Annotated in this window: 57 protein-coding genes and 3 tRNA genes (2 of these 60 running past the window's edge); 30 read left to right on the plus strand and 30 right to left on the minus strand. The window is 72.5% G+C overall.

The annotated features are described in order from the left end of the window. Positions 1–86, minus strand: partial view of an NACHT N-terminal helical domain 7-containing protein gene (locus tag CLT75_RS23330; RefSeq protein ID WP_135242473.1) — the 5' end (the start) only. It extends 3,427 nt beyond the left edge of the window; 86 of the gene's 3,513 nt are visible here — the first part of the coding sequence; it begins with the start codon at positions 84–86; its stop codon lies off the left edge, out of view. Between the two features lie 165 nt (positions 87–251). Between CLT75_RS23330 and CLT75_RS23335 the strand changes: the two genes are divergently transcribed. The 4 genes from CLT75_RS23335 (at position 252) to CLT75_RS23350 (ending at position 3,375) form a co-directional block, all read left to right on the plus strand. Next, positions 252–860 carry a class I SAM-dependent methyltransferase gene (locus tag CLT75_RS23335; RefSeq protein WP_135242474.1) on the plus strand — a complete coding sequence of 203 codons (609 nt, stop codon included), beginning with the start codon at positions 252–254 and terminating at the stop codon, positions 858–860. Positions 861–1,149: 289 nt separating this feature from the next. After that, entirely contained in the window at positions 1,150–1,491 is a 342-nt protein-coding gene (locus tag CLT75_RS23340) for a DUF1330 domain-containing protein (protein WP_135242475.1), read from the plus strand. 38 nt (positions 1,492–1,529) lie between these two features. Then, positions 1,530–2,522: a P1 family peptidase gene (locus tag CLT75_RS23345; protein WP_209310487.1), complete on the plus strand. Its 993-nt coding sequence runs from the start codon at positions 1,530–1,532 to the stop codon at positions 2,520–2,522. Positions 2,523–2,697: 175 nt separating this feature from the next. After that, positions 2,698–3,375: an excalibur calcium-binding domain-containing protein gene (locus CLT75_RS23350; protein ID WP_486485253.1), complete on the plus strand. Its 678-nt coding sequence runs from the start codon at positions 2,698–2,700 to the stop codon at positions 3,373–3,375. A 42-nt stretch (positions 3,376–3,417) separates the two neighbouring features. Here the strand turns inward: CLT75_RS23350 and CLT75_RS23355 are convergent, their stop codons facing one another. Further along, positions 3,418–3,795, minus strand: coding sequence for a winged helix-turn-helix transcriptional regulator (locus CLT75_RS23355; RefSeq protein WP_135242476.1), 378 nt, complete (start codon positions 3,793–3,795; stop codon positions 3,418–3,420). Positions 3,796–3,873: 78 nt separating this feature from the next. Between CLT75_RS23355 and CLT75_RS23360 the strand changes: the two genes are divergently transcribed. Beyond that, complete coding sequence (locus tag CLT75_RS23360) at positions 3,874–4,284, plus strand: RidA family protein (protein ID WP_135242477.1); 411 nt, start codon at positions 3,874–3,876, stop codon at positions 4,282–4,284. Between the two features lie 108 nt (positions 4,285–4,392). Here the strand turns inward: CLT75_RS23360 and CLT75_RS23365 are convergent, their stop codons facing one another. The 3 genes from CLT75_RS23365 to CLT75_RS23375 form a co-directional block, all read right to left on the minus strand. Continuing rightward, positions 4,393–5,460 carry a polysaccharide deacetylase family protein gene (locus CLT75_RS23365; protein ID WP_135242478.1) on the minus strand — a complete coding sequence of 356 codons (1,068 nt, stop codon included), beginning with the start codon at positions 5,458–5,460 and terminating at the stop codon, positions 4,393–4,395. Positions 5,461–5,735: 275 nt separating this feature from the next. Further along, positions 5,736–5,808 (minus strand) — tRNA-Arg (locus CLT75_RS23370). A gap of 36 nt (positions 5,809–5,844) precedes the next feature. After that, a tRNA-Ser gene (locus CLT75_RS23375) sits at positions 5,845–5,935 on the minus strand. A gap of 897 nt (positions 5,936–6,832) precedes the next feature. Between CLT75_RS23375 and CLT75_RS23380 the strand changes: the two genes are divergently transcribed. Further along, entirely contained in the window at positions 6,833–7,585 is a 753-nt protein-coding gene (locus tag CLT75_RS23380) for a hypothetical protein (protein ID WP_486485254.1), read from the plus strand. A gap of 96 nt (positions 7,586–7,681) precedes the next feature. Here the strand turns inward: CLT75_RS23380 and CLT75_RS23385 are convergent, their stop codons facing one another. Then, complete coding sequence (locus CLT75_RS23385) at positions 7,682–8,455, minus strand: CPBP family intramembrane glutamic endopeptidase (protein ID WP_013477452.1); 774 nt, start codon at positions 8,453–8,455, stop codon at positions 7,682–7,684. 122 nt (positions 8,456–8,577) lie between these two features. Here CLT75_RS23385 and CLT75_RS23390 point away from each other — a divergent pair, with 122 nt between their 5' ends. Beyond that, entirely contained in the window at positions 8,578–9,699 is a 1,122-nt protein-coding gene (locus CLT75_RS23390; RefSeq protein ID WP_135242480.1) for a globin domain-containing protein, read from the plus strand. Positions 9,700–9,767: 68 nt separating this feature from the next. On the opposite strand, the gene CLT75_RS23395 is transcribed toward CLT75_RS23390, so the two are convergent. Continuing rightward, on the minus strand, positions 9,768–11,300 hold the full coding sequence (locus CLT75_RS23395; RefSeq protein ID WP_135242481.1) for a peptide deformylase: 1,533 nt from the start codon (positions 11,298–11,300) through the stop codon (positions 9,768–9,770). Positions 11,301–11,621: 321 nt separating this feature from the next. Between CLT75_RS23395 and CLT75_RS23400 the strand changes: the two genes are divergently transcribed. Next, positions 11,622–12,404: a hypothetical protein gene (locus tag CLT75_RS23400; protein ID WP_135244108.1), complete on the plus strand. Its 783-nt coding sequence runs from the start codon at positions 11,622–11,624 to the stop codon at positions 12,402–12,404. A gap of 4 nt (positions 12,405–12,408) precedes the next feature. Here CLT75_RS23400 and CLT75_RS23405 read toward each other — a convergent pair whose 3' ends face one another. Beyond that, positions 12,409–14,187, minus strand: coding sequence for a DUF6311 domain-containing protein (locus tag CLT75_RS23405; RefSeq protein ID WP_135242482.1), 1,779 nt, complete (start codon positions 14,185–14,187; stop codon positions 12,409–12,411). Positions 14,188–14,396: 209 nt separating this feature from the next. Here CLT75_RS23405 and CLT75_RS23410 point away from each other — a divergent pair, with 209 nt between their 5' ends. Then, positions 14,397–15,107 (plus strand): class I SAM-dependent methyltransferase, encoded by a 711-nt coding sequence (locus CLT75_RS23410; RefSeq protein WP_135242483.1) that lies wholly within the window; start codon positions 14,397–14,399, stop codon positions 15,105–15,107. 38 nt (positions 15,108–15,145) lie between these two features. Here the strand turns inward: CLT75_RS23410 and CLT75_RS23415 are convergent, their stop codons facing one another. From CLT75_RS23415 to CLT75_RS23425, 3 genes are all read right to left on the minus strand, one after another. Beyond that, positions 15,146–15,679 carry a YbhB/YbcL family Raf kinase inhibitor-like protein gene (locus CLT75_RS23415; RefSeq protein WP_135242484.1) on the minus strand — a complete coding sequence of 178 codons (534 nt, stop codon included), beginning with the start codon at positions 15,677–15,679 and terminating at the stop codon, positions 15,146–15,148. Positions 15,680–15,719: 40 nt separating this feature from the next. Further along, on the minus strand, positions 15,720–16,409 hold the full coding sequence (locus CLT75_RS23420) for a DNA alkylation repair protein (RefSeq protein ID WP_135242485.1): 690 nt from the start codon (positions 16,407–16,409) through the stop codon (positions 15,720–15,722). 229 nt (positions 16,410–16,638) lie between these two features. Beyond that, positions 16,639–16,728 (minus strand) — tRNA-Ser (locus CLT75_RS23425). Between the two features lie 96 nt (positions 16,729–16,824). Between CLT75_RS23425 and CLT75_RS33440 the strand changes: the two genes are divergently transcribed. After that, on the plus strand, positions 16,825–16,953 hold the full coding sequence (locus tag CLT75_RS33440) for a hypothetical protein (protein WP_486485255.1): 129 nt from the start codon (positions 16,825–16,827) through the stop codon (positions 16,951–16,953). Positions 16,954–16,962: 9 nt separating this feature from the next. Next, the gene (locus CLT75_RS23430) at positions 16,963–17,937 is read left to right on the plus strand and encodes an NAD(P)H-quinone oxidoreductase (protein ID WP_135242486.1); all 975 of its coding nucleotides are present in this window, start codon (positions 16,963–16,965) and stop codon (positions 17,935–17,937) included. 3 nt (positions 17,938–17,940) lie between these two features. Here CLT75_RS23430 and soxR read toward each other — a convergent pair whose 3' ends face one another. After that, a complete protein-coding gene (soxR, locus tag CLT75_RS23435; protein WP_135242487.1) occupies positions 17,941–18,393 on the minus strand; it encodes a redox-sensitive transcriptional activator SoxR in 453 nt (150 codons plus the stop codon). A 46-nt stretch (positions 18,394–18,439) separates the two neighbouring features. On the opposite strand from soxR, the gene CLT75_RS23440 reads away from it, so the two are divergent. Both CLT75_RS23440 and CLT75_RS23445 read left to right on the plus strand, forming a co-directional pair. Then, positions 18,440–19,123, plus strand: a complete 684-nt coding sequence (locus tag CLT75_RS23440; RefSeq protein WP_135242488.1) for a thiamine pyrophosphate-dependent enzyme — start codon at positions 18,440–18,442, stop codon at positions 19,121–19,123. 14 nt (positions 19,124–19,137) lie between these two features. Next, complete coding sequence (locus tag CLT75_RS23445) at positions 19,138–20,013, plus strand: transketolase (protein ID WP_167797012.1); 876 nt, start codon at positions 19,138–19,140, stop codon at positions 20,011–20,013. 70 nt (positions 20,014–20,083) lie between these two features. Here CLT75_RS23445 and CLT75_RS23450 read toward each other — a convergent pair whose 3' ends face one another. From CLT75_RS23450 to CLT75_RS23475, 6 genes are all read right to left on the minus strand, one after another. Then, positions 20,084–20,794, minus strand: a complete 711-nt coding sequence (locus CLT75_RS23450; protein WP_135242490.1) for a glycosyltransferase family 2 protein — start codon at positions 20,792–20,794, stop codon at positions 20,084–20,086. A gap of 79 nt (positions 20,795–20,873) precedes the next feature. Then, complete coding sequence (locus CLT75_RS23455; RefSeq protein ID WP_135242491.1) at positions 20,874–21,461, minus strand: hypothetical protein; 588 nt, start codon at positions 21,459–21,461, stop codon at positions 20,874–20,876. Between the two features lie 57 nt (positions 21,462–21,518). Next, the gene (locus CLT75_RS23460; protein ID WP_486485363.1) at positions 21,519–22,961 is read right to left on the minus strand and encodes a sensor histidine kinase; all 1,443 of its coding nucleotides are present in this window, start codon (positions 22,959–22,961) and stop codon (positions 21,519–21,521) included. 16 nt (positions 22,962–22,977) lie between these two features. Then, positions 22,978–23,661, minus strand: a complete 684-nt coding sequence (locus CLT75_RS23465; RefSeq protein WP_030499376.1) for a response regulator transcription factor — start codon at positions 23,659–23,661, stop codon at positions 22,978–22,980. Positions 23,662–23,729: 68 nt separating this feature from the next. Continuing rightward, positions 23,730–24,242: a hypothetical protein gene (locus CLT75_RS23470; RefSeq protein ID WP_013289256.1), complete on the minus strand. Its 513-nt coding sequence runs from the start codon at positions 24,240–24,242 to the stop codon at positions 23,730–23,732. A gap of 109 nt (positions 24,243–24,351) precedes the next feature. Next, on the minus strand, positions 24,352–25,524 hold the full coding sequence (locus CLT75_RS23475) for an acetyl-CoA C-acyltransferase (RefSeq protein ID WP_135242493.1): 1,173 nt from the start codon (positions 25,522–25,524) through the stop codon (positions 24,352–24,354). A 99-nt stretch (positions 25,525–25,623) separates the two neighbouring features. Here CLT75_RS23475 and CLT75_RS23480 point away from each other — a divergent pair, with 99 nt between their 5' ends. Then, positions 25,624–26,055 (plus strand): PH domain-containing protein, encoded by a 432-nt coding sequence (locus tag CLT75_RS23480; protein ID WP_030272641.1) that lies wholly within the window; start codon positions 25,624–25,626, stop codon positions 26,053–26,055. Between the two features lie 3 nt (positions 26,056–26,058). Here the strand turns inward: CLT75_RS23480 and CLT75_RS23485 are convergent, their stop codons facing one another. Both CLT75_RS23485 and CLT75_RS23490 read right to left on the minus strand, forming a co-directional pair. Next, positions 26,059–27,000: a rhomboid family intramembrane serine protease gene (locus tag CLT75_RS23485; RefSeq protein WP_167796951.1), complete on the minus strand. Its 942-nt coding sequence runs from the start codon at positions 26,998–27,000 to the stop codon at positions 26,059–26,061. Between the two features lie 25 nt (positions 27,001–27,025). Beyond that, positions 27,026–27,556 carry a peptidylprolyl isomerase gene (locus tag CLT75_RS23490; RefSeq protein WP_013289260.1) on the minus strand — a complete coding sequence of 177 codons (531 nt, stop codon included), beginning with the start codon at positions 27,554–27,556 and terminating at the stop codon, positions 27,026–27,028. Between the two features lie 84 nt (positions 27,557–27,640). Here CLT75_RS23490 and CLT75_RS23495 point away from each other — a divergent pair, with 84 nt between their 5' ends. Continuing rightward, entirely contained in the window at positions 27,641–28,498 is an 858-nt protein-coding gene (locus tag CLT75_RS23495; protein ID WP_135242494.1) for a hypothetical protein, read from the plus strand. A 105-nt stretch (positions 28,499–28,603) separates the two neighbouring features. Here CLT75_RS23495 and corA read toward each other — a convergent pair whose 3' ends face one another. Both corA and CLT75_RS23505 read right to left on the minus strand, forming a co-directional pair. Continuing rightward, entirely contained in the window at positions 28,604–29,752 is a 1,149-nt protein-coding gene (corA, locus tag CLT75_RS23500) for a magnesium/cobalt transporter CorA (RefSeq protein WP_135242495.1), read from the minus strand. A 344-nt stretch (positions 29,753–30,096) separates the two neighbouring features. Then, complete coding sequence (locus CLT75_RS23505; protein WP_135242496.1) at positions 30,097–31,191, minus strand: aminotransferase-like domain-containing protein; 1,095 nt, start codon at positions 31,189–31,191, stop codon at positions 30,097–30,099. Positions 31,192–31,389: 198 nt separating this feature from the next. Here CLT75_RS23505 and CLT75_RS23510 point away from each other — a divergent pair, with 198 nt between their 5' ends. Further along, entirely contained in the window at positions 31,390–32,268 is an 879-nt protein-coding gene (locus CLT75_RS23510) for a 3'(2'),5'-bisphosphate nucleotidase CysQ (protein ID WP_135242497.1), read from the plus strand. A 101-nt stretch (positions 32,269–32,369) separates the two neighbouring features. Continuing rightward, positions 32,370–33,899: a glycoside hydrolase family 26 protein gene (locus tag CLT75_RS23515; RefSeq protein WP_135242498.1), complete on the plus strand. Its 1,530-nt coding sequence runs from the start codon at positions 32,370–32,372 to the stop codon at positions 33,897–33,899. Between the two features lie 58 nt (positions 33,900–33,957). Here CLT75_RS23515 and CLT75_RS23520 read toward each other — a convergent pair whose 3' ends face one another. Genes CLT75_RS23520 through CLT75_RS23535 form a run of 4 tightly spaced genes read right to left on the minus strand, consistent with a single transcriptional unit; the run spans position 33,958 to position 36,924 of the window. Then, positions 33,958–34,872, minus strand: coding sequence for a glycosyltransferase family 2 protein (locus tag CLT75_RS23520; RefSeq protein ID WP_013289266.1), 915 nt, complete (start codon positions 34,870–34,872; stop codon positions 33,958–33,960). Further along, a complete protein-coding gene (locus CLT75_RS23525; RefSeq protein WP_135242499.1) occupies positions 34,869–35,870 on the minus strand; it encodes a sulfotransferase family protein in 1,002 nt (333 codons plus the stop codon). The genes CLT75_RS23520 and CLT75_RS23525 overlap by 4 nt, the downstream gene beginning before the upstream one ends. Beyond that, a complete protein-coding gene (locus CLT75_RS23530) occupies positions 35,867–36,448 on the minus strand; it encodes a glycosyltransferase (protein WP_135242500.1) in 582 nt (193 codons plus the stop codon). The genes CLT75_RS23525 and CLT75_RS23530 overlap by 4 nt, the downstream gene beginning before the upstream one ends. Beyond that, positions 36,448–36,924 (minus strand): glycosyltransferase family 28 protein, encoded by a 477-nt coding sequence (locus tag CLT75_RS23535; protein WP_013289269.1) that lies wholly within the window; start codon positions 36,922–36,924, stop codon positions 36,448–36,450. Before CLT75_RS23535 ends, CLT75_RS23530 begins: the two co-directional genes overlap by 1 nt. A gap of 500 nt (positions 36,925–37,424) precedes the next feature. On the opposite strand from CLT75_RS23535, the gene CLT75_RS23540 reads away from it, so the two are divergent. The 9 genes from CLT75_RS23540 (at position 37,425) to CLT75_RS23580 (ending at position 50,832) form a co-directional block, all read left to right on the plus strand. Further along, positions 37,425–39,257 (plus strand): Wzz/FepE/Etk N-terminal domain-containing protein, encoded by a 1,833-nt coding sequence (locus tag CLT75_RS23540; RefSeq protein WP_135242501.1) that lies wholly within the window; start codon positions 37,425–37,427, stop codon positions 39,255–39,257. Continuing rightward, on the plus strand, positions 39,254–40,261 hold the full coding sequence (locus CLT75_RS23545) for a DUF3048 C-terminal domain-containing protein (RefSeq protein ID WP_135242502.1): 1,008 nt from the start codon (positions 39,254–39,256) through the stop codon (positions 40,259–40,261). The genes CLT75_RS23540 and CLT75_RS23545 overlap by 4 nt, the downstream gene beginning before the upstream one ends. Continuing rightward, positions 40,258–41,742: an O-antigen ligase family protein gene (locus CLT75_RS23550; RefSeq protein WP_135242503.1), complete on the plus strand. Its 1,485-nt coding sequence runs from the start codon at positions 40,258–40,260 to the stop codon at positions 41,740–41,742. The genes CLT75_RS23545 and CLT75_RS23550 overlap by 4 nt, the downstream gene beginning before the upstream one ends. After that, complete coding sequence (locus CLT75_RS23555; protein ID WP_135242504.1) at positions 41,742–42,947, plus strand: hypothetical protein; 1,206 nt, start codon at positions 41,742–41,744, stop codon at positions 42,945–42,947. Before CLT75_RS23550 ends, CLT75_RS23555 begins: the two co-directional genes overlap by 1 nt. A 17-nt stretch (positions 42,948–42,964) precedes the next feature. Next, the gene (locus tag CLT75_RS23560) at positions 42,965–43,828 is read left to right on the plus strand and encodes a sulfotransferase domain-containing protein (RefSeq protein ID WP_135242505.1); all 864 of its coding nucleotides are present in this window, start codon (positions 42,965–42,967) and stop codon (positions 43,826–43,828) included. Beyond that, the gene (locus CLT75_RS23565; protein WP_135242506.1) at positions 43,795–45,408 is read left to right on the plus strand and encodes an oligosaccharide flippase family protein; all 1,614 of its coding nucleotides are present in this window, start codon (positions 43,795–43,797) and stop codon (positions 45,406–45,408) included. Before CLT75_RS23560 ends, CLT75_RS23565 begins: the two co-directional genes overlap by 34 nt. Before the next feature lie 28 nt (positions 45,409–45,436). After that, positions 45,437–46,366 (plus strand): sulfotransferase family protein, encoded by a 930-nt coding sequence (locus CLT75_RS23570; protein WP_135242507.1) that lies wholly within the window; start codon positions 45,437–45,439, stop codon positions 46,364–46,366. Between the two features lie 144 nt (positions 46,367–46,510). Further along, a complete protein-coding gene (locus CLT75_RS23575) occupies positions 46,511–47,557 on the plus strand; it encodes a glycosyl hydrolase (protein ID WP_135242508.1) in 1,047 nt (348 codons plus the stop codon). 188 nt (positions 47,558–47,745) lie between these two features. Continuing rightward, positions 47,746–50,832, plus strand: coding sequence for a malectin domain-containing carbohydrate-binding protein (locus tag CLT75_RS23580; RefSeq protein ID WP_135242509.1), 3,087 nt, complete (start codon positions 47,746–47,748; stop codon positions 50,830–50,832). A gap of 97 nt (positions 50,833–50,929) precedes the next feature. Here the strand turns inward: CLT75_RS23580 and CLT75_RS23585 are convergent, their stop codons facing one another. Next, entirely contained in the window at positions 50,930–51,322 is a 393-nt protein-coding gene (locus tag CLT75_RS23585; RefSeq protein WP_135242510.1) for a CBS domain-containing protein, read from the minus strand. A 112-nt stretch (positions 51,323–51,434) separates the two neighbouring features. Between CLT75_RS23585 and CLT75_RS23590 the strand changes: the two genes are divergently transcribed. The 4 genes from CLT75_RS23590 to CLT75_RS23605 all read left to right on the plus strand — a co-directional run bounded on the left by CLT75_RS23590 (position 51,435) and on the right by CLT75_RS23605 (position 54,444). Further along, positions 51,435–51,890 (plus strand): NUDIX domain-containing protein, encoded by a 456-nt coding sequence (locus CLT75_RS23590; protein WP_486485256.1) that lies wholly within the window; start codon positions 51,435–51,437, stop codon positions 51,888–51,890. A 70-nt stretch (positions 51,891–51,960) separates the two neighbouring features. Further along, entirely contained in the window at positions 51,961–52,692 is a 732-nt protein-coding gene (locus CLT75_RS23595) for a phosphocholine cytidylyltransferase family protein (protein WP_135244110.1), read from the plus strand. Next, positions 52,680–53,747 (plus strand): iron-containing alcohol dehydrogenase family protein, encoded by a 1,068-nt coding sequence (locus CLT75_RS23600; RefSeq protein WP_030499402.1) that lies wholly within the window; start codon positions 52,680–52,682, stop codon positions 53,745–53,747. Before CLT75_RS23595 ends, CLT75_RS23600 begins: the two co-directional genes overlap by 13 nt. Next, positions 53,722–54,444 (plus strand): CDP-alcohol phosphatidyltransferase family protein, encoded by a 723-nt coding sequence (locus CLT75_RS23605; protein WP_135242512.1) that lies wholly within the window; start codon positions 53,722–53,724, stop codon positions 54,442–54,444. The genes CLT75_RS23600 and CLT75_RS23605 overlap by 26 nt, the downstream gene beginning before the upstream one ends. 12 nt (positions 54,445–54,456) lie before the next feature. On the opposite strand, the gene CLT75_RS23610 is transcribed toward CLT75_RS23605, so the two are convergent. The 3 genes from CLT75_RS23610 to CLT75_RS23620 form a co-directional block, all read right to left on the minus strand. Further along, complete coding sequence (locus CLT75_RS23610; RefSeq protein WP_135242513.1) at positions 54,457–54,849, minus strand: type II toxin-antitoxin system VapC family toxin; 393 nt, start codon at positions 54,847–54,849, stop codon at positions 54,457–54,459. Beyond that, positions 54,846–55,130, minus strand: coding sequence for a type II toxin-antitoxin system Phd/YefM family antitoxin (locus CLT75_RS23615; RefSeq protein WP_135242514.1), 285 nt, complete (start codon positions 55,128–55,130; stop codon positions 54,846–54,848). The genes CLT75_RS23610 and CLT75_RS23615 overlap by 4 nt, the downstream gene beginning before the upstream one ends. Positions 55,131–55,195: 65 nt before the next feature. Next, positions 55,196–55,232, minus strand: partial view of a glycosyltransferase family 4 protein gene (locus tag CLT75_RS23620; RefSeq protein WP_135242515.1) — the 3' portion only. It continues 1,214 nt past the right edge of the window; 37 of the gene's 1,251 nt are visible here — the last part of the coding sequence; the start codon falls outside the window, past its right edge; its stop codon occupies positions 55,196–55,198.

The following is a 55,232-nucleotide window of genomic DNA, read 5'->3' on the forward strand; positions in this document are numbered from 1 at the left end:
ACCTTGTCGGTCTCGGTGATGCGCGTGCTGCCCGGGGCCAGCAGTCGTAACGCATCTCGATAGCTGAGGCTCGAACGGCGCGGCATGCCGCCCCTTCCGCTGCTGGCGATCGGATTCTTCAAGGATAGAAACTTCAGTGACGGAAAGCTATCGATTCCTCACCGGGCGGCGGCTTTACGACGACTTTTCCATTCATTCATCTCATTCATCCGGTAAATGCGGCGAAGGCGTCCGGCCCTTATGGTCGACGGGTGGACCACACACGGGTACGGCAGGCGTACGGGGCGGTCGCGACGCTCTACATCGAACTGTTCGGCACCACCGGCAAGGTGCACGCGGACGACCTCGCGCTCATCGGCCGGCACCTGACCGTCCGGACCGGTCCGGTGCTCGACCTGGGATGCGGGCCCGGCCACCTCACCGACCATCTCCGTTCGCTCGGCGTCGACGCCACCGGGATCGACATGGTTCCCGAGTTCGTCGCGCACGCGCAGGCGACGCATCCGGGCGGCGCGTACCGGCTCGGGTCGCTGGACGACCTCGCCGTCCCCGACCACTCCGTCGCGGGCATCCTCGCCTGGTACTCGCTGATCCACCTCCCGCCACCGGACCTCGACGGCGTGCTGGCGGAGTTCCGCCGCGCGATCGTCCCGGGTGGACGGCTCGTGGTCGGCATCTTCGTCGGCGACGAGGTGGGAGCCTTCGACCACAAGGTCGCCACCGCGTACCGCTGGCCGGTGGACGAGTTCTCCGCGCGCCTGCGGCGGGCGGGGTTCGCGGAGGTCGAGCGCCTGACGCGCCTCGACGACGAGGCCCACCGCCCGCACGCCGCCGTCGCGGCCGTGGCTTCCGGGGCCTGAGCGCGCACCATCGTCACCAGGCCGCAACCGAACGCGGATCCCGGGGTGACACGGCGCTGTCACCGTCGGAGCATGGCCGCACGAAGGGGTACGAGGACACGCCGGGCCGACGCGACACCGGCCGCCGCCCGGATCGTGCTGGCCAGGGGTCGGTCCTGGTCACCGACTTCGGCGACAGCGGGGAGGTGCTGCGGACGGTCCCGCTCGACGAGTTCACGAAATGGGCGAGAAAGCGTGCTGACCGCTGTGTCAGGATCGGCGTTCGGAGTTCGACGGCCGGAAGGACACCATGCCCGCGTACGCCATCGCCCACCTCCAGGACGCCGCCCCGCACCCGGACATCGCCGAGTACATCGAGCGGCTCCCCGGCACCCTCGCCCCGCACGGCGGCCGTTTCCTCGTGCACGCCACGCCGCACGAGGTGAAGGAGGGCGTCTGGCCCGGAGCCGTCGTGATGCTCGGCTTCCCGGGCATCGCCGAGGCGCGGGCCTGGTGGGACTCGCCCGCCTACCAGGAGATCGCGCCGCTGCGCTCGCGGCACATCGAGGGCGACATCATCCTGGTCGAGGGCGTCCCCGACGACTACTCCCCGACCGGCATCGTGCAGGCGATCCGGGCGGCGGCGTCCTGAGCCGGCGCGCCCGCGGCCTCGGGATCGTCGTCGGGCCGCTGCCGACCGGGCCGCACAACGCGATCACCGACGTCCCCGGCGTCCTGGTGGGTCACACCACCGTCGACGACGGCGCCGACCTGCACACCGGCGTCACCGCGATCGTGCCGAGCGGGCTCGGCCCCGGACGGTGGACGCTGCCCGCCGCGGTGTACGCCGGCAACGGCCACGGGAAGCTCGTCGGCTCGACGCAGGTGGACGAACTCGGCGTACTGGAGTCCCCGGTCGTGCTGACCGCCACGCTGTCGGTGTTCCGGGCGGCGGACGCGCTGCTCGGGCATCTGATGGAGCGCCGACCGGACGGGCTGTCGTTCAACCCGCTGGTCGGTGAGACGAACGACGGTCACCTGTCGGACATCCGCCGCCGCCCCATCACCGAGGCCCACGTCCTGGCCGCGGTCGCCGGGGCGAGCGGCGGACTCCCCGCCGAAGGTTGTGTCGGCGCCGGTACCGGCACCACCGCGCTGGGCTACAAGGCGGGCATCGGCACCTCGTCGCGCACGGTCCAGGCCGCCGGCCATACACGGACGGTCGGCGCGTTGGTCCAGTCCAACTTCGGCGGCGTCCTCACCGCGCTCGGCGTGCCGCTACCCGTCGACGAGTTGGTCCCGGCCGCCGACCGGACCGAGCCACCGGGCAACTCGTGCATGATCGTGGTGGCGACCGACGTGCCCCTGGACGCGCGACAGCTCCGGCGGCTCGCCCGCCGGGCGGTGTTCGCGATGGCCCGGGTAGGTGCGTCGTTCAGCAACACCAGCGGGGACTACGCGATCGCGTTCACCACGTCGGATCAGCAGCCGATCCCGGACGGCGCGATCGATCCGGTGTTCGCCGGCGTGCTGGACGCGGTGGAGGAGGCGCTGCTCAACTCGCTGTTCACCGCCGTCACCACCACCGGCGTGGGCGGTCGTACCAGTCACGCGGTTCCCCACCGGGCCGCCGTCGAGCGGCTGGCGGCGGCGGGACGGCTCGCGGCCCGGCCGTACGCCTGATCCACCGCGCCTCCCGCCGTCGGCCGTTCGGCGAGGGGCCGAGTCCGATCATCCGCCGCATCGATGCCGATGTTCCGGCCGTCGCCGACCGTTTCGTCGCTTATCACGCCGGTAAGGGCTGGTCTGTCGGCTCGGCGACACTCCCGTGCGGACACATCGCTCCACACTGCCCGCTGTGACCGAACTCCCTCCCCAGAATTCCCGGCGCGAACAGGCGCCGCTGCCCGACAAGTCCGGCATCCCGTTCGCGACACCGCCACGGCCGTCGTGGTGGAGCCGCCGGTCGGCTGCGATCAAGGTGTTCCTCGGCCTCGCCTGCAGCGGCGCGCTGCTGGGCATCGGCATGACCGGATGCGCCACTTCCGAGCCGAGCGGATCGCCGGAGAAGGTGGCCCAGGAGGTGCCGACAGTGGCAGCGCCCACCACCACGGCCCCCGCGCCCGAGGTCAGCACCGTGTCGCCCGAGCCGTCGCCGTCATCCACTACGGCCGCGCCGACCACCGCGAAGCCCGCGGCGAAGCCGACCCCGCGCAAGACCACGAAGCCCGCCGTCTACTACAAGAACTGCGATGCCGTACGCGCAGCCGGCAAGGCGCCGCTGCTGCGCGGCCAGCCGGGGTACCGGACCGGACTGGATCGCGACCTCGACGGCGAGGCGTGTGAGCCGGGTGGCGGCAACGGCGACTCCGGCGGGGGCAGCACCGGCGGCGGCAGTTCAGGCGGCGGCAACGACCCGCGCTTCGGCACCTGCAAGGAGGCGAACGCCAACGGGTACGGCCCGTACAAGCAGGGCAAGGATCCGGAGTACTACTGGTACATCGACCGGGACAACGACGGCATGGTCTGCGAGTGACACGCGACGCCGGGGCGGAATCGTGCGGTGCCGCCCCGGCAGTCAGTCCAGCTCGGCGTCGAATGCCTGCCGGGCGTGCTCGATCTGCGCCATGTGGGCGTCGGCCCATTCGAGCAGCACGTCGACCGGCGCACGCAACGTCTTGCCCAGCGGCGTGATCCGGTACTCGACAGCTACCGGGCGCGTCGCCACGACGTGACGTTCCACGATGCCGTTGCGTTCGAGTCGCCGCAGCGTCGCCGTGAGCGACTTCTGCGTCACCGCCGGGATCGCGCGGCGCAGCTCGTTGAAGCGGCACGGACGCTCGCACAGCTCGTTGAGGACGCTCAGCGACCACTTGTCCAGCACCTGGTCGAGCAGTTCGCGGTGCGGCGCGTCGATGCGCAGCTCGCCCGTACCGGGGGTGGCGGTATCGCTCATGAAACCAGGTCTCCTTGAAGTGTCCTTCGTCAACTAGGTATCAATGGTAAACCTCAGTTGCCCAGTCAAGGAGCACCGATGTCCGTCACCCGTTTCAGCCCTGCCGGTCTTCAGCCGGACACGCCGTACCACCACGTCGCGGTGGCCACCGGATCACGCCACATCCACGTCAGCGGCCAGGTCGCACGACTGGCCGACGGCTCAGCCGTCGCACCCGGGGACCTGGCCGGTCAGGTCGCGCAGGTGCTGCGCAACACCGGCCGCGCCCTCGCCGGCGCGGACTCGTCGTTCGAGGACGTGGTCCGGTTGACCTTCTACGTCACCGACTGGGCGCCCGAGAAGATCGGGCCGTTCATGGCCGGGATCGAGTCCGTCGCCGAGGAGCTCGGGCTGCCGCAGCCACTTCCGCCGGCGTCGCTGATCGGGGTCGATCACCTCTTCGAGCCCGACGTGCTGGTGGAGTTGGAGGCGACAGCGATCGCACACTGAGCGCCGGGGTGCCCCTACGGTCCAGGGTCAGCTGGAGTTCACCGTAGGGGCACCTGGTCGACCACACCCACCTGAGCCGTTTTCGGTGGCCTGGGTGGGCCATCGGGATCAGCCCGTGGTGCAGGAACGGATCTGAGGTCTGGCGCTGCTGTTGCCGTTCATCATCGTGGTGAAGCCGAAGGTGTTGCCGCTGCCGTTGGACCGCATCGTCATCACGTAACCGGTGCTGTCCCAACTGGGGGAGCCGTTCCAGGTGGTGGAGACCCGCTGCGGCGGGGTCAGAGCCACGACCACGGTCCAGTTGCTGGCCCCCTGAACCGTCACCGAGGTGTTGTACCGGTCACCCCAGACGTTGGGGGTCGTCGCCGTCGCTGTGCACCCGCCGCTGGGAGGCGGAGTGGTCGGCGGCGGAGTGGTCGGCGTGCCGGTCGGCGCCGGAGTGGTCGGCGGCGGAGTACCGTCCGGGGCCACCGCTCGGCCGGTGCTCGGTGAGATCATGCCCGGACAGAGGTTGCGGCTGCTCAGGTTGGCCATGATCTGCGGGATCGCGTCGCGGGTGTTCTGAATGCCGTCGTGCATCAGGATCACCTGGCCGGCCTGGAGGCGGCTGGCGTTGGAGACGATCTGGCTGACGCTGGCGCCGTTCCAGTCCTGGGAGTCGACGTCCCAGATCACCTGACGCAGGCCGAGCGACGAGGCGACCGACTGGAGGGTCGAGTTGGTCTCCCCGTAGGGCGGGCGGAACAACTGCGGCCGGACGCCGGTCGCCGACTGGATCGCCGCGTTGGTCTGGGAGAGGTCCGACTGCATCTGGCTCTGACTCATCGAGGTCATGTGCGCGTGGTTCCAACTGTGGTTGGCCACCCACATGCCCGCGTCGACCTGGGCCCGCGCGGCGGACGGGTTGCTCTGCACGTTCTGCCCGACGTTGAACATGGTCGCCCGTACATTGTTCGCGCGCAGCACGGACAGCAGTGCGCTGGTGCTGCCGGTCGGCCCGTCATCGAAGGTGAGGCCGACGTACCCGTTGCAGACGGCGGCGCTGGACGGAGTTGCGGCGACCGCGAGACCGGCGGCACTCAGCGCCACGGCGGAGGCGAGCACCGCCAACCGGACGGTGAGACGCGATGTTCGGGGGGTGGACGGGCGGCGGGAGCCGCCGATGCTGGCGTACATGCGCAGGTCCTCCTCGGGACGGGTGACACCTGACGACGCATGGCTTTAATCGACAGAGATTGATGCCAACGCGTTCGGAGTATCGCAGCGGCGTTTCGAACACGTCAACGATTTTCCGGAAGTTTTCCGGAACAGACCGGCCGCACCTCGTGGGGCTGGCTGAGCACGGCGGGCGCGGCCATCAGCCGACACGCGGCGCACTGGTCGGCACCGACCCGCAGAAACGATCAAGGCCGTGACCCGCGTTAACGCGGGTCACGGCCTTGATCGTGAAGTGCGCCCGAAGGGACTCGAACCCCTAACCTTCTGATCCGTAGTCAGATGCTCTATCCGTTGAGCTACGGGCGCTTGGTGCTCGGCCAGTCTACACAACCGGCTTTCGCGCGGAGACTCCGGGATTCGAACCCGGGAGGGGCTTTAAGACCCCAACCGCATTAGCAGTGCGGCGCCATAGACCAGACTAGGCGAAGTCTCCCTGGTGACCCACGAGGTCACCGCGCCCGAGGATACAGGTCCGTACCCGCCCGGGGCAAAGCGGATACCGGGACCGACCCCCGCCACCGCGTTTCCGTCGTGTGCCGGATCACGCCCACGGCTACGCTCCATCGATATGCAGGAGCAGCCGCCGAGCGATCCGCCCCGTCGCGAGCCCGCCCCCAAGGCCCGGCGGAGCCGCTCCCCACGACCGACGTTCAACCCACCGACACCGGAACCCGCCGCGGAGAACGCGACGAGCGACACACCGCCGCCCCGGCGTCCGCGCCGGGCGGCGCCCACTGTCGTCTTCCAGCCGCCGACGCCGGCCGCCGACGCACCGCCGGCGCCGCGCCCGCGCCCGGCCGCCGATCCCTCACCAACCGATCCGGGTACGCCCGCCGAGCACGCCGCTCCGAAGGCTTCTGTCGACGGCCCGGGTACGCCTCCGGCAGCGCACGCCGCCTCGGGGACGTCCACGACTCCCTCGGGTACGACTGCCGCAGAGCCGTCGCCGAGCGCCGGGGAGGGCACGCTCCCGGCCGATGAGAGGCCCGTCACAGCAGAGCAGCAGCAAGCCACCGAGCCTCCGGCCGGGCCGGTCTCCCCACCGGCCGGGGAGGAAGCGCCGAAGCGGGCGCGCCGCGCTCCCGCCGCCAAGAAGGCCGCCCCGGTCGCGAAGAAAGCGGCCCCAGTTGTGAAGAAGGCTGCGCCGGCGGTCAAGAAGGCCACTCGGAAGGCGTCGCCTCCGAAGCAGGAGACGGCGATCACCGCTCCCGAGCCCGCACCCGCCGACCGAGAGCCCCGCAGCACCGAGCCTGTCACGGCGGAAAGGCCCGTCACCGCACCTCCGCCCGGCCGGACCCGCCGGACCACGAAAGCCGCCCCGCCGGCGGCGATGGCGAACCCGGCAACGGCGAACCCGGCAGCCGCCGACACCACGACACCCCACGCGGAGCAGTCCGACGAGCCGACGCACGGCACGGTCGTCGAGCGGGCCCCCTCACCACCCGACATCACGCGTACCCCGATGGAGGGCTGGCGGGCGGTGGGGCCGCAGCTGCGCGACCACCCCGGGTTCGCGCCGGAGCTGCTGGCCCTTGCGGCGGTCGACGCGCTCGGGCCGCGGGCCTCGGCCTGGGTGGAGCAGGTCCGGCGGGCCTACCCGGAGGCGGACGCCGACGGGGTGGCCCGGCTGGCGACCCGGCGGTTCGTGCGGATGGCCGGTACGGGTGGGGCGCTGGCGGCGGGCGCCGGGTTGTTCGCTCCGGTCGCGGAGCTGGCGACGGTGCTGTGGACGCAGGCGAACCTGGTGCTGCATCTGGCGGCGGCGTACGGGCGGGATCCGGCGCATCCGGATCGGGCGGCCGAGCTGCTGGTGCTCACGTTGGTGCACCCGGACGACGGCACCGCGCGGGCGGCGCTGGCGGCGGCTCGGGCTGCTGATGCTCCGGCGGAGGGTCCGTGGGGGCGGGTGGCGGAGGCGGCCTGGCGGCTGGCGACGCCGGTGGCCGCGCAGGCGGGTGGCTGGCTCGGGCTGCGGTTGGCGGCCCGGTTGCTGCCGGGAGCGGCGGCGTTGGCGGCGGCGGTCGGCGGTACGGCAGCCGCGGAGCGACTCGCCGCGCGGGCGGTCGCCCGCTATCGGACGTGATCGACACCAGTTCGGCGAGCCGGCGCGGTCAGGCGGGCCCGATGCCGCCACTTTCCCGATCTGGCGGCGGACGGAACGCCTGCCGGGCCGGCGCGGTCAGAGCCAGTCGAACCAGGACTTCGGCAGCATCGCGTAGCCGACGAACGCGAAGATGTCGAGCAGCGTGTGCGCGACGATCAGCGGGGCGACCCGGCGGGTACGCAGGTAGAACAGCCCGAAGATCACGCCCATCACGGCGTTGCCGACGAACGCGCCGAAGCCCTGGTAGAGGTGATAGGAGCCGCGCAGCAGCGCGCTCGTGGCGAGCACCGCGCCGATCCGCCAGTTGAGCTGCCGCAGCCGGGTGATCAGGTAGCCGACCACGATCACCTCCTCCAGCACGGCGTTCTGCACGGCGGCGAGGATCAGCACCGGCACCGTCCACCAGAGGTCCGGCAGAGCGGCCGGGACCAGCGTGGCGTTGAGGCCGAGCTGCGCCGCCGCCCAGAACAGCGCCAGCCCGGGCAGGCCGATGAGCGCGGTCAGGCCCGCGCCCCGGGCCAGGTCCGAGGCGGGCCGGCGGAAGTCGACGCCGAGCGTCCGTGCCGGGTCGCCGGGGTCGCGGGCCAGCAGGTGTACGGCGAGCAGCACCGGCAGCAGCGCGAAGACGATCCCGAGCAGCTGGTACGTGAGGTCCAGGTACGGCCGGGCCGACGCGGAGGTGTTCAGCGCGGCGGTCTGCTTGGACAGTCCGCCGGTCGCGGTCAGCTTCGCGATCAGCGAGACGAGCGCGTACACGGCCGACTGGCCGAGGGACAGACCGAGCACGAGCAGCGTCTCGGTGCCCAGCATCCGGCGGGAGACCGGACGGGCCAGCTCGTCAACCGTCACCGGACCATGAAAGCACTTCGGCGACCGGGCCGGACGGTCGCACAGCCTGTGCGACCGGCGTACACGCTCCGTGGACATTCTATGCGGGCCGATCCGCCCGTACGGAGAAGGAGCGTGCCCCTGTGGAGAACTTCGCGCGGCTGCTGAAGGAGAGCTGGACCCTGGTCGAGGAGCACCGGGAGCGGCTCAGCGGTCACTTCTACGCCCGGCTGTTCCTCCTCGACCCGGAGCTGCGCAAGCTCTTCCCGGTGCAGATGAACGGCCAGGGGGACCGCATCCTGGAAGCCATCGTCACGGCCACCCAGACGGTGGGCGACCCGGAGAGCTTCGACGAGTATCTGCGCGCGCTGGGCCGGGACCACCGCAAGTACCACGTGTCGGCCGAGCACTACGCGACGATGGGCGTCGCGCTGCTCGACGCGCTGCGCAGCACCGCCGGGGACGGCTGGAACCTGGAGTACGACCAGGCGTGGCGGGAGGCGTACGCGGGCATCAGCGAGCGGATGCTGGCCGGTGCGGAGGCGGACGAGAACCCGCCGTACTGGCACGCCGAGGTGCTGACGCACGAGCGGCACGGCCCGGATACCGCGGTGCTGACTGTGCGCGCGCTCCAGGATCCGCTGCCCTGGCGGGCCGGCCAGTACGTGAGCGTGGAGGTGCCGCGCTACCACCCGCGGGTGTGGCGGACGTACTCGGTGGCGAACGCGCCGAATGAGGGGAACGTGCTGGAGTTCCACGTGCGAACGCCGCCTGGTGCGGCCGGGTGGGTGTCGGGCGCGCTGGTACGCCGCACCAAGCCGGGTGACCTGCTGCGGGTGGCCGCGCCGATGGGTTCGATGACGTTGGACCCGGAGTCCACCCGGGACGTGCTCTGCGTGGCCGGCGGCGTCGGCCTGGCCCCGATCAAGGCGCTGGTGGAGGAGCTGACCCGGGTCAACCGCACGCGCTGGGTGCACGTGTTCTACGGTGCGCGCCGCCCGGACGAGCTGTACGGGCTGCCCGGCCTGGAGGACCTCGTGGCGTCCCACCCGTGGTTGTCGGTGACGCCGGCGTGCAGCGAGGACCCGGACTTCGGCGGCGAACTCGGTGACGTCTCCGAGGTGGTCACCCGGTACGGCCCGTGGACCACGCACGACTGCTACGTCTCCGGCTCGGCCGCCATGGTCCGGGCCACCCTGCGGGCGCTCGCCGCCGACGACGTCTCGCCCGACCACATCCGGTACGACACGTTCGGCAACCTCTGAACCTTGCTCCCCCCGAGCCGGGTCGCGTGCCCCCGCCCCCTGGGGCACGCGACCCGGCCCCCCGTTTCTCAGTAACGCCAGGGGGTGCCGGTCTCGCGGTACTCCTCCACAGGCACCAGCGGCACGCCGGGTGCCATCCGGTCGACGTACAGCCGCCCCTCCAGGTGGTCGATCTCGTGCGCGACCAGCCGCGCCATCGCGTACTCGAAGGACGTGATCACCCGGCTGCCGTCCCACAGGGCGTGTTCCACGTCGATCCGCAGCGGCCGGGGCACCAGGCCGCGGTGGTCGAAGAAGGACAGGCAGCCCTCGTACTGCTCGTCGGTCTCGGCGGCGGCGTCCACCACCCGGGGGTTGAGCAGCACCACCGGGTCGGCCGCCCGGTCGGCCGGGCGCACGAGCGCGGCGGACCAGCCGATGCCGAGCTGGGGCGCGGCGAGCCCGACGCCCTTGCTGAACGGGTGCAGCTCGTCCAGCCGGACCAGCATCGCGGCGAGCCGGTCCAGCACCTGCCGGGCGTGCGGTTCGTCGGCCGGCAGGTCGAACTGGCGGGCCCGCTGCCGCAGCAGGTCGTCGCCGCGCTGCACGATGCCCACTGCGCGCATCCGGTCGCTGGCCCGCACCCGGGCGCCGCCGGTGGGCGCGCTGTCCGGTTCGGCGTCCGGCTCGGGGCTGCGGAACCGCCACTGCATCCGGTAGCGGGCGTTCAGCGGCGGGTCGTCGGTCCCCCAGTCGAAGACCACCCGGCCGCCGTCCACCGAACGCTGGATCGGGGTACGCAGCGGCCCCTCCTCCGCCGACAGCGAGGTCTCCGCACCCCACACCTTGGGGTCGAGGTCCGCGGGCAGGTCGAGCCGCACCGCCAGGTGCCGGGTGGGCAGGCGTACGGCCCGCTGGAACCAGGGGCCCCACTTGTCCCGGCCGACGCGGTACGCGTACTCGATGGTGACCCGGTCGCCGGGGTAGAGCGGGAAGCGTCCCTCGTCGTTCTCGAACAGCAGCCAGATCTCCTTGAAGGCGTCCCGGTCGTGCTTGGCCCGCCAGTGCATCGGCTCGCGTCCGTTGCCGTCGTCCCGGTACGCGGTGAGTTGCAGCTCGGCGAAGGTGAGCGGGTGTTCCCGGTGGTGCCGGTTGGAGCGGCCGGGGTCGTTGGGGTAGCGGTCGACGGCGACCCGGACCAGGTAGCGGGTGACCGGTTCGGTGCCGGCGTTGTACAGCTCCCGCCGGATCGCGCAGTGGTAGCCGTCACCGGTGTGGGTGAGCGTCGCGACCTCCCGTTCCACCACGAGGCCGGTCCCCGGGGGCAGCCACTGGCCGGGGACGGGCGGGTCGCGGTGGGCCACGCCGGCGCGGCCGTGCCGCAGCTCGTCGTACTCCCGGAAGCGCTGCCAGATCGCGCCGCTGGCCTCCAGGACGGCCTCGGCCCGGCGGGCGAAGTCCTCGGTGGGCCGGTGCCGGCGCCCTTCGACGTGGCTGACGTAGGACGGGTCGAAGCCCATCATCGTGGCCAGTTGCTTCTTGGACAGCCCTCGGCCGGTCCGGTGCCGGGCGAGTTCGGCCGCGAACGAGTCGGCGGCACGCTCGATCGGTGAGGTCGTCATCAGCTTCCTCGTACGCGGGAAGACCATTTTCACGTTGAGTGGCCGAACGTGTACGGAAACTGCCTCGTATTCGACACTCACCTTGACTTTTCAGCGGCGTACATCGATCCTTATGCCGTCTGCCGCCGGTTCTCCGGCGGCGTTTTCCGTCTCCGAGGCCGGGTAGTACGCCACGGCCGTGGAGTGACGGGGGCCTCCCCGCGATACCGCGGCACCTCTTCCCCTCCCGCCGGGAGGGTGGTTAGGCTAGCCTTAGCTTGGGTCGACGGCACGCGCCGACCGCAGGGCGACAGGACAGGGGACGGCCAGGTGACTGCGGTGATGCCGGGGCGCGACGCCGCCACCCCGCTCGCCCCGGTCACAGCGACCCTGCGCGCCATGTTCGGCACCGACGACCTGCCCGGGCTCGCGCCCGGCCTGCTGGTCCACGACGAGCTGGACCGCTGGTCCCCTGTCAGCCGCCTGATCGACGGCACGCTGCTGTCCGAGTTCCTGACCGCCGCCGGCCGCCGCTGGGGCGGCACCCCGCACGCCTGCGCCGCGCTGGCCTGGAAGTCCTACAGCTACTGGACGGCGCTGCCCGCCGTGCTCGGCTGGGCGTCCGCCCGCCGGGTGCCGCTGCTCGGCCCGGCCGACGTGCTCGTGCACTTCGAGGACCACCACCAGCTCCTCACGCTGGGGCTGCGCGCCTCCACCACGGTGGCGGTGCTGCCGAGCGACCCGCTGGCCCTCTCCGGCGCACCGGGCGTACTGGTGGTCCCGGACGAGGCGGCGCTGCTCGGCGCGCTGCGCGCGTCCCTGCTCGACGCCCACTTCGCGCCGCTGATCGGCGCCATCCAGGGCGAGGTCCGGATCGGCACCCGTACGCTGCTCGGCTCGGTGGCCTCCGGCATGGCCCACGGCATCCTGCGCGCGTCGGACGCGCTGCCCGGCTCGGCCACGGCGGCCGTCGGCACGCTGCTCGGCGCGCTCGACCTGAGCGACCTGGTCGAGCTGGTGCCCGGCCCGGCCGGCGAGCCGACGGTGCAGCGGCGCACCTGCTGCCTGGCGTTCACGCTGCCCCGGCCCAAGGTGTGCCAGGGCTGCTGCGTCCGCCAGGCCTGACCGCTCAGTCGGCCAGCGGCCGGACGTCCCACAACCACACCCCGCCGGTACGCCTCGGCGTGATCCCGCTCAGCTCCGTCATCGCCCGGCGCAGCGCCTCGGCCTGCGGCAGCCGGGGGTCGAGGATCACCGCGCCGGCCCGCCAGTAGCGCAGGTCGTCCACGGCGGCCACCCGGTCCTGCGGCGTGATCGGCGGGACCGCGTCGGTGCGCCGTACCGTCTCGAAGAACGTGCTGGTCGGACGCGGCGGCGCGGTGAAGAGGGCGATCCGGTCCCCGCCGGGGCGGGTGTCCGGATAGAGGAAGTAGCCGCGGGCCAGCGGCATGTCCAGCCGGGTCTCGGCGGACCAGCGCAGCGGGACCGCGTACGTGGTGTCGGGCAGCGGCAGCGTAACGATGCTCCGTCCGTCGGCGACGTAGGGGCGCCAGGCGCCGGAGGTCACGAACGCCGGGGTCGGGTCGAGACGCTTCGCGGGCAGCGGGGTGGGCAGGATCGGCAGCAGCGCCATGGCGAGCACGGTGACCGTGGCGAACCGGATCTGACCGCGCGCGTCCGGGTGCCGTACGGCGAGCCGCCGGACCCGCTCGACGCCGAGCGCGAGCAGCACGCCGATGATCGGGGTGAGCGCGAGCGACCAGCGGGTGGGCACCACCGAGTGCAGGACCGGCAGGTTCTCCAGCGCGGCCCACGGGCCGGGGATGCCGGTGTCCTCCCCGTCGTAGCGGATCTCCCGGCCGAGTGAGAAGAGCACGAACACGAGTCCGACCGCCGCCAGCCCGAGCACCACGGCGTTGCGGCGCATCCACCAGACCAGCGCGACCACCAGGACCACCAGCGGCCAGCCGAAGAACGCGTTCTCCTCGGTGGCGTTCTTGACGAGCGGCTCACTGCCCCGGGCGTCGCCCGCCACCGACTCCCGCGACCAGGCCACGTACGCGGCGAGGTCGGTGGAGTAGCCGCGGATCAGCGTGGAGAGCCCGCTGTACGCGCCGGGGCCGAAGAACTGGACCCAGAGCGGGTACGCGAGCAGCGTCCCGGCGACCACCGCGGCGACCCCGAGCCCGGCGGCGAACGGGCGGGCCGCCGAGCGCAGCGCGGGACGGCCGAGCGCCAGCGCGAGCACCACCACGCCGAGCCCGATGGCGGTCATCAGCAGGATCTCCAAGTTGAGGAACGCCTGCCAGACGATCACCAGGCCGAGCAGGACGCCGTTGCGCAGCCACCGGCCGGGTTCGGCCAGGCGCAGCGTCCGCCAGATGATCAGCGGCACCACGAACTGGCTGACGATGTTGGGGTGCGAGTTGGCGTGCGAGATCATCGCCGGCGCGAACGCGCAGAAGGCGGCACCCAGCCAGGCCGGGCCGCGGGACTTCACGACAACTCGGGAGAGCAGGAAATACCAGGACACGCCGGTGGCGGCGAGCCCGAGAGTGAGGAAAATCAGAAAGGACCAGCGCGGGCCTGCCCAGAGCGTTATCGGGGTCAGCGGCAATGAAACGGATAATACGGACGTATTAGCCATGAGATTGACGACATCCGGCACATTCATCCGGTTCGAGGTGAACGGATAGGCGAAATCAGTGACGACGCGAGCACCATGCGCCATCATCCATTCGAATTGCGCCTGATCTGTCCGATTGTCCCGGATGCCATTACGCGGATCGACCCACAGTCGAGCGGTCACCCAGAACGCGAGCAGCACGAAGCTGAGCACGGCGAGCGCGTCGATCCGCCTACCCTGCCCCGATTTCGCCGCGCTCGCGCCGCTTTCCGGAGTAGTCATGACATTTCAGAGCGTAGTCAGGGTATGACGGGCACGTGCAATGTTCCGGGGAATCACGTACTATGTGCCGAGTTCGCCGAACGCCGAACAGGCACCCCTCCGGATCACAATTCGGCCCCCCTCCGTCCCCCGATTTCCCCCCTCAGCCATCCAGATGGTTGACTCTGACGGTCCAGGCGCGGGTCAGTCATATCGTGAGGAATCGACGCATGGCAGAAATCACTGGGGATCAGCGCGTCCAGTCCGAGGTGCTCGAAGGCCTGGCGACGGCTGTCAACCACCGGCAGTGGTTCGTCGAACTGGCGGTGCCCTACCTCGGTGACAACCCGATCGAGATCGGCAGCGGCCTCGGTGACTACGCCTCCGCCTGGGCGGCGTACGCACCCCGGATCACCGCCACCGAAGCCGACCCGGACCGGCTGATCCAGCTCAAGGAGCGGCTGTCCGACCACCCCGGCGTCGAGGTCCGGCAGATGCTGCTCCCGCACCACGAGCGCGGCGACTACAGCGCGGCCGTCTCCTACAACGTGCTGGAGCACATCGACGACCACGTGGGCGCGCTGCGCAGCATGCGGGATCTGGTCCGCCCGGGCGGCGCCGTCGTCATCATCGTGCCGGCGTTCCAGTTCGCCATGAGCCCCGCCGACATCGCCACCGGCCACGTCCGCCGCTACACGAGGAAGACGCTCGCCGCGGCGATGACCGAGGCGGGCCTCACCGTCGAGCGGATCCACTACGCCAACGCGCTCGGCCTGATCGGCTACTTCATGGCCACCAAGGTCTTCCGGCTGATGCCGAAGGAGGGCCCGATGGTGAAGGTGTACGACACGCTCGTCCTCCCCGTCACCAAGGCCGCCGAGCAGCGCGTCCGGCCGCCGTTCGGCCAGTCCGTCTTCGCCGTCGCCCGCGTCCCGGCCTGAGACCGGACCGGGGGCCGTCGCGGCCCCCGGCCCCTCGGTCACTCCTTGATCTGGTACGTGGGGCGGATGACCGCCCGGGCCAGGGTGTGGAACGCCAGGTTGAAGCCGACGAAGGCCGGGCTCGCTCCGGCCGGGATGTCGAGGCGGTCCACGTCCACCGCGTGCACCGCGAACACGTACCGGTGCGGACGGTCCCCGGCCGGCGGTGCCGCGCCCCCGTAGCCGGTGTCGCCGTAGTCGTTGCGGACGCTGAACGCGCCACCGAGGTCGGCCTCCCGCACGCCGCTGGGCAGCTCGGTGACGGACGCGGGCAGATTCACCAGTACCCAGTGCCAGAAGCCGCTGCCGGTCGGGGCGTCCGGGTCGAAGCACGTGACCACGAAGCTCTTGGTCTCGGCCGGGAAGCCCGACCAGGACAGATGCGGTGAGACGTTCTCGCCGCCGGTGCTGCCGTGCGCGTACCGCGCGTCCATCGGCTCGCCGTTGTGCACGTCGTCGCTGGTGAGGTCGAACGACGGCACCGTCGGCAGCAGCTCGTACGGGTCCGGGGCGATCGGTCGTTCCAGGGTCATCGAAACGGTCCTTCCGGGTACGCGAATGTCCTGCGCCCCTTCATACCCCGTTGTCCGCGCCACCGTGCTGTCGGCGCACCATCTCGTTGATCCAGGCCGGCGCGTACGGGGACGTGCACCCAGGCGGCGTCGGATAGTCCTTCAGAACCCCGAGCCGCTCACCGATCCCGATCGCGCGCTCCCGGTACGCGGCGTGCTCGATCCCGATCTGCGCCAGGCAGTGGTTCATCGCCCACTGGAGGCGCTCCGGAGCGTCCGCCATCTCCGCCTCGATCACGTCGAGCAGGCCGGCCAGGTCCAGCCCGTCCGGATTCCGCCCCACCCGCTCCGTGGTCAGCGCCCAGCCGGCGCTCGCCACCACCGGATCGGGGTCGGCCGACCAGGCCAGGCGCAGCGGCTCGGCGTGCGGGCTCTTCTTCACCACGTAGTTCACCAGCCAGTCGTGCACCTTCGGCGTCCGCGCCTCGCGCAGCATCGCGTCCAGCTCGTCCCGCCCGTACGCCTTCGGCCGGCAGATCAGCATCGCCAGCAGCCGGGCCGCGCTGTCGCCGGTCGCCCACAGCTCGCGGGCCAGCTCCTGCTGCGTCTTGAGCCGCTTCGCGACCGCCCGCAGCTTGCCCAGGTTGACCCCGTGGTCGTCACCGTGGCGCTCGTTCACCGCGCGGATCTTCGGGTCGTCGAGCGTGGCCAGCTCGGCCGTCACCTCAGCCACCGTCGTCGTCTCCGCCACCAGGGCCTCCCGCCGTCGCCGCACCCCGCAGCCTACGACCGGCCCGACGCTCTCGCTGTTCCGCCGCCCCGCCGTTCCTCCCCTCGGCCGCCCTGCCGTGCCGTCGCCCACATCCCGGCGCCCCACGTTCGTCGCCGCTGGTCGCGACGCCGGGCTGACGCACGGGTACGGCGCTTGCCCGCGACAACGCTGGAGCATGGGCTGAGCGGCGTGAAGGGAGATCAGCTACTGGCGGAGGGTGTGGGATTCGAACCCACGAAGACATCGCTGCCTTACCGGTTTTCAAGACCAGCGCCATCGGCCACTAGGCGAACCCTCCCGGCACGCCCCCGAGGGGTACGCGACCGGGGACCAGTCTGCCACGAACCCCGTACCGGGCAAGCCGCCGTCCCACCTCCCTTGCGAGAACGTGTGCGTGCGGGAGAGGCCGGCAGTGGTGCTGATCAGCGGAATCATGGTCGCCGACGAGTCCACAGTGGCCGAAGGGCCGGCGCGGCAGCCGTCCCGGGCGGTGCACCTGCGCGGCGACGGGCAGATCGGGTAAGACTGAACCATGCGCGCAGTCACGATCACGGAACCCGGCGAACCCGAGGCGCTCGTCTGGACCCACGTGCCGGATCCGGAGCCCGGTCCCGGCGAGGTGATCGTCGAGGTGCGGGCGAGCGCGGTGAACCGGGCCGACCTGTTGCAGCGGCAGGGGCACTACCCGCCGCCGCCGGGCGCGTCCGCGTACCCCGGTCTGGAGTGTTCGGGGACGGTGCGTGCGCTCGGTCCCGGCGTGACCGGCTGGTCGGTGGGCCAGGAGGTCTGCGCGCTGCTCGCCGGCGGCGGCTACGCCGAGCAGGTCGCGGTGCCGGCCGGGCAGTTGCTGCCGGTGCCGGCCGGGGTGGACCTGGTCGACGCGGCGGCGCTGCCGGAGGTGGCCTGCACGGTCTGGTCGAACGTGGTGGACCTGGCCCGGCTCGCCGAGGGGGACACGCTGCTGGTGCACGGCGGCGGCAGCGGGATCGGGACGTTCGCGATCCAGCTCGGCGTGGCGCTCGGCGCGACGGTGGTGGTGACCGCCCGCTCGGCGAAGCACGACCGGCTGCGGGAGCTGGGCGCCGCGCACACGATCGACTACCGCGAGCAGGACTTCGTCGACGAGGTACGCCGGGTCACCGACGGCCGGGGCGCGGACGTGATCCTGGACATCATGGGCGCGGCCTACCTGCCCCGGAACGTGGCGGCGCTGGCGACCGGCGGGCGGCTCGTGGTGATCGGGATGCAGGGCGGGCGCAAGGGCGAACTCGACCTGGGGATGCTGCTGGCGAAGCGGGCGGCGGTGCACGCGACGGCGCTGCGGTCCCGTCCGGTCGAGCAGAAGGCGGCCATCGTCCGGGGCGTACGCGAGCAGGTGTGGCCCCTGGTGGAGGCGGGCCGGGTCCGGCCGGTGGTGCACGCCCGGGTGGACATGGCCGACGCCGCCGCCGCGCACCGCCTGGTGGAGACGAACGACCACCTGGGCAAGGTGCTGCTGGTCCGGTGAGGGTCAGCCCTGGCCGGGGCGCGGGAGCATGAGGCGCGGGCCGGGGCCCTCGGCGGCGAGCGAGTCCTCCGGGTTGTAGAGCGTGCAGCGCTGCAACGACAGGCAGCCGCAGCCGATGCAGCCGTCCAGGTCGTCGCGGAGCTTGCCGAGCAGCCGGATCCGCTCGTCGAGCCGGTCCCGCCAGGCGCGGGACAGCGCGGCCCAGTCGTCGGGGGTGGGGGTACGCCCCGACGGCAGCGAGTCGAGCGCCGCCCGGATCTCCTCCAGCGAGACGCCGACCTGCTGGGAGATCCGGATGAACGCGACCCGGCGCAGCTCGGTGCGGGCGTAGCGGCGCTGGTTCCCGCCGGTGCGGGCGGCGTGGATCAGGCCGAGCCGCTCGTAGTAGCGCAGCGCCGAGGCGGCGACGCCGCTGCGGTCGGCGAGTTGCCCGATGGTCAGTGTTGCTTCGTGCATCACACGGCCTTGAGTTGAAGTTCGCTTCAAGTCCGAGGCTATCGGTATGACGACGACCACCGCCACCGGCCTGGGCGCGTTCCTGGACCGGGTGCGCGCCGGCCGCGAGTTCGGCGCCAACGTGTACTCGACGCTCGACGTGCTCCAGGTGCTCTACGACCGGGTGCTCCGGATCACCCCGGCCACCGTGTCCGACCCGGACCGGGACCGCTTCCTGCTCTCCAAGGGCCACGCGGTCGCCGGGTACTACGCGCTGCTCGCCGCCCGCGGCTTCCTGCCGGCCGAGTGGCTGGACGACCAGGGCGGCCCGGCGAGCCGGCTCGGCGACCACCCGGACCGGACGCTCGTGCCGGGCGTGGAGATCGGTTCCGGTTCGCTGGGCCACGGGCTCGGGCTGGGCGTGGGCACCGCGCTCGGGCTGCGGGCCCAGGGCCGTACCGGACCCCGGGTGTACGTGCTGCTCGGCGACGCCGAGCTGGACGAGGGCGCCAACCACGAGGCGATCGCGTACGCGGGCGCGACCGGACTGGGCAACCTCACCGCGATCGTGCTGGACAACCGCTCGGCCACGTACGGCTGGCCGGGCGGGGCGGCGAGCCGGTTCACGGTGAACGGGTGGAGCGCCGCAACTGTGGACGGGCGCGACCACGACGCCCTGCACGCCGCCCTCACCGGGCACGACGATCACCGGCCGCACGTCGTTGTCGCGGTCGTCACGGACGGGGAGTGACAATGAGCAGCACCATGCGGGACGCGTTCGTCACCAGCACCGAGGAGGTGCTCGCCGATCCGAGGACGACAGTAGTGCTCGCCGACATCTCCGCCGCCGCGTTCGAGCCGGCCGCCGCCCGCTACCCCGGCCGGGTCGTCAACGTCGGCATCCGGGAGCAGCTGATGATCGGGGTCGCAGGCGGGCTGGCGCTGACCGGGCAGCGGCCGATCGTGCACAGCTACGCCCCGTTCCTGGTCGAGCGGGCGTACGAGCAGATCAAGCTGGACCTCGACCACCAGGACGTCGGCGCGGTGCTCGTCGGCATCGGCGGCTCGTACGACCGGGCGGCGGCGGGACGCACCCACCTCGGGCCGGCGGACGTGGCGCTGCTGGACACGCTCCACGACTGGACCGTGCACGTGCCGGGGCACCCGGACGAGGTCCGGCCGCTGCTGCGCGACGTGGTGTGCGGGCAGGACTCGGCGTACCTGCGGCTGTCCATCCAGGCCAACGCGCAGGCGTACCCGCAGGCGGGTGACCTGCACGTGGTGCGCGACGCCGGGCCGGGCGCGCCGCTGCTGGTGGCCGTCGGTCCGGTGCTGGACGCGGCGGTGGCCGCGGTCGCCGACCGGCCGGTCACTGTGGCCTACACCCACCGGCCACGACCGTTCGACACGGCCGGGCTGCGGGCGCTCGCCGGGACCGAGGTGATCCTGGTCGAGCCGTACCTGGCGGGCACCTCGACGCGGGTGGTGTCGGAGGCGCTCGCCGACCGGCCGCACCGGCTGCTCGCGCTCGGGGTGGGCCGCAAGGACCTGCGCCGCTACGGCAGCGCCGAGGACCACGAACGCTGGCACGGCCTGGACGCGACCGGGCTGCGCCGCTCGGTCGAGGCGTTCCTCACCTGAGCGTCCCGGACACGGCGGAACCCCGCGACCTCGGCTCGTGCCGGGCTCGCGGGGTTCCGTCGACGCTGGCTCAGTGCGCGGCGGCGGGACCGGCCGGGCGGCGGCGGGCGCGCTCGCGGGCCAGGATCCAGATCGCCTCGACGCCGTCCTTCCAGGTGATCTTCTTGCCCTCCTCGCGGCCCCGGGCGCGGTAGCTGATCGGCACCTCGTACGGGCGGATGCGGCGGCGCAGCAGCTTGCCGGTGACCTCCGCCTCCATGCCGAAGCCGCGGGAGCGGACCTGGAGCGAGCGGTACAGCTCCAGCGGCATCAGCTTGAAGCAGGTCTCCAGGTCGCCGATGTAGGAGTTGTAGAGCACGTTCGCGGCGAGCGTGACGCCCTTGTTGCCCATCACGTACCAGAAGCTGTACGAGCTGTGGCTGCCGAAGGTCCGATTGCCGTAGACGACAGTCGCCCGGCCGTCGAGCACCGGCTCCAGCAGGCGCGGGATGTCCTGCGGGTCGTACTCCAGGTCGGCGTCGAGGATGACCATGTACTCACCCTCGGCGCTGTCGACGGCGGTCTTGATGGCCGCGCCCTTGCCGGCGTTGCGCTGGTGGGTGATCACCCGCAGGCGGGCGTCGTCCACGCGGCCGAGGACCTCGCCGGTGCCGTCCCGGCTGCCGTCGTCCACGACGACGAGCTCGATCTCGCAGGGGTAGTCCACCGCCAATGCCTGCTTGAGGGCATCCGCGATACGTTCTTCCTCGTTGTAGACCGGCATGAGGATCGAGAGCTTCACGGAATCTCCACGGAGGCGACGGCGGGTCGGGGCATAGCGTAGCCTGGCACATTGCTCAGGTCACGACAGCCCAGGCACCCTATTCCTGGCGAAGTGGTACGACCACGAGCCGGGCCACGCTCTTGTCGCCCTCCTTGGCGCCGGCCACCCCGACCGTCGTACCGATCTTGATGTCGCTCGATCGAATCGTGGTCCGGCGCTCAACCACCCGCAGCTTCTCGCCGAACGTCCACGTCACGGTGAAGCCGTCGGTGGACTTGACGGTCATCGACCTGTCGTCGATCGCCGTCACCTCGCCGCGCTGGACCGTGACGGTCTTCGTGCCGCCGTCCCTGGTCCGCACCACCGCCTCGCCGTGCAGCGTGTTGCGCCGCAGCAGCACCCGGGCCCGGTGCCGCTGGTGTCCCTGCTTCGCCCGCTCGCCCTCGCCGCCCGGCCCGGCCTTCGGGGTGCCGGAAGGCGCCGGCGCGGCCAGCGGATCCACGTCCAGTTCCCCGGCGTCGACGCCGAGTGCGGCGAGCGCCTGATCCTCCGTACCCAGGGCCGCGCTCACCTCGACCGCGTCGTCCGGTGCCGGGCCGGGCCGGGCTGCGCCGCACCCGGCGAGCCCGAGCGCGGCCGCGGCGAACAGTGCGGTGGCGCCGGTGACGATTCGCTGACGTGCCATCAGTGGTCCTCTCTCGCGGTGACGACCCGAGCGTTCCGCACCGATGCGAGGAGACGGTCAAGCCGATGTTCGAGCCCGGTAAGGATCCGGCGGCACCCGGACGGTGAAGGCGGCCCCGCCCTCCGGGGCGTGCCCGGCGACGATGTCCCCGCCGAGCCGGCGGACCAGCCCGGCGGCGAGCGCCAGGCCGAGTCCGCTGCCCACCTTGCGCACCCCCCGGTACCGCTCGTGCAGCGCGCCGCGCTCGAACGCCACCCGCAGGTCGTCGTCGGTGAAGCCGGGCCCGCCGTCCCGGACCTCCAGCACCCCGCCGCCCGCCGGGCCGTCGGCGCGGACCGCGAGCACCACCGGCGCCCCCGGCGGTACGACCCGCAGCGCGTTCTCCAGCAGCCCGTCGACCACCTGCCGGATCCGGCCCGGATCGGTGTACGCCGGCACCGGCACACCCGGCGTCTCCAGCCGGAACGGCACCCCGAGCGCCGCGCACCGGCCGGACCAGGCGCGCTCCGCGTCGGCGGCGAGCCCGGTCAGGTTCACCGGCACCGGTTCCAGGGGGAAGTCGACCGCCTCCAGCCGGGCCAGCGCCAGCAGGTCGCGGACCAGCCGGTCCAGGTGTTCGGCCTCGGCGAGCACGGTCCGGCCGGTCGCCGGCACCGCGTCGGCCTCGATCACGCCGTCGGCCAGCGCCTCGGCGTAGCCGCGGATGGCGGTGAGCGGGGTCCGCAACTCGTGCGAGACGGAGAGCAGGAACTCGCGCTGCCGCCCCTCGCTCGTGGCGAGCGCGGCGGCCAGGCCGTTCAGCGCGTACGCCAGGTCGGCCACCTCGTCGGGCGGCTCGACCGGTACGCGGACCGCCCGGTCCCCGGCACGCAGCCGCGCGGCGGCGGTGGCTGCGGTACGGATCGGCCGAGCAAGTCGGCGGGCGAGCAGCAGTCCGGCGGCCGCCCCGGCGGCGAGCCCGGCGAGCAGCGGCAGCCAGAGTCCGCGCAGCACCTGCCGCCAGGGCGCGGCGCTGCGGGCCCGGGTCAGCACCACACCGTCCCCGCCGGGCAGCGCCCGCGCCTCGACCAACCGGCGTTCCCCGTCGACAAGCCGCCGGCCGGAGACGTTCTCGCCACCGGCCACCCGTGTCACGAGCGGCCGGGGCAGGCCCGGACGGTCGGCCCGGCCGTCCCGGATCACGTACACCTCGATCTGCTGCTGGCGCAGTTGCCGGATGAGCCGGTCCCCGGCGCCGTCGCGCTGGCGTACCGGCCGGACCCGGAGCACGTCGGCGGCGAGCCGGGCCTGGGCGGCGAGCGCCTCCTGGTCCCGGCGTTCCGCGCCGCGTACCGCGAGGGGCACCGCGACGAGCGCGGTGACGAGCACCGACACCAGCGCCACCGCGCAGGTGGCGAGCACGGCGCGCGCGGTGAGCGTCCGCCCGGGGCGACGGCCGGGCCGGACCGGACCGGTGGGCGGCGTCGGCACCGAGGGCTGCGTCGGCACTGTGGGCGGCATCGGCACTGTGGGCGGCTCAGGCATCGGCGGCGTACCCGACGCCCCGATGGGTGCGGATCACGCTGTCCGGGCCGAGCTTGGCCCGCACCTGCGCCACGTGCACGTCGACGGTCCGGGTGCCGGCGTGCGCCGCGTACCCCCACACGCCCGCCAGCAGTTCCTCCCTGGTGAACACCCGGCCGGGCCGCGCCATCAGGTGGGCCAGCAGGTCGAACTCGGTGGAGGTGAGCTGCACCGGCGTACCGGCGGCGGTCACCGTGCGGCGGGCCGGGTCGAGCGTGACGGCGCCGAGCGTGCGGGGCTGCTCGGCGGGCGTGCCCGCGGTGCGGCGCAGCACCGCCCGCAGCCGGGCGAGCAGCTCGCGCGGGCTGAACGGCTTGGTGACGTAGTCGTCGGCGCCCAGTTCCAGCCCGACGACGCGGTCCACCTCGTCGTCGCGGGCGGTGAGGAAGATGACCGGCGTCCAGTCGCCGGCCGCGCGCAGGCGGCGGCAGATCTCGGTGCCGGCCAGGCCGGGCAACGCGATGTCGAGCACGCAGGCCACCGGGCGCAGGCGCCGCGCGGCGGCCAGCCCGGCCTCGCCGTCACGTTCCAGGTGTACGCCGAACCCGTCCCGGGTCAGGTACAGCCGGACCAGGTCGGCGATGGCCGGCTCGTCCTCCACCACGAGGACGAGCCCGGGCGGGGCGGCGGTGGTCACCGGCTCATGATGACCGACCGGCGACCGCCCGGCCGGTCAGGGAATGTTCGGATCAGGTAAGGAGGACGTCAGCGGGCCGGAGCGGGCCGCAGCACCGTCGGGCGGGCGCCCGCCGGCGACTCGCCGATGGTCGCCACCACCCGCTCGGCCGGCGTACGCAGGCGGGTGCGGAAGGCGTGGTTGAGCAGCGCGTCGAGCTGCCACACCTGCTTCGGGTGGTGGGTACGCAGGACGAAGCGCTCGCGCACCCCGTCGATCGCGGTGGCCGCCAGCTCCACGCTGTGCGCGCGGGCGTCAGGGCTCCACGTCACGTTGCTCAGCTCGCGCAGTTCGGTGTTGAGGTGCAGGCGCAGCCGGTGCAGCACCCGGGTCTGCCGGGTGACCACCAGCCGCCGGTGGGTGAGAAGCATCAGGTAGTCGCCGCCCACCGGGTCGTCCGGGCGGCTGCACCGGGTGACCAGGATGGTCGCGTCGCCGGAGCCGACGCACCGGCGGAACACCGGCATGTGCCGGGTGACGGTCTGGGTCGCCAGGCCGGTCTCGGCGGCGGCCGGAAGGAACGTTCGCGAGAACACGTCCATGCCCGGTCCAACGAGCCGATGACCAGGAGTGATATGGGTCACGCCCGATTTCTGGAACTTCCACACGTGCAAGTCGCACCCGCGGGTGCGACACCGGCGACCGGTCGGGTCAGAGAAGCTCGACGATCGTGGCGTTGGCCATGCCACCGCCCTCGCACATGGTCTGGAGGCCGTAGCGGATGCCGTTGTCCCGCATGTGCTGGAGCATCGTGGTCATGATCCGCGCGCCGGACCCGCCGAGCGGGTGACCGAGCGCGATCGCCCCGCCCCGGGGGTTGAGCCGCTCCGGGTCCGCCTCGGTCTCGGCCAGCCAGGCCAGCGGCACCGGGGCGAACGCCTCGTTCACCTCGTACACCCCGATCTCCTCGATGCCCAGCCCCGCGCGGCGCAGCGCCTTCGCGGTGGCCGGGATCGGCGCGGTGAGCATGGTGACCGGATCGTCGGCGGCGACCACGGCGGTGTGCACCCGGGCCAGCGGGCGCAGGCCGTGCCGGCTGGCCCACTCGGCGGTGGTGACCGCGAGCGCGGCGGCGCCGTCGGAGATCTGCGACGCGGACCCGGCGGTGACCACGCCGTCGGCGCGGAACGGGGTGGCCAGCTCGCCCAGCTTCGCCAGCGAGGTGTCGCGGCGGATGCCCTCGTCGGCGGAGAACTTGCCGCCGTCGGCGAGCGCCACCGGGGCGAGTTCGGCCTCGAACGCCCCCGCGTCCTGCGCGGCGGCGGCCTTCTCGTGGCTGGCGAGCGCGAACTCGTCGAGCTGGGTACGCGAGAAGCGCCACCGCTGCGCGATCAGCTCCGCCCCGACGCCCTGGTTGAACGGCAACGGGGAGTCCTCCGCGACGCCCTCGACGCCGCGGTAGCGCTCCAGGATCGCCGCGCTGAACGGCATGCCGCCGGCGACGCTGGAACCCATCGGCACCCGGGTCATCGACTCGACGCCACCGGCCACGACCAGGTCGGCCTGGCCGGACAGGACCATCGCGGCGGCGAAGTGCAGCGCCTGCTGGCTGGACCCGCACTGGCGGTCGAGCGTGGTGCCCGGTACCGACTCCGGCCAGCCGGCGGCGAGCACGGCGTTGCGGGCCACGTTCCAGGACTGCTCGCCGACCTGCGACACACAGCCCCACACGACGTCGTCGACCTGGCCCGGGTCGATGCCGGTGCGCTCGGCGAGCGCGCGCAGCACGTGCGCCGAGAGGTCGACCGGGTGCACTCCGGCGAGGCTGCCCTTGCGCCGCCCGACCGGGGTCCGTACCGCGCCGACGATGACCGCGTCACTCATGTCTACTCCCCGGTAACCTCGCTTGCCCCGATCCTACGTGCTGATCCGACCGGTCGTCCTCCCCCGGCGTGCGGCAGGTGCGGCTGGCATGCTGGGCGGATGGATCCACAGTCGCCGCCGGTCCGGCAGTGGCGGGTACCGCGCGAGGTGCCGGTGCTCAAGGCGGTGGGCGCGCTCGCGCTCGTCGCCCTGGGGCTGGTCTTCGCCGGCGGGGACCCGGTCCGGCCGGCGCTCGCCGGACTGGCCGCCGCCGGTCTGCTCGCCTGGGCGCTGCGCGACGTGGTCGCCCCGGTCCGCCTCGCCGTCGACCCGGACGGGCTCACCGTGCTGCGGGGGTTCGCCGGGCGGCGCCGGCTGCCGTGGGACGCGGTGGAGGCGATCCGCCTGGACCGGCGCAGCCGGCGCGGGATCACCGCCGAGACGCTGGAGATCGACGCCGGGGAGTCGCTGCACCTGTTCGGCCGCCGCGACCTGGACGCCCCGCTGGACGAGGTGGCCGCGGCGCTGGACGAGGCCCGCCCCGCGCGCTGAGGCTCAGCCGAGCAGCGCGGCGGTGCGGACCAGCGTCAGGCCGATCAGCGCGACCAGCACGATCGCGCAGCCCGCCACCTGGAACACGGTGCGCCGCGACCGGGGCGCGTACGCCAGGACCAGCGCCACCAGCGCGCCGGCCACGAGACCGCCGAGGTGCCCGGCCACCGAGATGCTCGGCACGGTGAACGTGAAGATCAGGTTGATCACCAGGATCGGCACGATCGCCGAGGTGTCCCGGCCGAGCCGCCGCATGATCACGAATACGGCGGCGAACAGGCCGAACACGGCGGTCGAGGCGCCGGCCGTGAACCGGTTCGGCTCGGTGAAGACGTACGCCGCGACGTTGCCGCCGAGCCCGGCGAGCAGATAGAGCGCCAGGAAGCGCAGCGGCCCGAGCACCGCCTCCAGCGTCCGGCCGAGCACCCAGAGCGCCCACATGTTCAGCAGCAGGTGCAGCACGCCGTAGTGCAGGAACATGGCGGTGACCAGCCGGTACCACTCGCCGTCGGCCACCCCGCCGACGTGCCCGTCGGGGAAGCGCGCCAGGCCGAGCACCGCACCCCACTCGGTGAGCGGCGTCCCGTTGCCCATCAGGCCGCCCAGGCCACCGCCGGCCACCGCGGTCCCGCTGCGGGCCGAGAGGATGGACAGCAGCATCATCACCACGTTCAGCGCGATCAGCGCCTTCGTGACGTTGCCCTGGCGGCCGGCGGCACCGCCACCGAAGGCGGTACGCGCCGGCCGCACGCTGCGGCGGCCCTCGGCGACGCACTCCGGGCACTGGTGGCCGACGGAGGCGTCCCGCATGCACTCGGTGCAGATCGGCCGATCGCATCGACTGCACCGGATGTAGGTCTCCCGGTCGGGGTGCCGGTAGCAGACCGGAGTGGTCGGCACCGGACCCCCGGTGGCGTCGCCTGGCTGGCCGGAGCGCTCAGTCATGCGAGCAAAGGTACCCGCGTGCCGCTCAGGACTGCTTGTGCTCGATCTCGACCCGCTCGATCACCACGTCCTGGATCGGCCGGTCGCTCGGGCCGGTCGGGGTGTTGGCGATCGAGTCGACCACCTTCGCGGACTGCTCGTCGGCCACCTGGCCGAAGATGGTGTGCCGGTTGTTCAGGTGTGGCGTGGGCGACACCGTGATGAAGAACTGCGAACCGTTGGTGCCCGGCCCGGCGTTCGCCATCGCCAGCAGGTACGGCCGGTCGAAGCGCAGCTCGGGGTGGAACTCGTCGGCGAACTTGTAGCCCGGGCCACCGCGGCCGGTGCCGGTCGGGTCGCCCATCTGAATCATGAAACCGCTGATCACGCGGTGCGAGACGGTGCCGTCGTAGTACGGCCCGCTGCCCGGCTGACCGGTACGCGGGTCGATGTACTCCCGGGTGCCCTCGGCCAGCTCCACGAAGTTGCGGACGGTCTTCGGCGCGTGGTTCGGGAAGAGCTCCAGCCGGATCGGGCCGGCGTTGGTGTGCAAGGTGGCGTAGACAGCCTCGGCCACGGGTACTCCTCACTCGTAGTTCAGTTCCTTGCGGATCCTCCCATGTGCCCGATCTGGCCATGCGGAGGCATTCGAAGGTGGAGGATGACGAAGGAACAACTCCCAGGAGGTGGGACCGTGTTTGGAATCGGGCGGCGAAAGACCCAGGGCCAGCTCGCGAAGGTCGAGTTGAACCAGGGCATCGGTCACCTGAGGCAAGCCGCCACGCACGCGGCGAAGGGTGCCGGCGCCACTGTCGGCCCGCGGGTCCAGGCAGCCCGGGTCGCCGTCGCACCGACCGCGGTCCTGGTCCGGGACCGCGCGTCCAGCGGGTTCGCGTCGACCGCCGCGGCGCTCGCGCCGGTGCTGCTGGCCGTGCGCAACGCCCGGGTCGAGGCCGCCGGCAAGGCGTCGAGCGGCCGCAAGGTGATGGCCGCGAAGCAGTCCGCGATGACGAAGAAGGCGAAGAACATGAAGGCCGGAAAGAAGAAGCAGCGCAGGTCGCGGGGCATGACCGCGGGCCTGCTGGTGGCCGGCACCGTCGCCGGCCTGGCCGGTGCGATGGCCATGCGCCGCCGCCGCGAGCAGCAGGAGTGGGCCGAGTACGACCCGACCGGCACGCTCGGCGCGACGGGCACGCTCGGCGCGACGGGCACGCTCGGCGCGACCGGTCGCGACAAGCTGGAGCCGATGCGGGAGGACGTGGACACGATCGTGGTGGATACCCCGGACGCGAGCGCGAAGGTGACGCAGGCCGGTCCGACCGGCGCCGGCTCCTCGGCGGTGGCCAAGGGCAGCAGCGCGTCGACCGCCACCTCCGGCAGCCAGCCGGTGATCCACCCGACCGACCAGGTCCCCTCCGTCGCCGAGGGCGCCCGGGACGTCTCCGGCCGCCCGGCCGACGACATCACCAAGGCCGTCCAGGCCGGCAAGAACGCCGCGAAGGCCGCCGGTCGCCGCTGACCTCGTACCGTCGGATCAGCGCCGGCACGCGGGACACCCCGCGTGGCCGGCGCTTCCGCGTGTACGGGGTGGCGCGGCCGGCGGCGGCCCGCCGTGGCGCGGCGGTTACAGCCAGCCGTTGCGGCGGAACAGACGGTAGAGCGTGAAGGACGCCACGAGCATCAGCGCCCAGACGCCCGGATAGCCGTACGTCCATTTCAGCTCGGGCATGTTGTCGAAGTTCATGCCGTAGATGCCGGCGATCGCCGTCCACACCGCACCGATCGCGGCCCAGGCGGCGATCTTGCGCATGTCATTGTTCTGGTCGACGGTGACCTGGGCCAGCCGGGCCTGGAGGATCGAGTTGAGCAGGTCGTCGTAGGAGTTCACCTGCTCGACGGTGCGGCTGAGGTGGTCCTGCACGTCGCGGAAGTAGCGCCGTACCTCCTGCGGCACCGCGCGGTTGACCTGCGAGGTGAGCGTGATCAGCGGCCGCTGCAACGGCACCACCGCCCGCTTGAACTCGACCAGCTCCCGCTTCATCTGGTAGATCCGCTGGATCCGGCCGCTGCTCTGCCTGTCGAAGACGTCCGCCTCCAGCACGTCGAGGTCGTCCTCCAGCCGGTCGGCCACCTCCAGGTAGAGGTCCACCACCCGGTCGGTGATCGCGTACGCGACCGCCCACGGGCCGTGCCGCAGCAGGTCCCGCTTCGCCTCCAGGTCGGCGCGCACCGGCGCCAGCCGGCAGGCGTCGCCGTGCCGCACACTGATCACGAAGTGCGGCCCGATGAAGAGCATCACCTGGCCGGTCTCCACCACCTCGGAGTTCTCGGTCAGCTCGGCGTGCTCGCAGTAGCGGGCGGTACGCAGCACCAGGAAGACGATCTCGCCGAAGTGTTCCAGCTTCGGGCGCTGCTGGGCCTTGACCGCGTCCTCCACCGCCAGCTCGTGCAGGCCGAAGGTGGCGGCGATCTCGGTCATCTCGGTCAGGTCCGGCTCGTGCAGGCCGAGCCAGACGAAGCCGTCCCGCTCCTGCCGGGCGGCGGCCAGGGCCTCGGCGTACCCGGGGCGGCCGGGGCGGCGCTCGCCGTCGACGTACAGCCCGCAGTCGACGATGCCGCTGCGTTCCGGGCCGGCCGGCTGGGGCGTACGCGGGGAGCCGTCCGCGTTGAGGATGCGGGACATCGCGCGTACCGGGGCCGACCAGGCGCGGGGGCGCAGGGCCCGGCTGCCGTCGGTGCCGGCGGTTCGGTCGCGTGCCACCCGGTCCGTCATCTCTCGCCCCCTTCCCCTGAAGCTGCGGCTTGCAGGTTACGCCGACCGGCGGGAAGCGCAGCGCGGGCGCGGGTGCGGGGGACGGGCGGTTGCGACGGGCGTCACGCGGCGGCGCCGGGCGGGCCGGGCCGCGTCAGGGGGGTGAGGGGCGACACGGCCCACCCGGCACCCCTTGGGGGCGGGAGTGATGCTGGGCGTGCCGCCGGCCCGGCCGGTCGTCCGGCGTGCGGGCTGGTCACCGGCAGAAGGTGAGCGGCACTCGCAGCATTGTGGGGGTGCCGGCCGGTCCGGCGGGAGTGCCGAACCGGCCAGCGGGGCCTTTTTGTCAGAAACCCGACAGAAAATCAGCCGCGCACGGCGCCCATCGCCTCCGCGAGACGCCGCACACCCTCGTCGATCCGGTCCGCCGTCACCGCCGAGTACGCCAGGCGCAGCGCGTGCCGGCCGCCGTCGACCATGAAGTCGCTGCCCTTCACCACCGCCACGCCGCGCTCGGCGGCAGCCGGGGCGAGCCGGTCGACGTCCACGTCCTCGGGCAGCTCCACCCAGAGGAAGTAGCCGCCGTCCGGCTCCACGAACCGGGCCTCCGGGATGTGCCGGCGCAGCGACTCGGCCAGCACCGCCGACCGCTCGCCGAGCGCCGAACGGACCGTCCGGATCGACTCGTCGATCGCGCCGGAGACGCAGAACTGGTGCACGATCGCCTGCGCCACCATGCCGGGCGAGATGTAGAGGTTGGTGGCCCGCTTGGCGATCGCCGCGATCAGCTCGGCCGGGCCGACCAGGTAGCCGACCCGGACGCCCGGGCAGACCGTCTTGGTGAAGCTGGAGGCGTGCACCACCACGCCCCGGCTGTCCATCGACAGCATCGAGGGCAGCGGCTCGCCCCGGAACCGGATGTCCGCGTACGGGTCGTCCTCGAAGATCGTGAACTCGTACTCGGCGGCCAGGTCCAGCAGCTCACGGCGCTTCTCCAGGGAGAGCGTCACGCCGGCCGGGTTCTGGTAGTTGGGGATCACGTGGGCCAGCCGCGGCCGTACCCCGGACTCCAGCAGCTTGCGCAGCTCGGCGGTGTCCAGGCCGTCCGGCTGGATCGTCACGCCGTGCACCTCGCCGCCCATCTGCTTCAGGTTGAGCAGCGTGCGGTCGTACGTCGGGCGCTCGACCACCACCGCGTCGCCCCGGCGGACCAGGTGGTCGAAGAGGAACGCGTCGGCCTGCAACGAGCCGTTGGTGATCAGCACCTGGTCGGCCTCGACACCGTGCTTCTCGGCGATCCACTTCCGCAAGGGCGGGTAGCCGACGGAGGTGCCGTACGCGGTGACCCCCGCGGGGTCGGCGTCGAAGGCGCGGACGGCGGCGGCCTTGAGCCCCTCGACATCGACGATGTCCAGCGAAGGCGCGCCACGGGCGAACGAGATCAGCTGCTCGGCGGTCATGCGCAGAGCCTAGGGCCTGGCCCGGCGGGTCCGACCGCGATACACGCGAAGTTCAACATGCGGGCGGCCGGCCGGGCCACCGGTGCGTCCGGGGGATCCGAGACCGCCTCGCGACTGTCTACGATCCGACGGACGCTGGCGCCGGTCCGACCGGACGCCGAAGGATGACGGGTCGCGGCAGACCCGGGAGAACAAGGGATGAGGCTCGTGACCGAGGACGAGGCGGGACGGCTCGACGACCAGCGGTTCGCGCAGTGGCTGGCGACCGAGGCCGGCAAGGCGCTCACCGCGCTGCGGGACCGGCAGGGCTTCGCCGACCCGAAGGCGCTCAAGGACGCCGGCGACCGCGCGTCGCACGAGCTGATGACGGCGGCGCTGGCCCGGCTGCGGCCGGCCGACGCGGTGCTCTCCGAGGAGGAGGCCGACGCGCGCCGCGCGTGGGCGGACGGCGAGCGCGCGCCCCGGCACGAGGCGGACCGGGTCTGGATCATCGACCCGCTGGACGGCACGCGCGAGTTCTCCGAGGAGGGCCGGGACGACTGGGCGGTGCACGTGGCGCTCTGGCAGCGCTCCGCCGCCCCGGACGGCGCCCTGGTCGCCGGCGCGGTGGGCATGCCGGCCCGGACCACCGTGGACGGTACGCCGCTCGTGCTCGGCACCACCTGCCCGCAGCCGAAGGCGTCCGACGGGCCGATCCGGATCGCGGTGAGCCGCAGCCGCCCGCCGGCGTTCGTCGGCGAGCTGGTCGAGATGCTCGGCGCCACCGCGGTGCCGATGGGCTCGGCCGGTGTGAAGGTCTGCGCGGTGGTGACCGGCGAGGTCGACGCGTACGTCCACGCGGGCGGTCAGTACGAGTGGGACAGTGCCGCACCGGTCGCCGTGGCGCTGGGCGCGGGCATGCACGCGTCCCGGATCGACGGTTCGCCGCTGCGCTACAACCGGGCCGACCCGCGGCTGCCCGATCTGCTGGTCTGCCGGCCCGAACTGGCCGACCAGCTGCTCGACGCGATCGCCCGGACCGGGGTCGAGATGCCCGCTTCGACCGTCACCGGTGACCAGGGTGAGGCGTTCGGCTGAGTGTCACGGTACGTACGGCCAGGTGGATGAGGGTTATCGTCGGGCAGGTATGCGTGGCGATCTGAGCCCCGACCACGGGCCGCCGACAGCCAGGGAGGGTCATGCCGGCCGACCGAGAGCCGCACAATGCCTTCGGGCAGCCGACCGGCCTGTGGCCGGGTCAGGACATTCCGCGCCAGGTGGGCGGCCCTTCGCTGCCCTGGCCGGAGGCCGAGAGCGCGCCACCGCCACCACCGGCCCGGCCGGGCGGTGACCTGCCCTGGCCCGAGCGTGACCGGCCCGACGCCGGTCACCACGACCGGCCCGGGCACGACCCGGCCGGCTGGGACGCCGCTCCCGGCACGACGAACGGCTGGCCCCACGGTGAGCCGCACGACGACGCCTGGGCCACTCAGGCCGGCCCGGCGGGTGAGGCGGGCTGGGGTGCGGGCACCACGGCGACCGCCACGCTGACCGGACCGCCCCCGGTGGACGTTCCGCACGGACCCGTTCCGCACGGACCGGCCACCGGCGGGCCGGGCCAGCCGCCCGCGCCGCCGCTCGCCCCGGTCCCCGTGCCGTCGTCCGGCGGCTCCCGTCGTCGCTGGCGGGTCGCCCTCGCGGCGGCACTGGTCCTGGCCGTGGCCGGCAGCGGGGTCGCGGTGGCCACGCTGCGACCCGACGCGGCGGAACGACAGGCCGGCGGGACGCCCGGCTCGGTCGGGCCGGCCACCTCGATGGGCCCGGGCACGCCCGGCACCCCGGGCCCGTCGCCGAGCGCCGACCAGGGTCTCGGCGGCAAGCCCTCGGCGCGTCCGTCGGCCTCCGCCGACGCCGGGCCGGCCTTCAGCGGTACGCGACTGACGCTGCCCGGCGCCTCGATCGGTGTGCAGAGCGGGGAGACGTTCGGCCAGGCGCTGGCCCGGTCCGACCAGACCTTCGGCAAGCTGCGGATGGCCCGGATCTTCTTCCCCGGCCTGCCGCCGGCGTGGTCCGGCAGCCGGGCCGACGTGGTGGACCGGACCGTCGTGGTGTCCTTCAAGGCGTCGCCGCAGGAGGTGAACACCGGCAAGTTCGACTCCCGTCTGACCTCCTGGTTCTCCTCGATCCCGCGCGAGCACAACGTCTACTGGTCGTACTTCCACGAGCCGGAGGACGACGTCGAGCGCGGCGCGTTCAGCACGACGGCGTACCGGACGGCGTGGAAGCGGATCGCCGGCCTGGCCGACCGGACCGGCAACCCCAAGCTGATCAACACGCTGATCCTGATGTGCTGGACGCTCGACTCGAAGTCCGGGCGCAGCTTCGACGCGTTCTACCCCGGCGGCGACGTGATCGAGGCGCTCGGCTGGGACTGCTACAACTGGGGCAAGAAGTGGAAGCGGTACGCCTCGCCGCAGGAGATCTACGGCCCCATGATCAGCAAGTCGAAGGCGCTGGGCAAGCCGTGGGGCGTCGCGGAGACCGGCAGTGACCTGGTGCCCGGTGACGGGGGCGCCGGCCGGGCGGCCTGGATCCGGTCGATGACCAGCTTCCTCAACGGCCAGCGGCCGGAGTTCGTGGCGTACTACAACCAGACCGTCAGCCAGGGCGACTTCCGGCTGCTCGACCAGCCGAGCATCCAGGCGTGGAAGTCCTTCTGCACGGCCTGATCGCAGCGGAACGGGAACGGGCGGGCGACCGAGGTCGCCCGCCCGTCTCGCGTACGGCTCAGATGCCCCGGCCGCGCTTGTGCAGCGTGCGCAGCACCCGGTCGGCCTGCACGGCCCGGCTCGCCACCGCCAGCGCCAGGTAGGCGCGCGGCTCCTTCGGGTTGCGGGCCAGCGTGCGCCGGGCCCAGCGGACCGCGTCGCGCCGGTTGCCCATCGCGGCCTGCGCGAAGGCGATCTGCCCGGCCACCCGCGCCTCGCCGTGCGGAACGGTGGCGAACTCCGGGTAGCGGCGCAGCAGCCACTGCAACGCGGTCGAGATGGTCTCCCAGCGCTGCGCGAAGTAGGACCGCTTGTGCCAGCGGACCAGCACGTACGGGCTCTCCACGTTCACCAGCGGGGCGTACCGGGCGGCGCGGAGCAGGAACTCGTAGTCCTCCGCGTAGCTGCCCGGGATCTGCTCGTCCACCAGCCCGATCGCGTCGAGCAGCGCGGCGCGGCGGATCAGGAACGTGGACGGGTGCAGCTCGGTGAGCCGGTCGCGCAGCAGCGCCTCCAGCGAGATCCGGGCCCGGTCCAGCGAACGGTCCACCGTACGGTCGTCGTAGCTGACCCGGATGCCGCAGCTCACCAGCGCACCGTCCGGGTGCGCGTCGAGCGCCCCGAACTGCGCGGCCAGCTTGCCGGGCAGCCACTCGTCGTCGTCGTCGCAGAACGCCACCCAGTCGCCGGTGGCCGCCTCGATGCCGGTGTTGCGCGCGCCGGCCAGCCCTGCGGTACGGGTATTCGTGATCACCCGGATCCGCCGGTCACCCCGGTCGGTCTCCAGCGACCGGTCCGGCTCGGACTGGTCGTAGACGACGATCGCCTCGATCAGGCCCGGGTGGGCCTGGCTGAGGATCGCGTCGAGCGCCGCACGCAGCAGCTCCGGACGGTCCCGCGTCGGTACGACGACCGAGATGCTCGGCCCACTCATGCTCTCTCCACGGACTCGTCGGATCCCCGCTGGCCCAGATAGCCGTAGCGGACCCGCAGGGGAAGCGTGGCCAGGCTGACCACGGCACGGCTGCGGCGCGGCAGGCGGTCCCGCCACGCCTCGTCCCGGCGCACCGTCAACGGCCCGCCGCTGAACCGCAGCGGGTTGCCGGCGACGCTGTGCGCACGGAACGGCGCGGCCGGCTCGGGCGCCGCGCCGGTGTCGCCGGCCCCGGCCAGGATGCGCAGCGCCGCCGGGTCGTCCGGCAGGCCGGCGAAGTCCCGCACCCGGCGTACGGTGCCGGCCGGGTCGGCGGTGAAGTCCTCGTAGCGCAGCCGCAGCACCTTCGCCCGGGACGCGAGCAGGTGGAACGCGGCGTTCTGCGCGGTCCACAGCTTGCTCACCTCGAACGGCGAGAAGGTCGGCATGAAGTCCTCGCCGTCGACCACCTCGGGGCGGCGCACCTGCTTGCCCCACGAGTACGCCACCGCCCGGCTGTCCCGGACCAGGTGCAGCACCCGCAGGTCGAGCCCTTCGGCCCAGCGCAGCGCGAAGGCGAGCGAGGCGTGCTTGCTGGAGTCCACCACGACCCGGGCGCCGGTCACCGACAGCGCGGCCCGGTAGATCCGGGTGTACAGGTCGGCGTAGCGGCGCACGTCGGCCAGCTGCTCCGGCGGGAGCGCGTCCTTGGCGAGCCGAGGGATGTGCCGGGTCCGGTCGACGCGGTCCTTGAGTGCCAGCACGTCGTCCCGGTCGACAGCGGCCCAGCCGCCGAACGCCTGGTCGCCGACCTGGCGCCAGAACGGGCAGGCGGTGAACCGCTCACCGCAGCCGCACCGCTCGTCGGCGCCGAGTGCCCGCTCCCACAGGTGCACCACCTCGCCGACGGCGCACACGTCGGCGCTCTGCGCCAGCAGCAGCTCCAGCAGCGTGGAGCCGCTGCGGCCGAGGCCGCCGACGAAGAGGACCCGCGGCGGCGCCGGATCCGGGGCGCTCATCCGCGACGCCCGACGGCTCGTTGTCGTACCCGGCGGGCCACCAGCTCGTCGATCACCGCGCCGACCCGGGCGACCGCCTCGGCGCGCGGGTCCGGGCGGTTCGGGTCGGCGGCCAGCACGAACCGGTTCGGGTCGGCCAGGCCCTCGTCGAGCGCGGCGAGCAGCTCGGCCTCGGACTCGCACAGCCGCACCATGCCGGCCGCGCCGAGACGGCGGGAGAACAGCTGCTGGTGGTTGTCGACGTGCTCGTCGTGCGACGGGTCGCGGGGCACCACGATCGGCAGGTGGCCGTTGCGGCGCGCCTCGGTGATGGTGGCCGGGCCGCCGTGGCTGACCACGAGCGTCGCCTCGGCCATCGCCCGCTGGAGTTCCTCGTGGCCGAGGAACGGGGTGGTCTCGGGCAGGGCCGGGGTGCGGCTGTGGCCGTACTGGAGGACCAGCCGGACCTCGGGCCGCGCCGCGTGCCAGCGTTCCAGCCAGCCGACCAGCCGGTCGAAGCGGTGCACGTCGGTGCCGACCACGACCAGCACGTACGGCGCCGCGGCACGCCGGTCCCGTTGCTGCGGAATGTGCGCCATCAGAGGAGGTTCCCCACGACGGTGGCCTCCGGGTACATCCGGCGCTGCTCGTCCCACTGCACGAGCATCGCGGAGAGGAAGGGACGGCAGAGCCGGGCGGTGAGCGTCGCGCTGTCGATCCGGTCGTACACCTCGATGTAGACCGTCGGGATCTTGCGCATGCGGGCCGCCACCACGAACGGCAGGGCGACCCCGGCGCCAGTGGTGACCACCGCGTCGACCTGACGCCGGCGGATCACCTTCAGCGCGAGGAACGCGTTGCGTACCAGGTTCTTGACGTTGCGTGTGGTGGGGTGGTGCGCCCAGACCACGTCCTCACCGGCGAGCAGCGAGCGCGCGTCGGGGGTGTCGAACGTTACCCATGCGCGGCGCCGATCCCGGTACCACGGTTCCAGGGCCAGGAGCTGGGCCAGGTGCCCGCCACTGGAACCCACCAGCAGGACCTGCCCCGAGTCCTCGGTTGACCCGCTCACCACAGACTTCCTCCCGTACGCGGATGACGCGTCCGGATTTTTGTGAAAGCCCCTCGGACGCGTCCTGACAACCTACTGGCGCGCCCCTGGGCAACTGAAGGGGCCATTGGACGGATCCTGACGCGCCGGTCGGCTCACCTCTTGATTCCCGTCACTGGGATGCCCACCCGCCGGCCACCGTCCAGGTCAGCCCGGTTCGCCGCGCGCCGCCGGGGCGGGCCACCGGAAGAAAGTGAGATGTGTCAGGATTCCGTCACCGCTCCGCACGAGAGCCGTCGGCGACGCCGGCTTATCCGGGGACAGGTCGGGCCCGACACCGGGAAACCCGCCGAATGGTCAGCGCCGATCGGCCATTTCTACGCGGGCTGCCCACACCCGGGCAGGCTTACCGGAACGTGAGCAGACTTTCCCTCGTCGTTCGGATCGGGGACACTCAAGGCCACGGTCAGGTCCAGCTGTGCCGTGGACTGCCCGGCTCGGTCGAAAGGGAGCGACAGACTCTGATGCCCTCACCCCATTTGGCCGAGAGCGACGCCGACGGTCTTGCCCTGATGGCCTACCTGGGCTGGCTGCGCCGCCGCTGGTGGATCCTGCTGCTCGCCGCGGCCCTCGGCCTGGGCGGTGGGCTGGCATTGAGCCAGATCCAGGAGGCGCGCTACACCTCGACCACGTCGCTGCTGGTGCGTCCGCTCGGCTCGGGCGCGGAGAGCAACCCCAACACCAAGGTCAACCTCGACACCGAGGCCCAGGTGGTCCGTTCCCTGGTCGTGGCCGAGCGGGCCAAGGCGCTGATGAAGGTCGACACCGGGGCCGACCAGCTCGTCAAGTCGGTGACCGTCAAGGTGCCGCCGAACAGCCAGATCCTCCAGGTCGTCTACGAGGCGAACAGCCCCGAGGGCGCCCAGTCGGGCTCGCACGCGTTCGCCCAGGCGTACCTGGACCTGCGCAAGGCCACCGCGCAGAAGACGCTGGAGAACGAGACCAACGCGCTCAAGCAGCAGATCGCCGAACTGAACAAGCAGCTCAGCGCCGTCGCCGGGCGGATCGCGGCGGCGCCGTCGAACTCGCCCGAGCGGGAGCGGGCCGAGGCCGAGCGGAGCGTCCTGACCAACCAGATCACCGGCCTGAACAACCGGCTCAGCCCGCTGGTGTCGGCCGGCTCCGACCCGGGCGAGATCATCTCCGACGCCCGGCTGCCCGAGTCGCCCAGCTCGCCGAACCGCACGCTCAACCTCGCCAGCGGCATGGGCGCGGGCCTGCTGCTCGGCATCGTGCTGGCGCTCGTGCTGGACCGGCTCGACACCCGGATCCGGCGTGGTCGTGACATCTCCGACCGGGTCGGCCTGCCGCTGCTCGTTGAGCTGCCGGTCCGCACGCCCTCGCTGTCCGTCCTGCCGGCCACCCACCGGGTCTCCCGCGAGCTGGGTCGGCTGCGCAACGTGCTGCTGTCCGCCGTGCCCGAGCCGGCACAGGGCGGACGCGGCCGCCAGCTGCTGCTCTGCGACGCCTCGGCCGGCTCCGCCGCCGGGTTCGTCGCCGCCAACCTCGCCGCCGCGTACGCCCGTACCGGCCAGCAGGTCGCGCTGATCACCACCAAGCCCGACTCGACGGTGGGCGCCATCACCGGCGTGGCCGAGGGGCGGCACAACCTGGCGTCGGTGCTGCGCCGCGACGTACCCCCGCTCAAGGCGCTCGCGCCGGTGCCGGGGCTGGGCCAGCTCCGGGTGCTGGTGCCGGGCGACCTGGACGCGGAGGTCGAACTGCCGGTCGCCGGTCTGCTGGAGATCATGCACGAGCTGTCCGCGCGCTTCGACCACGTGATCATCGAGACCGCGCAGCCCACGTTCGCCGTCGAGGCCCAGGCCCTGGGCCGGTACGTCGACGCCGTGATCATGGTGGCCGAGGCGGGCAAGACCCGCAGCGGCGAGATCACCGCCGCCCTGCAGCAGTTCGAGCAGGTGAACGCGCCGGTGATCGGTGCCGTGCTGGCTCCGCGCCTGCCCGTCCCGGCGGCCGGCGCCGCCCGGCCGGCGTCCTCGGGCGGTTCGGGCACGTCGGGCGCGCCGAGCACCCCGGTGGCACCGGCAAACCGGCCCAAGCCCCGGCCGAGCCCCGGCCCGTCCGCCGAGTCGACGATGGTGCTGCCGCGCATGCAGTCGTCCCGCCCCGCCCCGGCGAAGCCGGCACCGGGCAAGGCCACCCCGCCGCCGAACCCGGGCAACCAGGGCATGCCGGGTAAGCCGGTGCCGCTCAACGGCACCGGTGGTACGTACCGCTCCCGGGGTGACGGCGACGGCCGCAGCTACGCGCTCGACTCCGGCGAGGACCTGGGGTGAACCGCCGGCAGATGCTCCGCGCCGCCATCGCCCCCGCCGTCGTCCTCGGCGTCGGGGCCGGGTGCAGCGAGCCCGAGCCCAAGCCGGGCAAGGTCCAGGTGGTGGACCCGGGCGACGTCACCGCCTCGCCGTCGTCGGCCAGTGCCTCGCCGACCCTGCCCACCGGCCCGCTGACCGGCGCGCCGGTGAGCGCCCCGGCCGCCGCCACCCGCCAGGCGGTCGCGGTGCCGCTGCGGGTGAGCCCCGCGACCACCCCGGCCGGCCTGGACGCCGCCGACCTGGTCTACGCCGAATTCGCCGAGTCCGACACGCTGCACCTGACCGCCGTGTTCCACTCCAAGGACGCCACCAAGATCGGTCCGGTCACCGAGATCCGGCCGGTCGACATCCGGTCGCTCGCGGTGCTGCGCCCGTTCGTCGGCTACGACGGCGGCCCCACCGGCTTCCTCACCCAGTTCGAGAACTCCGACCTCGACGGCGTGACGCCCGACGACGACAGCAAGGCCTTCTCCGGCGACTACACGTCGACCGCCGCGCTGCTCAAGGCCGCCCCGAAGGGCGGCCAGCCGCCCACCCCGCCGATCGACCACGCCGGAGAGGGCGACGCGCTCGCCGCCCGCGACCTCGCGCCCGCCACCGAACTCACCGTCACCGTCTCCGGCGGCCCGCCGATGGTCTGGCGGTACGACCAGGCGAAGTCCGTCTGGGTCGGCAAGGTCGGCAAGGTCACCGTGACCGCCGCCTCCGTCATCGTGCTGACGATGGAGTACCGCACGCTGGACGTCCGCAACCCGTCTCCGCGCTCGCTGCCCTCGGCGAACGTCTTCGGTGAGGGCGCGGTGCTGGCGGTGTCCGGGCCGAACAGCGCGAAGGGCCGGTGGCGCAAGCCCGGCCTGGGCATGGTCTGCACGCTCGCCGACACCGGCGGCGATCTCCTGCACCCCCAGCCCGGCAACGCGTGGGTGATCTACGCGCCGACCACCGCCAAGGTCACCGTGAAATGAGCACCGCCACCCCGCCCCGCACCGCGCGCGGGACGGTTCCGGTCGGGGCGGTGTCGCCGCCGGACGGGAACCGCCTGCGGCCGGTGACGGTACGGCCGGAGAGCTGGTCGTGGCGGCTGCCGACGGCATGGCCGCTGATCTCGGTCTTCCTGCTGTACCCGCTGTGGTGGGTGCTCGGCGTGTCGAGCTTCGTCTTCGTCATCTTCGCGGTGCCGATGGTGGTGCAGATGCGCAAGCGGGGCCCGATCCGGGTGCCGCCCGGCTTCGGGATCTGGATGGTCCTGCTGCTCTGGGTGTTCCTGTCCGTGCTCACCCTCGACCTCACCGCGCCGAACACGCTGCCCCCCGGTGGCAGCGGCAAGTACATCGGCTGGGGCATCCGGCTCGCCAACTACGTCGCCATGACGGTGACCATGCTCTACGTCTACAACCTGCGGGAGCGGGAGCTGTCCCAGCGCCGGATGGTCCGCCTGTTCGGGTTCATGGGCGTGGTCGTGGTGCTCGGCGGCTGGATCGGCTCGCTGTACCCGAACCTCACGTTCGTCGCGCCGCTGCGATTCGTCCTGCCCCAGTCGATCGCCGGTCACCCGTACGTCACCTCGCTCATGGAGATCAAGTTCGCCCAGGTGCAGCAGGTGATCGAGGGGGAGGCCAGCTCGCCCCGCCCGTCCGCGCCGTTCACCTACACGAACTCGTGGGGCCAGAACACCGCCATCCTGCTGGTCTGGCTGATCGTCGGCTGGGTCGTGCTGGGCAAGCCGATGCGCCGTACCGCGGGCGTGGCGATCGCCCTGGCGGCGATCTTCCCGATCGTCTACTCGCTGAACCGGGGCCTCTGGATCGGTCTCGGCATCGCCGCCGCGTACGTCGCGCTGCGGCTGGCGCTGCGCGGCCGGATGGTGGTGCTCGGCGGGCTCGCCCTGGCGGTCGGGCTGATCGGGGTGCTGATCGTCGCCACACCGCTCGGCCGCACCTTCGACGAACGCCTCCAGAACGGGCACAGCGACGACATCCGGACCACCCTGTCCCAGGGCGCTGTCGCCGCGGCAAACCATTCGCCGATCCTCGGGTACGGCGGCAACCGGGCGCTGATCGGCAGCAACCGGTCCATCGCCATCGGCAAGTCCGAGGACTGCAAGCAGTGCGGCAACCGGGAACTCGGCAGCAACGGCCAGGTCTGGGCGCTGCTCGTCGGGCAGGGCTGGGTCGGGGCGATCTGCTACAACGCCTTCTTCATCTACTGCATCTGGCGCTACCGCCGCGACCACAGCGCGATCGGTATCGCCGGCACGCTCGTGCTCATCCTCATGCTCTTCTTCCAGTTCACCTACGGTGCGATGGAAGCGACACTCGCCTACGCCCTGATCACTGTCGCCCTGCTGGCCCGCAACGACCGGATACGCCGGTCGCTCGCGCCGGCGCCACCCCAGGGCACGATCGCCGGGCTACGGGCCCGACTGGAAAAGACCGGTGACAGCTGATGGTGTTCCGCGTACCCCCGGACGGCGACGGCCGCGCCGCGTACCTCGGTGAACTGGCCGGGCTGATCTGGCCCGCGCCGGCCGAGCCCAGCCTGCGCCGCGGCGGCGCCGGCTGGGTGGTGGTGCCCTCGGCGTCCCGCCCCCGGCTGCTCGTGCCGACCGGCTCGGGCCGGGCGGCGGCGAGCGCGGTCCGGCACTCCACCGAGGCGGTCGGCCGCAAGGCCAAGCTGGTCCGGCAGGGGCTGTCCACCGCGTTCCGGCTCGGGCTGGGCCCGCTCGTGTTCCGCGACCGGCTGGTGGTCGACGGCGGCGGGCTGGACGCGTACCTGACCGAGGTGCTCGGCGAGCCGGCGCTGGTGAGCCTGCACATCGGGCCGGCCCGGGCGAACCGCAAGCCGGTGCTGCAACTGCTCGCCCCGGACGGCCGGGCCCTCGGGTACGCCAAGCTCGGCGTCGACCCGCTGACCCGCGCGCTGGTGCACGCCGAGGCGGACGCGCTGCGCCGCCTCGCCGAGGTGCCGCTCGGCTCGGTGGTGCTGGCCGGGGTACGCCACCACGGCGACTGGCACGGCCACGCGCTGCTGGTGCAGGAGGCGCTGCCGGTGCGGCTGCCCCGGGCCACCCCGGCCGCCGCGGAGGCGGCCGAACGCGACGCGATGGTGGCGGTCGCTGGCTGTCTCGGCGTACGCCGGCAGTCGTGGGCGGCAAGCGGGCACGCGACCCGGCTCACCGCCGCGGTGGACGCGCTCGGGCCCCGGCCGGAGGCCGGGCGGCTGCGCGCGGCGCTGAAGTCCGTCGCGGACGCCGACCCGATGGTGGCCTTCGGCGCCTGGCACGGGGACTGGAACGGCGGCAACAGCGCGGTACTCGCCGACGGCCGGGTGCTGGTCTGGGACTGGGAACGGTTCGAGGCGGACGTGCCGGCCGGGTACGACGCGCTGCACCTCGCGGTGCAGGGCGCGATGAGCCACGACGGGGTGGAACCGGTCGAGGCGGCCCGCACGCTGATCACCGGCGCCGAGGCCACCCTGGCGCCGTTCGACCAGACCGGTGGGGGCGCCGATCTGGTCGCCGTGCTCTACCTGGTGGAGCTGGCGGCGCGCTACCTGCGGGACCGGCAGGCGGAGGCGGGTGCGCGACTGGGGCACGTCGACACCTGGCTGCTGCCCGCCGTCGAGGAACACCTGGCCCGCCGGGCCGGGTGAGAGTGAGGAGTGGGGACGTGACGCTGGCCAAGGAGCAGGCGCTCCGCGCGGTGAAGTCGGTGAGCCGGACGGTCGGCCGGCTGACCGCCGGTTCGCGGATGGTGCCGGGATTCCTGATCGTGGGGGCGCAGCGCTGCGGCACCACCTCGCTGTTCAAGACGCTGTCGCAGCATCCCGGTGTGCTGCCACCCGCGTACCACAAGGGCGTGCACTACTTCGACATGGACTACCACCGGGGGATGAGCTGGTACCTCGGGCACTTCCCCACCACCGGCAAGGCCGAGGCGGTGAAGGCCCAGATCGGGGTACGCGGGATCACCGGCGAGTCCAGCCCGTACTACATGTTCCACCCGCTGGCCGGGCAGCGCATCGCCCGGGACCTGCCCTCGGTGAAGCTGCTGGTGCTGCTGCGTGACCCGGTGGAGCGCGCCTACTCGGCGCACTCGCACGAGCTGGCCCGGGGCTACGAGACCGAGACGGACTTCGAGCGGGCGCTCGCGCTGGAGGAGTCCCGTACGGCGGGCGAGCGGGAGCGGATGATCAGCTCCGCGTCGTACGCCAGCGAGCACCTCCAGCACAACGCGTACCTGGCCCGGGGCCGCTACATCGAGCAGCTGGAGCGCCTGGAGGCGCTGGTCGGCCGGGACCGCATGCACGTCATCGACAGCGACGACTTCTTCGCCGACCCGCGTCCCTCCTTCGACGCGGTGTGCGACTTCCTCGGGCTGCCCCGCTGGACGGACATCGCGTTCGGCAAGCACAACTCCCGGTCCCGTTCGCCCATGTCGGCGGAGCTGCGGACCCGGCTGGAGGACCACTTCGCGCCGTACGACGAGCGGCTGGCGACGTGGTGGGGACGCGTGCCGTCGTGGCGGCGGTGACGCGGGCGGACGCCGGCGGCACCCCGACGCTCACCGCACCGCCCCCCGGGCCGGGCGCAGGGCTGGGCGGCGCGGCCCGGCAGGGCTTCGCCAACCTGGTCGGCGTCGGGCTGGCCGCGGTCGCCGGCTTCGGGCTGAACATCGTCATCGCCCGCGGCTGGTCGGTCCGCGAGGCGGGCATGTTCTTCGCCGCCACCAGCGCGTTCATGATCGCCGCGTCGGCGGCCCGGCTCGGCACCGACGTCGGCACCGTCTACTTCGTCAGCCGCCAGCGCACGCTCGACCGCCGCGACCAGATCCGGGGCACCATCCTGGTCGGGTTGCTGCCGGTGCTCGTGGTCGGCACGCTGCTCGGGCTGGCCGGCTGGCTGGCCGCGCCGGCCCTGGCCCGGGCCACCATGCCGGAGGCCGGGCCGGAGGCGGTGACCGCGCTGCGCATCCTGCTGGCGTTCGTGCCGCTGGCCGCGCTCAACGACTACGCGCTCGCCGCCTGCCGCGGCTTCGGCCAGATGCGCCCGCTGCTGACTGTGGAGCGGCTCGGCCGCACGCTGGTGCAGTTCCTGGGTGTGGCGGTGGCCGCCTGGCTCGGCATGTCCGCCACCGTCGCGCTGCCGCTGGCCTGGGTGGTGCCGTACCTGATCGCCGCGGTGGTCGCGCTGTTCTGGCTGAGCCGGCTGGTCGGCCGGGCCGGGCGGCAGGTGACCCGGCCGGTGCCGGCGCGCGAGGTGGCCGGGCCGTTCTGGCGGTTCACCGGTCCCCGCGCGATCAGCAGCCTGGCCGCGATCGTGGTGCAGCGGCTGGACATCGTGCTGCTCAGCGCGCTGCGCGGGCCGGCGGACGCGGCGGTCTACACGGCCGCGACCCGGTTCCTGGCGCTGGGTCAGCTCTCCAGCGTCGCGCTGTCCAGCTCGGTGCAGCACCGGCTGGCCGCCGCGTTCGCCCGCGACGACCGGGCCGAGGCGCGCCAGCTCTACCAGGCCGCCACCGGCTGGCTCGTGCTGCTCTCCTGGCCCGCGTACCTGATCTTCGCGGCGTTCGCCACGCCGATGCTGGCGCTGTTCGGATCGGGGTACGGCGACGGCCGCCGGGTCGTGGTGCTGCTGGCGCTGACCATGCTGCTGGCCACCGGCTGCGGCATGGTCGACATGGTGCTCAACATGGCCGGGCGCACCGCGTGGACGTTCTACAACGCGATGACCGGCACCGTGCTCAACGTGGTCGGCAACCTGGTGCTCATCCCGCGGTACGGCATCCTCGGCGCGGCCCTGGCCTGGACCGTCTCGATCCTGGTCACCAACCTGGTGCCGCTGACCCAGCTCTGGTGGTCGATGCGGCTGCACCCGTTCGGCGCCGGTACCCGGGCCGCGATGGCGCTGGCGGTGGTCACGCTGGGCCTGCCGCTGGGCGTGGCGACGCTGCTCGGCGCCGGTTCGCTCGTGCTCGCGCTGGTGACTGTCGCCGGGCTGGTCGCGTACGCGGCGGGTGTCTGGCGCTGGCGGCGCACCCTGCACCTCGACGCGCTGCGCGCCCTGCGCCGTGGCCGTAACCGGGCCGGGGCGGACCCGGCCGCCCAGTCCTGACCGATCCTGCGCACCGATGGGACCTTCGATGACAAGCGACTCCCCCGCCCCGCACTCCGGCCTGTCCACCGTGAAGGCCGCGAAGCTCGCCGCGGTCGGTCTGCTGGCGGACCGCAAGGAACGCCGCGAGCTGGAACGGCCGGTCGAGGGGGGCGGCCGCCGGCTCACCCTGAAGGTGGAGCGTCCGATCTTCATCCTGGGCGCCCCGCGCTCCGGCACCACGTTCCTCGGCAGTTGCGTCGGCGCGCTGCCGGACGTGTCGTACCACTTCGAACCGCGCCTGACCAAGGCCGTCGCCCGCTGTGTCTACGAGGGAAGCTGGACGCCGCAGCGGGCCGCCCGCTACTTCCGCGGCTACTACGGCGCGCTGCTCGCCGCGTCCGGGCACGGCGGGCTGCGGTTCGCCGAGAAGGACCCGGAGAACTGCTTCATCGTGCCGTTCCTGACCGAGGTCTTCCCGGACGCGGTCTTCCTGCACGTCTACCGGGACGGGCGGGACGTGGCGGTGTCGCACGCCGAGCAGCCCTGGCTGAACGCCGCGTCCACCGGTACCGGCCGCAGCGGCCGGGGCGGTACGCCGTGGGGCGCCGCGCCCCGGTTCTGGGTGGAGCCGGAGCGGCGCGAGGAGTTCACGCAGGTCTCCGACCTGGGCCGGTCGGCCTGGATGTGGCGGCGGTTCACCAGCAGCGCGCTGACCCAGCTCGCCGAGCTGCCCGCGGAGCGGGTGCGGCACCTGCGGTACGAGGACATCGTCACCCGCCCGGCCGAGGCGGCTGAGATCGTGGCCGACTTCCTGGAGGTCGGTGACCCGGCCGGACGGGAGGCGCTGCACGCCCGCTTCGCCAAGGCGCGGCCGGGTTCGGTGGGCCGGTGGCGGCAGCGACTGACCGAAAAGGATCTGGCCGACGTGATGGCTCAGGCCGGGCCGCTGCTGACGCGACTCGGCTACCCCGCCTGAGCGCCGCGTCACAGGTAGAGTGCCAGGGGTCGCCCGCCCGGCCCGGCGTGCCTCTCCGCCCACGCGGATCCGTCAGGGCCCCCATACCGTGGCCGGCGACCGTCCTGGGGAGAGGTTGCGGTGGTACGACGGTTACGACTGACGATGGCTGCCGTGCTGGGCCTGGCCTTCCTGGCCCCGGCCGTGGCGGCCTGTGACACCGGCTCGGAGCGATCCGACGAGACGACGACGGCATCGGCGCCGCCCCCGCCGACTGTGACACCGCGGACCGCTCCGGTCCGCACCACCGGGTGGGGGCCGGAGCCGCCGGAGAAGGGGGCCTGGCTCGGCACCTGGGTCAAGCCGCAGTACCACAACGCCAGCGGGCGGGCCGCCGCGTTCGACGCGTTCAACCAGGCGGCCGGCGGCAAGCTCACCATCGCGCACATGTTCCACGAGTGGAACGAGCCGTTCCCGAGCGCCACCGAGAAGTTGTTCCAGTCCCGGGGCAAGCTCCAGATGATCTCGTGGCAGGGCACCGACACCCGGTCCACCGTCAGCGGCGTCTACGACGCGCTGATCCGGGAACGCGCGAAGGACGTCAAGGAGTTCGGCGTTCCGGTGCTGCTGCGCTACCGGTGGGAGATGGACCGGCCGAACCTGGCCGCCAGCATGCACTCGCCGGAGGACTACGTCGCCGCCTGGAAGCACGTCCGCGGCATCTTCACCGAGATGGGCGTCACCAACGCCGGGTGGGTGTGGTGCCCGCACGCGGACGGGTTCGCCGAGCCGCAGCGCCGGGCCGCCGCCTACTACCCGGGCGACGACCAGGTCGACTGGCTCTGCGCGGACGTCTATCCCAGTCCGGAGTGGAACAGCTTCTCCAACCGGATGGACCACTTCATGGCGTTCGCCAAGAAGCACCCGCGACCGGTCATCATCGGCGAGTACGGCCTGACCCAGGACGGGCGGCCGGGCCAGCGGGCCGAATGGATGCGCGAGGTCGGGCCGTACCTGAAGAAGCACCCGCAGATCAAGGCGGCGGTCTACTTCGCGGCCCGGCAGACGGAGAAGCCCATCTACGACAGCACGTTCGGCAACGACCCGGAGAGCGAGCAGGTCTTCCGGGAGATGGCGACCGATCCGTACTTCCAGCCACCGATGCCCGACCTGAGCGTTTCCTCAGGAACACCCTCCGTGTCCGGGGACTGATCGTCGCTCGTCTTTTCGTGTGACCCGGGCCCTTTCCTCGGCCAAAAAGGCCGAACCCGGGTGGACGGGCGACGGCCGAATGCGAGAAGGTATTGCTCTCACGTCTGCGGTCGGTCGAGTGACGCCCCGCCTCATGTCGGCACCGACCACGATCGCAGCGCCTCCGACGTTTCCCCCCGGAGTAGCCTGTGGCTTCCTCGATCCTGAGACACCGCTCGGTGTCCGCATTCGGCGCTGCCGTGCTCGGCATCGCCACCTTGTTCACACCGGTGCCGGCGCTCGCCGCACCGGCCGCGGCGCCCGCGCCCGACCACAGCACGCTGGTCGGCGAGGTGCCGTCGGACAAGACGCCGAACATCAACGACGGCAACGTCGTGGCCATCCACGACGCCGGCAGCAAGGTGATCGTCGGCGGCTCGTTCACAAACGCGCAGAACCGGGGCTCCTCACCCACCCCGGTCGACCGCCGCGGACTGCTCGCCTTCGACAAGGCGACCGGCAAGATCGACAACGCGTTCGCGCCGGTGCTGGACAACGACGTCACCGCGATCATCGCCGGGCCGACCCCCGGCACGGTGTACGTCGCCGGCAAGTTCAACAAGGTCGGCGACAAGAACTTCCGCAAGCTGGTGCTGCTGAACGTCGCCGACGGCACCCCCGTCGAGGGGTTCAAGGGCCCGGCGTTCAACGGCACGGTGAACGACATCGCGCTCGTCGACGGCCACCTGCTGGTCGGCGGCATCTTCACCACGGCGACCGCGACGATCAACCGCAACGGGCTGGCCTCGCTGAACCCGACCACCGGCGCGGTGGACGAGTACCTCACCGTGGCGCTGACCGAGAACCACAACTGGACCCCGACCAACAACGGCGCCTCGGCCGGTGTCGGTACGGAGAAGCTCTCCGTCTCCCCCGACGGCAAGCACCTCGTGGTGATCGGCAACTTCAAGAAGGCCGACGGCGTCGTGCACGACCAGATCGTGCGGATCAACCTCGGTGAGAGCTCCGCGACCATCGCCGACTGGAACACCGACGGCTACTCCGCGGCCTGCAAGTACACCGCGTTCGACTCGTGGGTGCGCGACGTCCAGTTCTCCCCGGACAGCAAGTACTTCGTGGTGGTCACCACCGGCGCGTCGTACCCGGGCACGCTCTGCGACTCCGCCGCCCGCTGGGAGACCTCCGCCACCGGCGCCGGCCAGAAGCCGACCTGGACGAACTTCAGCGGTGGCGACACGTTCCTCTCGGTCGGCATCAGCGAGAAGGCCATCTACGTCGGCGGCCACTTCCGCTGGTCGAACAACCCGCTCGCCCGCGACAAGGCCGGACCGGGCGCGGTGCCGCGGGCCAGCATCGCCGCGCTCGACCCGGTGAGCGGCCTGCCGCTGTCCTGGAACCCGGGCCGCCACCCGCGCGGCTACGGCGTCACCGAGATGCTGGTGACGCAGGAGGGCCTCTGGCTCGGCAGCGACCAGGAGTACATCGGCAACTTCGACTACCAGCGCAAGCGGATCGCCTTCTTCCCGCTGGACGGGGGCAGCACCCCGCACTCGACCAGCACCAAGGGCCTTCCCGGCAACGTCTACCAGGCCGGCCGCGCGGCGCAGACCGAGGTGCTCTACCGGGTCAACGCCGGTGGTCCGGCCATCCCGGCGACCGACGGCGGGCCGGACTGGGCCGCCGACAGCGCCACCGAGCCCAGCCCGTACCACAACACGGGCAACCAGGTCACCAGCTACACCACGAACGCAACGTTCGACGCCACCGTGCCGGCGAGCACGCCGGCCACGCTGTTCAACACCGAGCGGTGGGACGAGGCGACCGCGCCGGACATGCAGTGGGACATCCCGGTCGCCGCAGGCACCCGGGTCGACGTCCGGATCTACATGGCCAACCGCTGGTCCGGCACGAGCAAGCCGGGCGCCCGCAAGTTCGACGTCAGCATCGACGGCGTCCTCAAGCTGAACGACTTCGACCCGGTCGTCGCCGCCGGCGGAACCGACCGCGGCACCATGCAGTCCATCTCGGTGGTCAGCGACGGCGTCGTCGACATCGACTTCGGCCGGGTGCTGCAGAACCCGCTGCTGCACGGCATCGAGATCGTCAAGACCGCGCCCACGCCGGACGCCTCCGACGTGCTCTACCGGGTCAACGCGGGCGGCGACCAGCTCGCCGCGCCGAGCGGCCCGGCCTGGGCCGCGGACACCGCCGCCGCGCCGAGCACCTACCACAACGCCGGCAACCAGGTGACCAGCTACACCACAAACGCGTCGCTCGACGGCACGGTGCCGTCGGGTACGCCGGTCGAGCTGTTCAACGCGGAGCGCTGGGACGAGTCGCCCGCGCCGGACATGCAGTGGGACTTCCCGGTCCCGGCCGGCACGCCGGTGCAGGTGCGCCTCTACCTGGCCAACCGCTGGTCGGGCACCGCCACCGCCGGCAAGCGCAAGTTCAACGTGTCGATCGACGGCGTGGTCAAGCTGAGCAACTTCGACCCGATCGCCGCGATCGGCGCCACCAACCGGGGCACCATGCGCGCGTTCCCGGTCACCAGCGACGGCAACATCGACATCGACTTCGGTCGCGTCCTGGAGAACCCGCTGGTGCAGGGCATCGAGATCGTCAAGCTGCCCCCGGTGCCGCCGGCCACCACCGTCGACAGCATCACCAAGCGGACGTACGACGGCGCTACCTCGGTCGGCAACGCGATGTCGGTGCCGAACGCGGACAACACCGGCTGGTCGGGCGTCAAGGGCGCCTTCTGGGTCGGCGGTGACCTGTTCTACGGCGTCGGCGGCGACCTCTACAAGCGCTCGTTCGACGGCAGCGAGTTCGGCACCCCGAAGAAGCTGGACCCGTACCACGACGCCAAGTGGGACCTGGTCGTCACCGGCTCCGCGCCGGAGGGCTCCACCTACGCCGGCATGACCGGCAACTTCTCCGCGGAGCTGCCGAACGTGACCGCGATGTTCTACTCCAGCGGCCGGATCTACTACTCGCTGGCCGGTCAGAGCACGCTGTTCTGGCGTGGCTTCACGCCGGACACCGGCACCGTCGGCGCCGAGCGCAACACGGTCACCGGCACCACGGCCTTCGCCGACGCGGGCGGCCTGTTCCTGGACGGCGACACGCTCTACGTCGTCTCCCGGAGCACCGGCACCCTGTCCTCGATGGCGTGGTCGGACGGCGTACCGACCGGCTCCGCCACGGTGCGCAGCGGTCCGAGCGTCGACGACGTGGACTGGCGCGGCACCTCGGTCTTCGTCGGCCCCTGACGGCGGGCACGACCGAAACGGAACAGATACGACGATGGCCCGGCCGATATCGGCCGGGCCATCGCCCTTTCTCCGGCGCCGCTCGCGCCGGGGCGGATCAGGTACGGGTCGGTGCGTGCTCACCCGCCCAGACCCGCATCAGGTCCCGTACCGAGATCACTCCCGCCACCTCCCGGCCGTCGAGCACGACCAGGTGACGGAACCCGCCGCGGGCCATCGCCGCGGCTGCCTCCTCGATCGTCCAGTCCGGGCCGGCGTAGACGACGTCCCAGGTCAGGTGTGCCCCGGTGCGCTCGACATCCGGGTCGAGCCCGGCGCCGATCGCCTTCAGCACATCGCGTTCGGTCATGATCCCCACTCCCTCGGAGTCCGGGTCGATCACGACCGCCGACCCGACACCGCGGGCCGACATCATCCGGGCCGCCTGCCGGAGCGTGTGCTCCGGCCCGACCACGAGTACCTCGCTGGACATCGCTTCCCGTACCTGCATCACACATCACCCCTGTGGGACGGCGACTGAGTACGGACATGGTGGGCCATCGATGCGTACCGGGACAAGAACGGGCATCGCCGGAGACGGCCCGGATGGCTACTGTCGGAGGGTGCCCACCGAGCCCCTCCGCTGCGCCGGCGCGCTGATCGTCGACGACGACGGCCGCATCTTCATCCAACGCCGATCCCCCGAGCGACGCCTCTTCCCGAACTGCTGGGACATCGTCGGCGGCCACCTCGAACCGGGCGAGGAGATCGACGACGCGCTGCGCCGGGAGGTCACCGAGGAGACCAGCTGGGCCGTGTCGCACGTGCTCGGCCTGGTCGGCGAATACCGCTACACCGCCGACGACGGGCTGACCCGGGTGGAGACCGACTTCCTGATCCGGGTGGACGGCGACCTGAGCCGGCCCCGGCTGGAGGCCGGCAAGCACACCGAGTTCCGGTGGCTGGCGGAGTCGGAGATCGCGCTGCTCGACGAGCACCGGGACGTCAACGACGGGCTGATCCGGCGGATCGCGGAGGACGGCTTCGCGGCGCTGCGCTCGATCGGGCTGACGGGCTGAACCACTGCGGGTCAGCGCCCGGCGATATCCTCGCCGGGTGGAATCGGGTCGAGAAGAGGAGCGTGTCGGCATGATCGGGATGGTGCTCGCCGCCGGTGCGGGGCGCCGGCTGCGGCCGTACACCGACACCCTGCCCAAGGCCCTGGTGCCGGTCGACGGGGAGATCACCATCCTCGACATCGCGCTGCGCAACCTCGCCGAGGTGGGGCTGAACGAGGTCGTGATCGTGGTCGGCTACGCGGCCGACGCGGTGCGGCAGCGCCAGGCCGCCCTGGAGGAGAAGTACGGCGTCACGATCACGCTGGTCCACAACGACAAGGCCGAGGAGTGGAACAACGCGTACTCGCTCTGGCTGGCGCGTGAGCACTTCTCCCGTGGCGTGCTGCTCGTGAACGGCGACACCGTGCACCCGGTCAGCGTGGAGAAGACGCTGCTGGCCGAGCGCGGCCCGGGCATCCTGCTCGCAGTGGACACGCTCAAGCCGCTGGCCGAGGAGGAGATGAAGACCACCTTCGACGCCGCCGGCCAGCTCACCCGCATCACCAAGCTGATGGACCCGGGCGAGGCGTACGGCGAGTACATCGGCGCGACGCTGATCGAGCCGCAGGTGGCCGGGCCGCTCGCGGACGCGCTGGAGGCGACCTGGCGGCGCGACCCGAACCTCTACTACGAGGACGGCTACCAGGAGTTCGCCGAGCGCGGTGGCGAGGTGCGGGCGGCCCCGATCGGTGACGTCTCCTGGGTCGAGGTCGACAACCACGCCGATCTGGCCCGGGCGCGGGAGATCGCGTGCCGCTACTAGCCCGCAGCGTCCTCACCCCGCTGCACATCGACGTGCGGCGGGGCGCGGTGGCCGACCTGGCGGCGATCCTCTCCGACGGGCGGATCTCCGCCGGTGGCGACGTCGCCGTGGTGGTCGGGCCGGGGCAGGGCGAACGGATCGCCGAACTGATCCGGCCGTCGCTGCGCTCGGCTGACGTGTTCACCGTCGCCGGGGGCACGCTCGACGCCGCCGACGACCTGGGGGCGAAGCTGCGCACCCGGTCGTACGACGCGGTGGTCGGCATCGGCGGCGGCAAGACGATCGACGTGGCCAAGTACGCGGCGACCCGGCGCGGTCTGCCGATGGTGTCGGTGGCGACGAGCCTCGCCAATGACGGCATCGCCTCCCCGGTCGCCAGCCTGATCACCGAGGGCCTGAAGGGCTCCTACGGCGTGCACATCCCGATCGCGGTGATCGTCGACCTGGACTTCGTGGAGGCCGGGCCGGAGCGGCACAACCGGGCCGGCATCGGCGACGTGGTCAGCAACATCAGCGCGCTGGCGGACTGGGAACTGGCCCGGCGGGTACGCGGTGAGCGGGTCGACGGGCTGGCCGCCTCGCTGTCGCGCGCAGGCGCCGAGGCGGTGCTCAACCACCCGGGTGACATGAACGACGACGGCTTCGTCACGGTGCTCGCCGACGCGCTGATCTCCAGTGGCCTGGCGATGGCGATCGAGGGCACCAGCCGACCGTGCAGCGGCGGCTGCCACGAGATCATGCACGCGATCGACGCGCTGTTCCCCGGCACCGCCTCGCACGGCGAACTGGCCGGGCTCGGTGCGCTGTTCTGCACGTACCTGCGCGGCGACGAGCGCCGGTTCGCCGAGATGGCGGCCTGCCTGACCCGGCACGGGCTGCCCCGGCTACCCGCCGAGGTGGAGCTGACCGACGACCAGTTCGTCGAGGCGGTGCAGTTCGCGCCGGCCACCCGGCCGGACCGCTACACCATCCTCGAACACCTCGCGATGTCCGCTACCGAGACGCGGGAGCGGCTGGCAGACTACGCCGGTGCCCTCCGCGACCACATTGGCTGAGCCCCGTCCCACCGTCGCCGACTTCCACCGGGTCAACCGGGGAGGCGGCCTGTTCAGCGAGTCGATCAGCCAGTGGATCGGGGCGGCCTTCGCGCTTGCCGCGCAGCGCCTGGGGTTGCGCCCGACCGCGCTGACGCTGACCAACCTGGTGCTGGGGCTGGCCGCTTCGATCACCGTGGTGGCGCTCGCCGACGACGTGGCCGCCGGCACCGTACCGGCCTGGGCGGTCGGGCTCTTCGCCCTGGTCGCGTGGCAGATCGCGTACGCGCTGGACTGCGCCGACGGGCAGCTCGCCCGGGTGACCGGTCAAGGCAGCGCGGCCGGCGCCCGGATCGACGTGCTCTGCGACGTGGCCGCCCAGATCGCGCTGGTGGCCGCCATCGGCGCGACAGCCGTGGCGCAGCGCCCGTCCACGCCGGTCTGGCTGGTGGCGGTGTTCGCCGGCACCTGGATGGTCAACCTGGTGACCTCGGTGATGCAGTCCGGGCCGAACGCGGCGAGCATGGTCACCTCGACCTCGCTCCCGGTGCGCCTGGTGAAGCTGGTCCGCGACTACGGCGCGGTGATCTTCGTGGCCGGCCTGGTGCTGGCCTTCGCGCCCGCGCTGGCGTTCTGGGTGATGGTCGCGTTCACCGTGGTCAACGGCGGATTCCTGCTGGCGAGCATCGCCTTCTCCGCCCGCGCCTCCCTGCGCTGAGGTGCAGGAGACCTAGTCGGTGCCGGGAGCCGCGACCGGTAAGCCCACCGAGACGGCGATGTCCGACATCCGCTTGTCGTATGTGACGAGCGTGTCGAGCGCATCTCCGAGGGCCTGGGCACTCGCCACGTGTAGCGCGTCCAGCGTCCGGATGCCGGCGGGCAGGGCAGCAGCCGAATCACGGACCTCCTCGGTCACCAGGATCTCGGTGAAGTTCCGTACCAGCATCTGCATGGCGTCCGGGTAGTCGCCGATCCGGTCGAGGGTGCGTGCCGTCTCGACGAATCCGACTGAGCTGGTTCCCATCGGCATGCCCGCCCGGCTCGCCAGGAATTCCTGAAGTTCCGTGACGTAGGTACGGCCGGCGATCAGAGTGATCAAGGCGGACGAGTCCAGATAGATCACCGCTCGTCGTCCTCGCGGTCGGCCAACAGCAGCTCAAGGGGCGACACGTCGGGCGGCACGTCGTAGCGGGGCAGCCGGTCGATGTCGCTCGTGGTGGTCGCCTTGAGGCGGATCACCCCTTTCGCCACCAGGGCCGCGTACCTGCCCAGCGTCCCCGAACCCGGCAGCAGCACGGCGATTACGCTGCCGTGCCGCGTGACCTCGATCGTCTCGCCCTGTTCCACGCGGGCGAACATCGCGCTGGGGTTGTAGGAGAACTCGCGCACGGACACGGTGCTCACCACGCACCTCCCTTGTGCCGACAACAGCCCGATTGTACCTACAAGCCGGCCGCACCGGCCGGCACTCAGGTGAGCGAGGCGTAGATGTCGATCAGGCGCTTG

This window comes from Micromonospora sp. CNZ285, assembly GCF_004637285.1.

Coding starts and splice junctions, on each gene's coding strand:
- CLT75_RS23340 (WP_135242475.1), top strand. CDS start 1,150: ATGCCCGCGTACGCCATCGCCCACCTCCAGGACGCCGCCCCGCACCCG.
- CLT75_RS23355 (WP_135242476.1), bottom strand. CDS start 3,795: ATGAGCGATACCGCCACCCCCGGTACGGGCGAGCTGCGCATCGACGCG.
- CLT75_RS23360 (WP_135242477.1), top strand. CDS start 3,874: ATGTCCGTCACCCGTTTCAGCCCTGCCGGTCTTCAGCCGGACACGCCG.
- CLT75_RS23365 (WP_135242478.1), bottom strand. CDS start 5,460: ATGTACGCCAGCATCGGCGGCTCCCGCCGCCCGTCCACCCCCCGAACA.
- CLT75_RS23380 (WP_486485254.1), top strand. CDS start 6,833: ATGGCGAACCCGGCAACGGCGAACCCGGCAGCCGCCGACACCACGACA.
- CLT75_RS23395 (WP_135242481.1), bottom strand. CDS start 11,300: ATGACGACCTCACCGATCGAGCGTGCCGCCGACTCGTTCGCGGCCGAA.
- CLT75_RS23400 (WP_135244108.1), top strand. CDS start 11,622: ATGCCGGGGCGCGACGCCGCCACCCCGCTCGCCCCGGTCACAGCGACC.
- CLT75_RS23405 (WP_135242482.1), bottom strand. CDS start 14,187: ATGACTACTCCGGAAAGCGGCGCGAGCGCGGCGAAATCGGGGCAGGGT.
- CLT75_RS23410 (WP_135242483.1), top strand. CDS start 14,397: ATGGCAGAAATCACTGGGGATCAGCGCGTCCAGTCCGAGGTGCTCGAA.
- CLT75_RS23415 (WP_135242484.1), bottom strand. CDS start 15,679: ATGACCCTGGAACGACCGATCGCCCCGGACCCGTACGAGCTGCTGCCG.
- CLT75_RS23430 (WP_135242486.1), top strand. CDS start 16,963: ATGCGCGCAGTCACGATCACGGAACCCGGCGAACCCGAGGCGCTCGTC.
- soxR (WP_135242487.1), bottom strand. CDS start 18,393: ATGCACGAAGCAACACTGACCATCGGGCAACTCGCCGACCGCAGCGGC.
- CLT75_RS23440 (WP_135242488.1), top strand. CDS start 18,440: ATGACGACGACCACCGCCACCGGCCTGGGCGCGTTCCTGGACCGGGTG.
- CLT75_RS23445 (WP_167797012.1), top strand. CDS start 19,138: ATGCGGGACGCGTTCGTCACCAGCACCGAGGAGGTGCTCGCCGATCCG.
- CLT75_RS23455 (WP_135242491.1), bottom strand. CDS start 21,461: ATGGCACGTCAGCGAATCGTCACCGGCGCCACCGCACTGTTCGCCGCG.
- CLT75_RS23460 (WP_486485363.1), bottom strand. CDS start 22,961: ATGCCGCCCACAGTGCCGACGCAGCCCTCGGTGCCGACGCCGCCCACC.
- CLT75_RS23470 (WP_013289256.1), bottom strand. CDS start 24,242: ATGGACGTGTTCTCGCGAACGTTCCTTCCGGCCGCCGCCGAGACCGGC.
- CLT75_RS23475 (WP_135242493.1), bottom strand. CDS start 25,524: ATGAGTGACGCGGTCATCGTCGGCGCGGTACGGACCCCGGTCGGGCGG.
- CLT75_RS23480 (WP_030272641.1), top strand. CDS start 25,624: ATGGATCCACAGTCGCCGCCGGTCCGGCAGTGGCGGGTACCGCGCGAG.
- CLT75_RS23485 (WP_167796951.1), bottom strand. CDS start 27,000: ATGACTGAGCGCTCCGGCCAGCCAGGCGACGCCACCGGGGGTCCGGTG.
- CLT75_RS23495 (WP_135242494.1), top strand. CDS start 27,641: ATGACGAAGGAACAACTCCCAGGAGGTGGGACCGTGTTTGGAATCGGG.
- corA (WP_135242495.1), bottom strand. CDS start 29,752: ATGACGGACCGGGTGGCACGCGACCGAACCGCCGGCACCGACGGCAGC.
- CLT75_RS23505 (WP_135242496.1), bottom strand. CDS start 31,191: ATGACCGCCGAGCAGCTGATCTCGTTCGCCCGTGGCGCGCCTTCGCTG.
- CLT75_RS23510 (WP_135242497.1), top strand. CDS start 31,390: ATGAGGCTCGTGACCGAGGACGAGGCGGGACGGCTCGACGACCAGCGG.
- CLT75_RS23515 (WP_135242498.1), top strand. CDS start 32,370: ATGCCGGCCGACCGAGAGCCGCACAATGCCTTCGGGCAGCCGACCGGC.
- CLT75_RS23520 (WP_013289266.1), bottom strand. CDS start 34,872: ATGAGTGGGCCGAGCATCTCGGTCGTCGTACCGACGCGGGACCGTCCG.
- CLT75_RS23525 (WP_135242499.1), bottom strand. CDS start 35,870: ATGAGCGCCCCGGATCCGGCGCCGCCGCGGGTCCTCTTCGTCGGCGGC.
- CLT75_RS23530 (WP_135242500.1), bottom strand. CDS start 36,448: ATGGCGCACATTCCGCAGCAACGGGACCGGCGTGCCGCGGCGCCGTAC.
- CLT75_RS23540 (WP_135242501.1), top strand. CDS start 37,425: ATGCCCTCACCCCATTTGGCCGAGAGCGACGCCGACGGTCTTGCCCTG.
- CLT75_RS23550 (WP_135242503.1), top strand. CDS start 40,258: ATGAGCACCGCCACCCCGCCCCGCACCGCGCGCGGGACGGTTCCGGTC.
- CLT75_RS23555 (WP_135242504.1), top strand. CDS start 41,742: ATGGTGTTCCGCGTACCCCCGGACGGCGACGGCCGCGCCGCGTACCTC.
- CLT75_RS23570 (WP_135242507.1), top strand. CDS start 45,437: ATGACAAGCGACTCCCCCGCCCCGCACTCCGGCCTGTCCACCGTGAAG.
- CLT75_RS23575 (WP_135242508.1), top strand. CDS start 46,511: ATGGCTGCCGTGCTGGGCCTGGCCTTCCTGGCCCCGGCCGTGGCGGCC.
- CLT75_RS23585 (WP_135242510.1), bottom strand. CDS start 51,322: ATGCAGGTACGGGAAGCGATGTCCAGCGAGGTACTCGTGGTCGGGCCG.
- CLT75_RS23595 (WP_135244110.1), top strand. CDS start 51,961: ATGATCGGGATGGTGCTCGCCGCCGGTGCGGGGCGCCGGCTGCGGCCG.